Source organism: Gilliamella sp. App2-1 (assembly GCF_001690255.1).
GTDB lineage: Bacteria > Pseudomonadota > Gammaproteobacteria > Enterobacterales > Orbaceae > Gilliamella > Gilliamella apicola_G.
Genome location: NZ_LZGR01000053.1, coordinates 1 through 57,671, shown reverse-complemented (window position 1 = coordinate 57,671; position 57,671 = coordinate 1). Strand labels below are relative to the sequence as shown.

The following is a 57,671-nucleotide window of genomic DNA, read 5'->3' as shown; positions in this document are numbered from 1 at the left end:
AAGTTGCAATTCCAGCCAAACCGAATTTTCAAGAACGTCGACAAGCAAAGTTAAATCGCTATATTGACACCAAAATCGGCGAAGGAACTTTCTTTGGTTTTAGAAAGCAAGAATTAACTCCTCTATTTGACGGTAAAATTGCAGGTACCGAAATATTAGCCTTACAAAGCCAAGATGGCGTTGGCATGTTACTACAAATTCCAATTGATTTTGACAAAAATAAACCCTGCATTGTTGCTGTTCCTGCCAGTGATTCAGACGGAGTATTAAATGCCAAAGATGTACAAATTCGTGGGTTATGGGGACTTCGTCACAACTGTGCAGTGGTATATAATGATAAAGGATTAGGCAACGGCATTTATGATATCGAACGCCAACTTGGCTTTACGGTATGGGGAGAAGTGCAAAGCGGTAATATCTTATTTTATCCTTCAATTAACAATAGAAAGCAATACATCAAAAAATACCCTCATCGTTATGCCATAAAACAGCTTCACTCAAAACTGAATGCCGAAGCTCGATGGGGTGAGCATGTATTAAAATCCCTAGAATTTGCCTTTTATGAACTTAATAGTATGTTTTCGTCCAATAATCTAGCAATATTTAACAAAGACAACACTCTAGTCTTAGTGTATGGCGCAGGCGATGGTGGCGGTGCTGCATTAAAAGCCGGTGAATTAGATGAGCAAAATATAATTGACGGTATTGTAGCAGTTAATCCACAAATACAACCCAATCTTGATAAATTCCCAATCATGCTCAAAATAGGCAGCAACCACCAACAAAAACTTGAAGCCAAATCGATTGCAAATTACAGCGCTTATGGTGCGTTATATATACCATGTGCTATCCCTGCGATAAAAGGACATAAAGACGACTCTTACGTACCTTATGCAGATTATTTCCATTATTCACAACAACGCTGTAATGCCCTAAAACAGGCAAAATTACTCACAACAGGCACGCCCGAAGAAGCGCTAAAAAAACTACACAAATATGGCTGGACGCCAGAGATGGACATTCAACTACCTTATTTTTACTATACTGAATCCATCGGTTTACCTTACCAATATATTAGTGCTTATGGCAAATACGATGTCACCGAAAACATGTGTGATTTTTCAGTCGCCAGTACCCAACAAAACCCAATATACTACAGTGGTAAAGTGGCGCCATTAAAAGAATTTTCGTTTGAGCAAATATGGGGAATGGCAAACGGACATTTACCACTATGGAACAGTCATGATGCGACAATTTTAGATCTCGTTGAAAACAATGACCTTAACACCCCAAGACGTGAATTTTATTCTAGTTCTCAAACAAACAATATGGTTGATTATGGCACTAAAGGATCGATTTGTGTTTATAAAAAATCCCAAGAACCGCGTGTTGAGGAAGGTATAAAACAAGTTATGGCATCAGGTAACTTACATGGCATAAAAACCTTTATTGTGCATGGTCGTAATAATGTTAAACAACTTCCAAATTACACTTCGCGCGCTTATGTAGCATTAAATAGCTTAGTTGAAGACCAACAATCGCAACTACGATACATCGAAGTTGAAAATGCCAGTTACTTAGACGGAAGAGCACCATTTGACAATACATTATTACCGATTGATTATTATGGTGAAGATGCCATCGAATGGTTGTGGGCTAACTTAACCACTAAAGCTACGCTACCTGTAAGCCAAGTGGTACGAGCCAAAGCGCGCGGAGGTAAAAGTGGTTATGCACCACAAGTAACTAGCAAAAATCTAAAACCGATAACACAAACGCCAAACCGCAACGATGTAATTCAACAAACTGATGGTACGCTAATATTACCAAATTAACAATAAATACGTCCTCAAAATCGCTATCGGTTTATACTGTAGCACTGCAGCTTAAACCGATAGCGCCCCCCAAAACTTAGCTAATGCCCTCTTTGACCGCCAAACAGATTTTGGGATATAACAAAAAAAATAGCGACTCTAATTGAGTATAATGCTGTTTAATATCAACAATAGTTTCTTTTAACAAATACAGTTTTGGTCTTCTATTTGCCATACCACTGAGCACGTTGCCAACAAAGTCGATAGAAGTATAATTTTCGAGCCATGAACCTTGCCACATCGCATTCATAAAATGCTGATAATCAACGGGATAAGCGTCAATATAAGGTTGGATATGCGCTTTTGTCACTTGATTAAATTGAGTTACACTGGGCAGCAACCCATAATTAACCCAGTGCTTTGACAAAAAATGATCCCACACAATATCTAATGTAATGGGTGCAACGCGTTGATGCGATTTCCGAAATAGTAACTTAGCTTGCTTAACTTCATGCAAGTTATCAATTAGGTTATCAATTTTGCGATGTAACATAATGCCATCGGCAATATCGGAATGATAAGTTAAATAGGGATTTCCTTTAACAAAATCTGCTACTGTATTCCCGATTAACGAACTGTGCGCTAACGTAGCCAAATGCAAATGAGCCAAAATATTCATAAAAATAGCAACCGTTAATTATTCACGATGCTTAAATTGACCTTCGGCAAAACCTTTTCGCCAATAGTTGGTAATTTGAAAAGCATCAGGCGATAAATGTGTATATTTACCCTTAATAGCATGGCGAACAGGTTGTGCCAATGAACGCTCCATTCCCCCCCAAAACAACAGCTTATTTTTTCCAGATAAATCAGCGTTGATCACCGCATCAACTAATTGATGGGGATTGTCCGAATTTTGTACAAACCAATTTACTGCAATATTTTTATTATCTGGCAACGATACCATATCACTTTTATGATTAACCTGTATAAAGGCAAAAGCCTTATGTTTTTTGGGAAGATGTTCAAGCGTATAACAAATGGCTGGCACGGCAGAAATATCACCAATTAACACCAAACAATCATTAGTAAAATACAACTTACTGGCAGCGCCAATTAAACCGATTTGATCGCCAACCTTGGCTTTTTGCGACCATACCGAAGCCAAACCAGTGTCATGAATAGTAAAATCCACAAAAAACTGATTGGTGACACTATCAAATTCACGCACACTATAGTTACGAACAAGCACACGTAGCTTATCGTCAAGAACAATTTTATTATTATCATCAAGCTTAGGAAAGATAATTAAGCCGGTTGAAGGATCAGGGAAGAGTAATTTTAAATACGGGCAAACCCATAAGGGATCGATATTAACCGGTTTATTACTACTAAACTGCACGCGGATAAAACTGGGAGATATTTTTTCAACCTTCAATACTGTTAATAACGCATTGACTATGACTTTTTTGTTTGCTTCGTTTTTTTTTGTTTTTTCATCCATCACGCCGATCCTTATATTTATAGTTAATTGAACTCATCATACAACAAAAATTGTTCGAGTAATGCTATTTTTACAATTGAAAAAACAGATAAAGTTATTCCACCTAAAAGCGATGGAATAAGTTTAAACAAAACTAAATTAACAAACAAACTTAAAACGTTAACGTACCAAAGGCATTACACCAATCTTGATCAAACTTATTAATTGCCGCATCCACAGCTGGATCAGAAATAAACTGTTCCGCCACATCTACTGGCAACGTAATAGATTTGCAACCCGCAAGCATACAATCTAACGCTTGCCTTGGTGTTCTAAAACTGGCGGCTAATACCATCGACTGTGGACAATGCAAATCTAACAATTTTTGCAACTCAAGCACGGTATCTTTGCTATTTCCACCCTGAGCATCGATGCGGTTGACATAAGGTGCGATATATTTAGCCCCAGCTAATGCCGCTAAAAAGCCCTGTCCTGCACCATAAACAGCCGTGCCTAACGTAGGAATACCTTGTTCGGTTAGTTCTTTTATCGCAATCAAGCCTTGCGCATTAACGGGAATTTTAGTCACAATCGACGGCACAGCCTTTCTAAGCTGATGAGCTTCTTTTATCATTTCGTCCGCATTACTTGAAAGCACTTGGGCAAACAACAATTTATCTGTACCTAGCACCTCTTGTAATTCAGCCAATAATGAAAAGATAGGCTTACCTGATTTTGCCACAATGCTCGGATTAGTGGTCACGCCACAAATAGGCAACACTTTAGCTAAACTTTTGATGGCAGCAATATCGGCGGTATCTAAATATAATTCCATGGTTAACTCCTAATTCAGAATGAACAAATTTGTTAACATATAACAACATTTACATAACAAACATCGTAAAAAAAAATAATTCTACCGCCTAGAAGACGAACTTGCCATTTACTGGACTTTTGTACGCTATATAAAAAAATGAGACTTAGATCACACAATTAAAAATTTAAAATAACTTATTAAATAGAAACGAGTTATAACAATTTTCATCTTTTTTAAACTGTATATAATTTAAACAAACCTACACTGCTTAATTTATGCTTATGATAAAATCCATCAACAACGCATTAACCAAGTTTGTAATTCGTCAGCAAACAATCAATCGTATCTATTTTGTAAATAACAGTAATTGCGCCCCTTTGGATACCTACCCAGTCAAATTTCCGCAAATTGAAATCATATTAGAAGGAACGCAACAAATGCAATGGACGGATAACAATGGAAAAATTATTGAAAAAATATTATCGACTAATGATCTTTTATATATTTCCGCTCAAAGCTGGAACAAACCCATTTGGACAAGCCCTGTTACTTTATTAAACATCTTGTTTGGTAAACAACAAATTAGTATAAGCTTATTGCATTGGGATGGTACACAACTAATTTCACTTGGGCAAATTAACACGCCAAGACGTGGTCCTCGGGTTGGTACATTTATTATTCAAGCACTGAATGAACTCATTTGGCAAAAACAATCATGTAAACAAAATCAAACTGCTTACTACCTGATTCACAGTTTACTTAGCAATACGTTAGATTTGCTCAATACCGAAATCAAAACTTCATCCAAAACAACCAGCCTATATGAAGCTATTCGCCAATATATCGATATACACTTTCGTGAAGATATAACGCGTGACTTTTTGGCAAATATGTTTTACATTTCACCCAATTACTTATCACACCTATTTCAAAGCGAGGGAAAAATAGGGTTAAATGAATATCTAAATCATATTCGCTTAGAATATGCCAAATTGCTATTAAAGGATTATGATCTAAATATAAAAGAAATTGCTCTAGCATCGGGGTTTAAAGATAGTAATTATTTTTGTCGGATTTTTAAAAAAAAGACAGAGCGAACGCCAACAGAATATCGTCGGCAATATCATAGTAAGTTGGTAATCAAATAACTTTTTTATAGCTAGATTTTGCACTTGTTTGGTTTTGTACTTTGCTGCATAACATATGCCCTATCCTTTGCTAGGTGTTCTAATAACGCTGAATGATCGGCATATTCCGATACCAAATAAATAGCAGCAATAGCCTCTGGCTACTGTCAAAGATCAGAACTTTTTCACATAAAAAACTTTCAGGTAGCTTATTGATTTTATTTATTTTTTATTTCAAATAAAATCAAATGTTTATGCACAGTGAGCATCATACTGTCAGACAGTGATAATGCCAGCATTGCTAATACTGCCTATGCGGCGGTAAACTAGAAACCCATATACTATGAGCCTTGTTTAGCAAAAGGCAAATAGGATTTTGCTTGTAAAAACCCTTTTTTGCAGGGTTTTTAAAGTAAAACATACAAAACCAAATAAATAAAAAGATCAATCTAACTTCGGATGCTGGTCCACTAAATTCTGTCGTTGTTCCTGCAAAGTTTCTATTTTTTGTTCAATATCTTCGACTTTGTGCTCTATGGTGTCAAAGTGATCCGATAAGATTTCTTTGGCTTCTGAACGATCTGATGCCGCTGGCGTTGCACCACGCAATGGTTGGTTTGCTGTTTCTCTCATCTTTATGCCTGTAAGTAAGCCAACTAATGCCACAACCATTAGATAATAGGCTGGCATATATAGATTATTACTTTCTGCAACCAACCAAGCGATAACAGTCGGTGTCGCACCAGCAACTAATACCGAAATATTAAAGGATATGGCCAGAGCACTGTAACGAATACTGGTCGGAAAGATAGCCGGTAAAATAGAAGCCATAACACCAGTAAAACAGTTAAGTAACACAGCCAAAATCAGTAACCCTAAGAAAATAAGACCAATAATGTCACTATTGATCATAACAAACGCAGGATAAGAAAGAATTAATAAGCCTAGGCTACCGCCAATAATAAATGGTCTACGACCTATTTTGTCGCTAATAAAACCGATCAATGGTTGCACAAATAGCATACCAATCATGATGGCAATAATAATTAGCACACCATGATCGGTATCATAATTTAAGTTATGAGATAAGTAGCTAGGCATATAAGTAAGCAACATATAATAAGTCACATTAGTAACAATCACGAGTCCCACACAGACCAATAGGCTTTTCCAATATTGGGTTATGATCTGTTTAAACGTCATTTTAGGTTGATTAGAAATATGATTGCGATCATTTTGATCCATTAAATCAGTATGCTGTTGAAATGCAGGTGTTTCATCTAGAGCATGACGTAAGTAAATCCCAATTAGTCCAAGTGGTAAAGCAAATAAAAATGGAACTCGCCAGCCCCAATCATGAAATGCAACTTTTCCAAGAATACTAGATAAAAGCACTACTAAACCAGCACCCACTAAGAAACCCGCAATAGAACCAAAATCTAACCAACTCCCCATAAAACCACGTTTACGATCTGGCGAGTATTCGGCAACAAAGATGGCGGCGCCAGAATATTCGCCCCCAATTGAAAAACCTTGAGCAAATTTAGCTAGCAGTAATAATATAGGTGCAGAAATACCTATTGAAGCATAAGAAGGAATTAAGCCAATACAAAAAGTGCTTAACGACATAATAATAATGGTGATAGATAATACTTTTTGTCGTCCAAATTTATCGCCAAGAATACCAAAAACCAATCCTCCTAACGGCCGAACTAAAAACGGTACCGAAAACGTGGCTAACGCGGCCACCATTTGAACACTAGGTGATGCATCAGGGAAAAAAACTTGCCCTAACACATAAGCTAAAAAGCCATACACACCAAAATCAAACCACTCCATCGCATTACCCAGCGCTGCTGCAGTAATGGCTTTTTTTAACTTGCTATCATCAATTATTGTAATATCGTTAATGTTTAATGGTTTGTTTTTGGATTTTCTTGTTTTTTTCATAAAATACCGCCTGTTTACATACAAATAATAAAAAGGAATGATGCAACAAGGTAAACGGTTACCTTTTAATACATAAAGAACAATACTTTTTAGATTACACTTTGAACAGTGTTTATCAGTTAATTAAAATTGAAGCAAAATACAGCAAAGATAAAAAAAGAGGATAATAAAAAAGCAAAAACTAATGTTTTATTGTCTATTTTGTTTTTTATCAAATCACAACAAAACAATTCCTTTTTGTGAATATTGAATACCAATTATAGCAAAATAACCCTATTTTGTAAAATGCAGTGAATGGGTTAGCTAATAATGCAATATTTTAAACATGATTGTCGGTTTATTTTTTTGAACAAAAATAGATCCCAATCACAATGAATACTATCGAAACAAGATGAAAATAGGCAACTTGTGTATGTAAAAACACAATACTGAAAATGCCGGCTGACAAGGGGATGATGTGAGTATAAATTTGCCCTCTCGTTGCACCAATTTCAACTATGCCTTTATTCCAAAACAAATAAGATAGCCAAGATGCAAAAATAGCAATATAGAGTAAACCAAGCAAAAAATTGGGAGTCGCATAATGCGCTAAATTAGTCACAGGATAAAAATAAAAATACACTAATGCAATAGGCAGTAATATTGCTGAACCTAACAGAGCACTGACAGTCACAAAAGCGTTACCTGATATTGATTTATCTTTTAACCGCAAAAATGCGCTATAACAAGCCCAACTCATTGCTGAAGCCATTGCCCACAGATCCCCTTTATTGATATTACTAAGTTCACTTAAATTGGCTAGATTTCCTTGTAAAATCAAATAAATTACACCAATGGTACTAAATAAAACTCCTATAATATTATTTTTTGAAATCGTATCATTAAATAATAATTTATTCATAACCAACACCATACATGGTGTTGCCGAAAGGTAAATTGAGGCATTAAGCGATGAGGTATATTGTAATCCAATATAAAGTGTCAAAGGGAATAAAATTTGCCCAAAAATAGCGAGCAAACATATCGGCCAAATTGATTTTTTAATTTTAAGCAGATCATGACAGAGTTGTTGGTGATATAAACACAATAATAACAGTGCAGTGATAATCCATCGACCTTCAGATATTACCATAGGATCGGCTTGTGTAACTAAAACGCGCCCAACAACATAATTTCCGCCCCAAAAACAAGCTGCTAATGTAAGCAATAAATATGGCATAGTAATACCCTAACATTAGAATGAAGATACGATGGTTTTTAATACCATTATATACCTAAAATTAACAAGAAAATAACCAATTTAAAAACAAATACTGTGTCTATTTTTATTCATTTAATTTCATTAATTTGTTCAATTTGCAACGACAATAATAACTTAACCTAGAATCCTTGTTTGTTATCCTTTAAAATAATTAAATTAAAACTGATAAGGTGATCCCTATGCGCTGGAGAGACCAAAGAGAGAGTGATAATATTGAAGATCGTCGTTCGCAATCAGGAAGTGAAATGGGAACAAAAATCCCAATTGGAGGTAAAGGCAAAGTTGTTCTATTTATTGTGGTGTTAGTAGCGGGCTATTATGGCGTTGATTTGACTGGTTTGCTAAATTCAAGCCTAATTGATACCAGTAATACCGAGCAAAATTCCAATCAATATTCAATTGACGATGAAGATGCCGCTAAATTTACATCCGTCATTTTAGCCAGTACTGAAGATTACTGGCATCAAGAATTTCAACGTTTAGGTAAAACCTATACGCCACCAAAATTAGTACTTTACAAAGGTACAACAAGAACATCGTGTGGCACTGGGCAAACCTTTATGGGGCCATTTTATTGCAGTATTGATAAAACCGTTTATCTCGATATGTCGTTTTATCAAGAGATGAAACAGCGACTTGGCGGTGGTGGCGATTTTGCTCAGGGCTATGTGATTGCGCACGAAATTGGTCATCATGTACAAAATTTGCTGGGAACATTTAGCCAAGTTGAGCATTTAAAACAGGATCAATCAGCAATAACGAATAATCAATTATCCGTTAAGTTAGAACTGCAAGCCGATTGTTTTGCTGGCATGTGGGGCAATGCAATGCAGCAACAAAACCGACTAGATTCAGGTGATATTGAACAAGCCTTAAACACGGCAAAAGCTATTGGCGATGATCGCTTGCAACAACAAAGCGAAGGATATGTGGTGCCCGATAGTTTTACACACGGCACATCTAAGCAACGTTATACTTGGTTTAAACGTGGGTTTGATAGCGGTGCAATTAATGAATGCAATACATTTGCCCAATAAGGAAAGAATATGCTAAATAAGCTAGTTAACCGCGTTTTATTAGTGAATGATGACGGATTTGATGCACCGGGCATTAAGCTATTGCACGAAATCGCAAAGCAAATAGCCCACGAGGTTTGGCTTGTTGCGCCAGCGATAGATCAAAGTGGTGTATCGTGTTCGGTAAGCTTAAAATCGCCATTTAGAGTTACTCAGCGTGGTAAACACGAATTTGCCGTTTATGGCACACCTGCCGATTGTGCGTTATTTGCGATTAAATATTTGATGGCGGATCATTTACCTGATCTTGTGCTATCGGGAATTAATAATGGTTCGAATGTAGGCTTTGAAACAGTCTTATCTGGCACGGTTGGTGCGGCAATGATGGCAATGACGTTGGGCATTCCTGCGATTGCTTTAAGTCAAGTAACCAGTGAAGATAATCAGCCAACTAATTGGGATTGTGCTAAGCACCATGCACAATCAGTTATTGCTAAATTACTTTCATTATCGGCTCCGAAAAATATCTGCTTTAATGTTAATTTTCCTGCCTGTGCGGCACATCAAGTTAAAGGTTTGAAAATAACCAAACAAGGCGATAGCGATGTAAGTCGTTTTGTAGTGATGCCAACCCAAGATCCCGAAGGTAATGATTACTTTTGGTTCAGAGCTAAACGTAATTTGCAAATAATTGATGAAAATAAAGAACTTGATGCCACTAATGCCGACTTTATTACCATTACACCATTGAGTTATGAAAGGACAGATTATGCCTTTTATGAAAAACTGTTAAACACATTTGATATTTAATGGTTTCCGAGGCTTCGTCTTTCTCGCATTTGGGAAAGACGAAGTTACATTTAATAATCTTTTCGTTGTTAATTCTTTTGTGGTTAATTATCTAGCTGATTACTCGCCTTTCAGCTGCTTTACTGTTTGCATCTTTCACCAATGCACAAAATAATAATGATATCGCAACCATAACTAACGCAATCCAATAGATAACCTCATGTCCATAGGCTTCTGAGACAAATCCTTGCAACATTCCAGCGATAATTATGCTAAAGACAACACCATTATTAAATAAAGTTGAAGCCACTCCCATTTGAGTTGGCAATAAGTCCTGAAAATAGATAATGCCAATATTGGCCACAATCCCAATAAATAGCGCGTTAAATAGCTGTAATGCTAATAATGCGGATTTATCTGTGCAAAAAATAATACCAATATAAAAAATTAAGCCACAGATAATCGCAATAAAAAACAGATTTCGTTTGCCTAAATAAGGCACTAAATATCCTGCAATGATCATAACGGGGATTTCAATACCCGCAGCAAGCCCCATTAGCATCCCTGGCAATGAATCAGATAGATGCAATACAACATCCACATAAATCGGCATATCGATGATATACATCATGTTTGCTGTCCACATAAATACGGTGGATAACAATAAGCAAAGCACATTCCTGTTTTTCCAAATTGGTTGATTTGCCGCTTGTAGCTCTGTTGCGCTATTGAATTGTGAAGTGGGATTTTTTGCAACTGAAGGTAAAAAAATGGCAACAAACAGCATCGCGACTATAAACATGCTCATGGCGGTTAAATACATAACCGTAAAGCCAAATTTAACGGCTAAACCAAATGAAATTGGCGGGCCAAACACCCAAGCTAACGAAAGTTGAGCACGAATAAGTGAATTAAAGGCCACAACATTACGTCCCGTTTTAACCGCATATTCGCGCGCTAGGGCAAAAATTTGTGGCATAGCAGCAGACGATAACGCAGCAAACAGCACCCCAAGGGTGATTAACACCAAATAGTGACGTGAAAAGGCAAAGATGACACTGTTAGCAATACCCATTAAACAGCAGAAAATGACAATATAACGCCTGTCACCCTTTTGGTCGGAATATTTAGCCAATAAAAAACTACCCACAATGCTCGCTAAAGCATTAATCGAGAAAAAAAGCCCTACTAAACGTGAATCAACATTGACTTCAAAAGTTAAAAATCGACTTAATGTGGGGGATTGTAAAGCACCTGCAATACCAACAATAAAAGTGGTCACTAAAAAAGCAAAAAAAATAGTACTTTGCTTTTGACGAAACGAAGTTTCATGAACCATAAAAACCCTCCATTAGGTTGTTTTTTTAGATTATATACTGAATATCGACATAAAAGTAAGATGAAAAACCTATCTATTAAGTAATAAACTAACTATTAGTAATAATCTTTACTATTAACTTATTGAATAAAATTAATTGTAATAAGTAAAAAATTCACATATAGTTTTATTCATCCAATGAAAGGAATATTATAAATAAATGGCTTATGATTTAACAAAAAGACTTGTTATTGGTCTTGCATCTAGCGCACTTTTCGATTTAGAAGAATCAGATAAAATTTTTCGAGAAAAAGGTGATAAAGAATATCGAAAATTTCAAAGAGATAAGGAAAATGAACCACTCAAAGAAGGCGTAGCTTTTCCTTTTATCAAAAGATTATTATCTTTAAATGTTTTATCTCCATCACTAAATGATCCATTAGTAGAAGTAATTTTATTATCAAGAAATGATCCTGACACGGGACTAAGAGTCATGAAATCAATTGAACATCATCAATTAAACATGACAAGGGCTGTTTTTTTGCAAGGATCATCACCATTGAAATACATTCCAGCTTTTGATATTGAATTGTTCCTATCTGCAAATTCTTTTGACGTAATTCAAGCGATAAAGGCGGGTTATCCCGCAGGTAGAGTAATTGAAAATAATATCACAGATGATGATTCCAAAGATTTAGAACTTCGTATTGCATTTGATTTTGATGGTGTAATAGTTGATGATGAATCAGAAAGTATTTATCAAATTACACAGAATTTAGATGATTTTCATGATAATGAAAGAACTAAGAAAAATATTCTTCATAATCCAGGTCCACTAAACAAATTTATTCGTCGGCTAGCTGAAATACAAAAATTAGAACATAAAAAAATTGAACAAGATACAAATTATAAACCAATATTAAAAACAGCTATTGTAACAGCCAGAAGCGCACCTTCTCATGAAAGAGCTATATATACTTTGAGAGATTTAGGAATTGAAATTAACGAAGCATTTTTTCTAGGAGGGATTGAAAAAAATAAGGTCTTAGAAATCATGAAACCACATGTCTTTTTTGATGATCAAGAATCTCATTTAGAAAAACCTTCCCAAATTTTACCATCAGTACATATTCCATTCGGCATTACGAATAAAAAATAAGATATTTACAATAAAATTTATTCAAATATTTATTTCCAATTATGCTCTCAGTTTATAAAGAGAGCATAATTTTAAAACAGTAAACAACAACCCTCTCCCGAAATTCTATTCCAGTACAGCGACAAGTTTTAGATTCCTATAGCCTACTTACAATTCGATTAATTAAGATAATTATATAGTTACTATAAAATTAATTCTCTATTGAAATAAGAACATGGGTTTTCAAACGCTTTTTATTGTTCAATGAGTTTTAATTTAGCAATAACAGGAATATGGTCACTGACTAATGGCCAACTTATGCCGTTCCACTCTTCGCCATTATTAGGAATAACTAATTTTTCTACATTCCAAATTTGATTACGACTAGTAAAAATATGATCAAGATCTAATCCAGGATTACCCGCTGGCCATGTTCTTGTATCCACATTTTCTTGTTTAACTAAGTTCCAATATTTTTCAAATTCTTTCACTACGCGATCATTTTTTACTGAATTAAAATCACCAAGTAGTAGCATTATACTTGATGCAAGGTTTGGAAACTCATCATCCAAATCAAGATCATCAAAAACAATGCTATTAATAAATCTAGCCTGCGACATTCTTACGTCATCTTCTTCGTGCCAATCAAAGTGTGTGTTAAACACATAAATAGGTGAATCAAAACCTGGTACATTAATTTTACTTAACATGAGTATTCTTTGTTCAAAATTACCCGAAGGTAACGGAAATACTTTAGTTTTCTCGATTGGATATTTGGATAAAATTGCATTACCGTAGTTGCCCCCTTTCATCTCTGTTGCTTTACCAAAGACATAATACATTCCTGCTTTTTCAGCAATAATTTTTGCTTGATCTAAATTATCACTACGTGTCGTGTTTTGATCAACTTCCTCGAGCGTAACTATATCTGCACCCATTGCTTTAATTGCTTTGGACACCAAATCAAGATCAACTTTGTGTTTTCTTAGTCCGCCAGCGATATTAAAGTTAGCGATGGTTATTTGAGGTTGTTCATTTTTTTCATAAACTTTATTGGGCGAACTGTAATATTGTGTTTCAACTAAGTCTGTAGATTCTGTAGCTGCACTAAGACTTGGGAACAGTGAAAACATTCCAATTAAACTCAATACAAAAATATTCTTTTTCATAAAACTTTCCTTTTATATATAAAAATTTGATAAAGTTTGACCATATTAAGATTAAAGGGAATTTACTTTTTAAATTGCGATCATTATCACAAATAACAATTTATAAGATAAAGTTAAAGCATTGAGTCTTATATTTTGTTAAACGATATTAAAACCATGTAGTGCAACACGTTTTTTTAATTTCTGTAACAATTTTGATCCTTTTAATTCCTACAGCCTTAGTATTCCAAGAACAAAATTATCGACTGTTTTATGTACAATAAGAGAGGGTTAATGTCGAATAAAACGGATAACAATTAACTCGTCTATTTAATGTAGACTACTCACCTTACTCGGCAGAACTTAAGTAAGAAAAATAATAATATCAATTAAGATTTGGCAAAAAAGTTTGAAAAATCTTGGAGAAAAGTTGCAGAAAAATATATGATTGAGCATAAAAAGATGTTTTTGTTGATTTTTGATAGTTTTTAATTTTAAAAAACTAAGTTACTAATCCACTCTTTTTGGTGTATAAAAACAAAAATGATTTCCTTTTTTATTTTTTGGCGTACAATCAAAATCATCCCAAAAACGAGGTAACGTTATGTTATATAATAACAAATATATGTACCACGAACATCATTTCCATGAGTGTTGTCATGATAACTGTCAAAATCTGGCGCATAATCATACACCTTTATCTCATGAGCTAAATTGTCATCAAGATTCAACGCATTGTTCTGGTGGCGATACCCATACGACTAGCCCCAAAAATGAGTTTGATGATCCTTCCGATGACCCCGACAGGCAAAGCAATCAAACTAAATTAACTTGGAAAATAAAAGGCATGGATTGTGCACACTGTGCGCAACAAATTGAAAACAGCTTAAAAGCGTTACCCAATATTAACCAAATCAAGATGGTATTTTCCACCGAAAAATTAGTGGTGTTTATTCCGCAAAAGAATGAACAAACCATTAAATTGATTGAAGATAAAGTAACTGAGTTAGGTTATAAACCTATTTTTGAATCATCCCCCGAACATTCTCATCATCATAAGCATTTCCATAGCTTTGATAAAAAAGTATTAATCCCTTTAGGGGGATTAGGTGCTTTAATTGTGGTGAGCTATATCCTTTTATTATGTAATCAAAACGTTGGCAAATACACCTTTATAGTGACGGCAATTGTTGGGTTAATTCCTATTTTAAAAAAAGCGGTGGTTTTAACGCGCAGTGGTACACCATTTGCGATTGAGTCGTTAATGAGCGTGTCAGCTATTGGTGCTTTATTTATTGGTGCAGCCGAAGAAGCCACCATGGTCATTTTTTTATTTATGATTGGTGAAATGCTAGAAGGTGTTGCAACAAGTAAAGCAAAAAAAGGCATTTCCTCGCTCGCTCAGCTCATGCCAGAAGAGACTGTAATAATCATTGATGGAGCACGAAAAACCGTTGCCAGTCATAGTTTAAAACCCAATGATATTATTGAAATTTCATCAGGAGGGAGGTTGCCTGCTGATGTGATTTTGATGAGCGAACAAGCCAATATTGATGAAAGCGCATTAACTGGCGAATCCATTCCGGTTAATTATCTTTCAGGCGATAAGATTTTGGCTGGTTCGCTGGTGGTTGATAATACAATTCAACTTAAAGTGGTATCAGAAGTCGGGCAAAATGCAGTTGATCGCATTTTACAAATGATTGAAGATGCCGATGAGCGCAAAGCACCTATTGAACGTTTTATTGATAAATTTAGCCGTTATTATACACCTACAATCGCCTTATTTGCTTTATTGGTGATTGTTTTGCCACCTTTGTTACTCAATGCTGATTGGTATACTTGTTTTTATCGTGGCCTGACATTGTTATTAATTGGTTGTCCTTGTGCACTTGTGATTTCAACCCCCGCGGTAATAACATCTGCTCTGTCTAATGCGGCAAAGCAAGGTGTGCTAATTAAAGGCGGTGCAGCGTTAGAGCATATTGGTTCGGTTAAACTGGTTGCGTTTGATAAGACAGGTACCTTAACTGAAGGTAAACCACAAGTAACCGATGTGATTTCACAAGATATTTCAAAAGAACAATTATTGACACTGGTTGCCTCGGTTGAAAGTGGTTCGCATCATCCTATTGGTAAAGCTATTGTTGATTATGCCTTACAAAATCAGCTAAGCATTAATCAGGCCGATAATCGTAAAGCAATCGCGGGGATTGGTATTCAAGGGGAGATTGATAATCACACTTTTTATATTGTTTCGCCAAGCAAAGTTGCGACCGTTTCAACGCCTTTAAATGATGAACACGCTAAAATCATAGCGGAGCTTGAAAGTGCCGGTAAAACCGTGGTGGTTGCGGTAGCAAGTCAACAACTGATGGGCATTATTGCTCTTCAAGATATGCTGCGGCCTGATGCAACGACGACAATAAATGAACTTAATCAGCTTGGTATTAAATCTTTGATGCTAACAGGTGATAATGCGCGAGCAGCTAAAGCTATTGCCGATAAGTTAGGTATGGATTACCGCGCTGAACTGTTGCCTGCCGATAAGTTGATTGCCATTGAAAAGATCCGAAACACAACGTCAATTGCTATGGTGGGCGATGGTATTAATGATTCACCAGCCATGAAAGCCGCAACAGTGAGTATTGCCATGGGGAGTGGCACAGATGTTGCGCTAGAAGCTGCCGATGCCGCATTAACTAAAAATAGCTTGCTAAGTTTGCCCAAGTTAATTCGTTTAACGCGTTTTGCACGTCGTAATATTAAACAAAATATTACCATTGCATTGGGAATTAAGCTCGTGTTTTTGGTGACCAGTTTGTTTGGCTTTACTGGGCTATGGCTAGCAGTGTTGGCTGATTCAGGCACGACTGCGATTGTTACCGCTAATGCGCTTAGAGTTTTAAAATTTAAAAATAAAAGTTAAAAAATTGTTTACTTAAACTATTCCGCTTGTAACAAGCGGAATAGTTTTTTAAATAATATTTTGGTTATTACTCATCAATTCTTAATGATATTTCGCCACCAATATGGGCATGGATTTTACCGTTTTGTTCTAGTAATAAGGCACCTTGATCATCAATGCCTTTTGCTATTCCACGAATGATATTATTGCCAATTAATAGTTTTACTGGGCGATTGGCAAAGTTATCTAGTCTATTCCAATCATGAATAAATGGCGCTAAACCATGTTTTTCAAATTCGATTAATTGTCTTTTTAAGACTTTGGCGACTTGTGCAACAAGTAAATTACGATCAACGTTACCTAAATTAGCCCATTTTTGGTTAACTATGTTGGTATCGGGGTTTGTCATGGTTAGATTGACGCCAACACCAATCACAACATGGGCACAGTCGCCGGTTTTACCCGCGAGCTCAACCAAAATACCGGCCAATTTTTGATCATTAAGATAAAGATCATTTGGCCATTTAACTTTAATGTCTTGACCTGATAATGTACGTAAGATGTCGGCAATGACAATACCAACAACTAAGCTCAGCCCCATTGCCGCCGCTATGCCTTGATCTAATCGCCAATACATTGAAAAATATAGGTTAGTTCCAAAAGGTGAAAACCATTTTCGCCCACGCCTTCCTCTCGCTTTTGATTGAAATTCAGCCACGCAGCAGTCGCCCGTTGTTAATTGACCTATTCGATCAAGTAAATATTGATTGGTTGAATCAATAATCGGTAATATTTCACAGTGACTATTTGACTGGTAATACTGGTCTATTTTTGCTTTATTAAGCAAATTAAGAGGAGATACCAAGCAATAACCTTTACCTTGCACAGACGTTAACGCTATTCCCCACTCACGCAGTTGTTTGATATATTTATTAATACCAGCACGTGTTATGCCAAATATGGTTGCCAATTCTTCCCCTGAATGGAACTGACCATCGGCTAGTATTTCAATTAATTTAAGTGGATTTTTGTAGCTGCGCATTCGTTCCTCTTTTTTTAGCTAATAAGATAACGAAGTATAACGAAATTATAGCAAAACTAACAAATAAATAGGTATTACTTGTTTTATCCATGATGAATGCAATCACCGCAGGAGCAACTAAGCTTCCTAACGTGTTGGTTAATAACATTGCTTGATTCATAGCCACAATATTTTGCTTCTTAACACACGAGCAAGCCCAAGCCATGGATATGGGATAAATGGTGTAAATCGTTGCACCTAATAAGATAATTGCCAACGCATCTAACCAATTGAATATAAGCATGATACATGCGGCCAACATGAGCAGCGATTCAATTAGCAATACAACTTGACGCCCAAATTTGTCGGCACACCAGTTGGCTGGCATTTGTGCTGCCACACCAGATAAAATAAGTAAAATCATCCAATTAGCAACTTGAATATCACTATAACCCAAGTTTGAATAATAAACTGGCAAGAGTGAATATAACGATCCAATTAACATACCGGCAATAACGCACCCGGTTAATCCAAGCCGAGAGGGTTTATTTAATATCATTGGCATAATATCAAAGCTGCTTTTTTTTCTTTTTGGTAATTTATAATGTGTACGCAAAATAAATAAAATCGCTAGCCCCATCAGTAACATAATAACCAATCCAAAATACAAGACATCTTGTGGAAAATACTGTAACAAAGCTTGCCCCAAAACCGTGCCTAAATAATAAGTGGTTAAATAAACTGCAAGCATTTTCCCACGTGTATGCACTGGACCGGTGAGTAATATGCAACTTTCAATCACCACCCAAGTGACAGCGCATGCAATGCCAATAAAAAAGCGCCACATTACCCAGCTATAAAAATTCATTGAAAAACTTAAACCAATAGTTGCAATGGCAAAAATAATGCAACTGTAGGTATAAGTGTGGCGAGCATTAAATTTACTAATAAACCAATTGGCAAAAACGGTACCAATCAAGTTACCAGTAAAATAGCTTGATCCCACAAGACCAATTTGCCCAAGCGAAAACTCATTACGCACTAGCCACAATGGCACTTGCGTATTGAGAGCTGATAACGAGATAGTCACAAAGAGTAAACTCGTTAATAAAATAGGAAATGAATACGAATGTTTCATAATGTTATCGCATATAATTTATGGGTTATAATTTGCGGGCAATTATAATTTGGTATTAATTATAAATAACTGCCAGCATCAATTTCGCCCGAGTTGCCGATAAATCGGATTTCTGGCGATAAACTCACCAAGAATTTTTGTAATACACATTTTTTTATATAACGAGCTAATTCAACTATATCTTGCGCTGTTGCTTGGTTTTTGTTGACTAATACGAGCGCTTGTTGTTGATGCACGGCAGCTCCGCCTATTTGATAGCCTTTTAAACCACACTGATCGATAAGCCAACCTGCGGCCAATTTTATTTGATGATTGGCTTGTGGATATATTGGCATATTCGGATAAATTTCAAGTAGCTTATCTGCCTCAATTTTATCGACTACGGGGTTTTTAAAAAAGCTCCCTCCATTGCCAAGAACTTTTGGATCGGGCAATTTACTGCGGCGAATTTCGCATACTTTATCAAAGACCATTTTTGGGGTGACATTTTTTGGATCAAAGTTTCGTAATTCACCGTAAGTTAATACTGGTTGCCACTGTTTGGGTAATTTAATACCAACATTGATGACCGCATAACCTTGCAAATATGCTTTTTTGAAGATGCTTTCACGATATCCATATTGACCATCGGTTACAGTGATGATTTTGCCTGTAGCAAGCTCAAGCAGTTCTACATAATCAGCAACGTTTTGAAACTCAACACCGTAAGCACCAATGTTTTGGATCGGTGCCGAACCAACGCAACCCGGAATTAATGCTAGATTTTCAAGTCCCGATATATCTTGCGCAATAGTTGTTGACACTAAATCATGCCAAATTTCACCTGCCCCCACTTTTAAATACCACGCTTGTTCTGTTTCGGTTATAGTAATACCTTTTATGCGATTAACAATAACAATACCATCAAAATCACAGGTAAAAAGGGTGTTACTACCTTCGCCAATAATTATAATCGGTGAATTTTGGGTGTTATCTTGCCAAACTTGTTGTAACTGTTCAACTGTGGTTATAGTAACAACTTGTTGTGCAAAAACAGTTAGACCAAATGTATTAGGAATTTTTTGTTTCATTGATAACTACCTTTATTTTTGTGAAAATAGTTCCCCAAAAGTCAACCGATATTATAGGTTATTATTATAGTTTGGGTCCTATCGCATTTGCTGTCTATATTACCACATTGGTTAAGCTTATTTGATTAATTATTTAGTCGTGAACGATTTTGAATTTTTCTATAAATTTGCTATTAATCGTGTTCTTCAAAAAACGATTTATTTACATTTTGGCTACAAAAGAATGACTAAGTTAAAGTTCATCACATTATTTATACAAATATTCGACTAAAGCAATGCTTAAATCTTTTTTGTTTTTTGTTATCGTGTATTATAACTAGCCAAGCAATGTTTTTATGAATTATAGCCTAAATCATCGATTTGTAGTATAAAAAACAACCATTGTCATTTGGTAGGCTGTTATTGATTATATTAATTGTGCGCAAGTTAATTTTTGCTTATGAGTTAGAGGAAATTATGAAAAGAATTTTTATTATGATCCTAGATTCGTTTGGGATCGGCGGCGCTGAAGATGCAAAGAAATATGGCGATGAAGGAGCTAATACTTTAGGCCATATTGCAGAAGCTTGTGCATTAGGTAAAGCGGAACAAGGTCGAAGTGGACCATTAAAATTACCTAATTTAGGAAAATTAGGCTTAATAGAAGCCGCCTATGAGTCGACCGGAGCATATCCTAAAGGCATGATGACAGAAGGCGAAATTATTGGTTCATACGGTTATGCCAGTGAAATCTCATCGGGTAAAGATACACCTTCAGGACATTGGGAAATTGCCGGTGTACCAGTCCTTTTTGACTGGGGTTATTTTACTAATACCACTAACAGTTTTCCTCAAGATCTTTTAGATAAAATTGTTTCTCGCGCAAATCTTCCCGGTTATCTTGGTAATTGTCACTCATCAGGCACGATTATTCTTGATGAGCTTGGTGAAGAACATATGGCGTCTGGCAAACCTATTTTTTATACTTCTGCGGATTCAGTCTTCCAAATTGCCTGTCATGAAGAGACATTTGGCTTAGATAGACTTTATGAAATTTGCGAAATTGCTCGTGACGAACTGAATAAAGGTAACTACAATATTGGTCGCGTTATTGCTAGACCATTTGTTGGTAAAAAAACAGGTGAATTTGTGCGTACGGGTAATCGTCACGATCTTGCTGTTGAACCACCGGCTCCAACGATGATTAAAAAGCTGGTTGATGAAAAACACGGTACTGTAGTGTCAATCGGTAAAATCGCCGATATTTATGCACAAGTTGGGATTACTAAAAAAGTGAAAGCGACTGGTATTGAAGCTTTATTTGATGCATCACTTGAAGAAATCAAACAAGCTAAAGATAACACCATTGTATTTACTAATTTTGTCGATTTTGACTCCTCTTATGGTCACCGCCGTGATGTATCGGGTTATGCTGCTGCGTTAGAATATTTTGATCGTCGCCTTCCTGAGATGTTGGCACTTATTAAACCCGGCGATCTGCTTATTATTAGTGCCGATCATGGTTGCGATCCAACTTGGCCTGGTACTGATCATACTCGAGAACATATCCCTGTCATTGTTTATGGAGATAGTGTGCCAGTTGGATCTTTAGGTCATCGTGAAACATTTGCCGATATTGGGCAAAGTGTTGCCGATTATTTTGATTTATCGCCAATGGATTACGGTAAATCATTTATAAAAAAATAAGTAACTTAAGTTCAAATAATATCGATTTAGAAACAAATATCAGGAGAAGTTGATGTCTACCCCGCATATTAATGCCATTGATAATGCTTTTGCAAAAACCGTTTTAATGCCTGGCGATCCGCTACGAGCAAAATTCATTGCAGAAACCTTTTTAGAAAACGCACAAGAAATTACTAATGTAAGAGCCATGTTAGGTTTTACTGGTTATTACAAAGGTCAAAAAGTTTCAATTATGGGGCATGGAATGGGCATTCCATCTTGTTCAATTTACGCAACTGAACTGATTAAATTTTACGGTGTTGAAAACATCATTCGTATTGGTTCGTGTGGTGCAATTAGTCCTAATGTTAACGTGGGTGATGTTATTGTTGGTTTGGGCGCTTGTACCGATTCAAAAGTCAATCGCTTACGTTTTAAAGATCATGATTTTGCCGCTATCGCCGATTTTGATTTAACTTGTAATGCCGTTAATGCCGCAAAAAAATTAGGTGTAAATGTTAAAATTGGTAATCTTTTTTCTGCAGATCTTTTTTATAGTGTTGAGCCTGATATGTTTGATGTTATGGAAAAGTACAATATTTTAGGCGTTGAAATGGAGGCTGCCGGCATTTATGGGGTTGCTGCCGAATATGGTGCAAAAGCACTGGCCATTTGCACGGTTTCAGATCATATTCGAAAAGGCGAAGCAATGTCAGCAGAGCAAAGACAGTTAGGCTTTAAAGAAATGATCACCGTTGCACTAGAGTCTGTTTTATTAAATCAAAACTAAAAAATGGCAGGAAATCTGCCATTTTTTATTTTGATCAAATAATTATTTTATTAATATTTGGATAATAGGTTATACAAGATCGCGTTTATTAAGGAATCATAAATGAATATTAAGTTTCAACTTAAAGTTATATTTTTCTTGCAATTTTTTATCTGGGGAAGCTGGTTAATCACCCTAGGTTCTTACATGATGCGTAAATTAGAATTTACTGGTATTGAAGTAGGAGCAATATATGGAACAATGGGCATCGCTTCGTTATTCATGCCAAGCTTACTTGGTATTGTCGCTGACAGATGGATACCTGCTAATCGTTTGTATATGCTTTGTCATTTAATCGGTGCGATAACGCTATTTATTGCGGCTTCTGTCACATCACCTTTCATGATGATGATAGTGATACTTGTTCATTGCTTAGCTTTCATGCCTACTATCGCCATTTCAAATTCAATCTCTTATTCATGCTTAGAATCACAAGGACTTGATGTCATTACTCACTTCCCTTGTATCAGAATTTTTGGCACGATCGGTTTTATTGTTGCCATGTGGCTTGTGAGTTTTTTACAGTTAGAACTTAGTAGTATGCAACTTTATATCGCTGCTGCATCTTCTTTGTTACTCAGCCTTTATTCATTTTCATTACCATTAATTCCAACAACAAAAAACACGAATGATGAAAAAAACATCATTAGCTCATTAGGATTAGATGCTTTTGTCTTATTCAAACAACCTAGAATGGCTATCTTCTTTTTATTTGCAGTTTTATTAGGTGGCATTTTACAAATCACCAACACCTTTGGTAATCCATTTTTACATGATTTTGAAAAATTTCCTGAATATGCCGATAGCTTAGTGGTTAAGTATCCTTCCGTACTATTATCTATTTCTCAAATTTCAGAAGTGGTATTTATTTTATTTGTACCTTTCTTTATGAAACGTTTAGGTATCAAATACGTTATGCTAATTAGTATGTTTGCTTGGGTTGCACGGTTTGGTTTATTTGCTTATGGTGATCCATCTCCAGTCGGTTTTATACTATTACTTCTTTCAATGATTGTTTATGGTTGTGCCTTCGACTTTTACAATATATCAGGTTCGATGTATGTTGAAAAATCGGTATCGCCAACTATTCGTAATAGTGCTCAAGGACTATTTATGACCATGACCAATGGGCTTGGTGCTTATTTAGGTTCGGTAATTAGTGGCTTTGTAGTCGATCATTACACAACTACAAGTGGCATTGATTGGCAAACAGTCTGGCTTGTTTTTGCTAGTTATGCTTTGGTTTTAGCTATTGTGTTTATGCTGCTTTTTAAAAACGAAAATCCTAACGTGAAAACAAATCAACTAGCTAATTAATAATTCAATGTGTAGCGGACATCTCCACTTACATCAATATGTTGGCAACAATAAACGTTGTTGCCTTTTTATCAGTAAAAAATTAGTTTAAAAATATGATTCATTCCACAAAAATATAAATAAGTAATACAAAAGATATAGCAGACAGGTGTCTTATCAATGTAAAATAGCCCCATTTATAATTAGCAATACTAAGTATGCTATTTTGAGTTTTTGATAAGTGTGTTAATGTCATTATTACTAAAGCCAATTTAACTCATTTAAAATAGATTAAATACCTAATGAACGATCAAATTATACCCAAAGTCATATTACATGAGCACATTGAAGGAAGTATTACCCCTATTATGGCTCATCAGCTAGCTCGAAAAAATAATATTTCTTTTCCTGATACATTATGTTATCAACCTGATCAATATAACGTTAAAGAATATAAAAATGGTAGATATTTGTATGATGAGTCCAAATTTGAAGAGTTTATCAAAACGTATGATACCGTTTCTAACTTTCTAAAAGACCCTGAAGATTATTATTCCATTACTTACGATTTTCTTTATAGAAATGCCAAGCAAGGATTAATTTATTGCGAACTGTTCCTGTCCCCCTATCATATTTGCACAACTGAAGTTAATGGCGAAATTATTTGGAATAAAGAAAGATTTAATCAGACACTTTTTCAAATGGACAAAGCGATTATAAAGGTACAAAATGATTATGATATTACGGTTAGATATCATGTTATTGGCGTTAGGCACTTAGGTGCAAAAGTTGTTTATGATACGTTGCGTTTTATTCAACATAATCATCATCCATTTATTACAGGATTTAATATTGCTGGCAACGAAATGACCGGACATTTTGATGATTTTAAAGATACCCATGATTTGGCGGCTAAGCTTAATTTAAAGAAATCGTATCACGCTGGTGAAATTGATTCAGCCGAGAGTATTGTTCAAGCCCTTAAGCACGGTGCAAATAGAATCGGACACGGCATTCGTGCTATTGAAAACAAAGCGCTTATTTGTGAACTGGTCGATAAAAAAATTACTCTCGAAATTGCTTTAACGAGTAATCGAATTTTAGTTAATGAATTGCATGGTGATATTTATCAGCACCCAATAAGGCAGCTTTATGACCAAGGCGTTCGCATTACCCTCAATACAGATGATGCTGGAATTTTTGGCACCGATATTGAAAAAGAGTATCACATTGCTCAATCCATCTTTGCATTTTCACGATTAGAATTGCTTGATATAACGCTGTGTGGCATTCAAGCCGCATTTATTGAAGAATCGGTTAAAAGTCGTTTGACTGAGCAGGTTCTTTCGTGTTTTACCTCTGAAGATAAGCAGTTGCTAAAAAAATTTATTAATGACAAAAAATATCATCCAGCAATCATTGACAGATTTTTAGAATATCAAAAACTATTACTAGCCATACCCGTTAACTAATTAATTTGTCAGAATAATAGGAGATTTGCATGAAAAAAAATAAATTAATCCTAACCTTTTTAACCCTATGTATATCTGGCGCTGTTAATGCTGCGACGGTCGATTTAAGGATTATTGAAACCACTGACTTACACGGTAACATGATGAATTATGATTATTTTAAAGATCAACCAGCTGATACGTTTGGGTTAGTAAAAACCGCCAATTTGATTCATCAAGCAAGACGTGAGGTAAAAAATAGTGTTCTTGTTGATAATGGCGATTTGATTCAAGGTAGTCCAATGGCTGATTACGCAGTAAATAAAGGTCTTAATGATGGCGAAATTCATCCTGTTTATAAAGCACTCAATACGCTTAATTATACTGTCGGTAATATTGGTAACCACGAATTTAATTTTGGATTGAAATTTCTGCAAAAAAGCCTTTCAGGAGCTAAATTTCCTTACGTTAACGCAAATGTTTATGATGCCAAAACCAATAAACCATTTTTTACACAATATATTATTGTAGATACTCCAGTGGTTGATAGGAAGGGCAAGAAGCATACAATTAAGATTGGCTATATTGGCTTTGTTCCACCACAAATTATGCAATGGGACAAACTTAACCTTGATGGCAAAGTTGTCGTTAAAGATATTACTGAAACTGCCAAATTATTAGTGCCCGAAATGAAAAAACAAGGTGCCAATGTCATTATTGCGATTCCTCACTCTGGCGTATCGACTGAACCTTATAAAGCGTTAGCTGAAAATTCGGTTTACTACTTGAGCCAAGTAGAGGGTATTAATGCGATTATGTTTGGTCACTCTCACGGCGTATTTCCTAGTGAAGAGTTTAAATCACTACCAAATACAGATCTTAAAACCGGCAATATTAATCATGTCCCAGCTGTGATGCCTGGTCAATGGGGTAGCCATTTAGGTGTGGTGGATTTAGTGCTAAAGGGTAATAAATCCGATTGGCAAGTAACCTCAGGTAAATCCGAAGCTAGACCTATTTATGATGTAAAAAATAAGAAGGCACTAGTTGAAGCCGACAAAAAGATTGTCAATATTCTAAAAAAAGACCATAAAGGCACGCGTGAATTTGTTGGCAAGCCAATTGGTAAAGTTTCAACTGATATTACGAGCTATTTAGCCCTGGTCGAAGATACTTCTGCCTTACAAATTATTAGCGATGCGCAAATCAATTACGTTAAGCAGTTTATTCAAGGGGATCCTGACCTTGATGGTCTACCCGTTCTATCAGCTATTGCACCATTTAAAGCCGGTGGCAGGAAAAACGATCCAAGTGCTTTTGTTGATATCAAAAAAGGCGATTTGTCGTTTAGAAATGCCGCAGATATCTACCTTTATCCTAATATTTTGTCAGCCATAAAAATTACAGGTAAAGATGTTAAAGAGTGGCTGGAATGTTCAGCCGGTATGTATAATCAAATAGATAAAAATTCATCACAACCACAATATCTAATTAATTGGGACAAATTTAGAACTTATAATTTTGATATTATTGATGGAGTGAATTATCAAATAGATGTGACCAAACCACCACGTTATGATGCAAATTGTCAGTTAATTAATCCAACCTCTGAAAGAATTAGCCATCTGACTTATCAGCAAAAACCAATTGTCCCTAATCAAAAATTCTTAATTGCCACCAATAATTATCGTGCTTATAGCGGCATATTTCCGGGTACTGGTGAAAAAAATATCAAATTTAATTCGCCAGATGATTTAAGATTGATTCTTTCGGCTTATATCACCAATATCACCCAAAAATATGGCATAGTGAATGTTACCGTTGATAATAATTGGCAAATTGCCCCAATTACTAGTGACATAAAATTGGATATTCGCTTTGAAACATCACCCGCGGATGAAGCTAAATCTTATATTGAAAAACATTCATTATACCCTATTCGCTTTATCGACACAGATACATCTGGTTTAGGGGTTTATCGAATAGATTTGCAGTCGCCAGTTAACACTCAGCCCAAAATTTAATTAGTATTATTACGATTCAAGGATTATCAATATGAAAATTGAAAAACTGATTGAACTTGCTAAAACCGCCCGTTCTCAAGCTTATGTGCCTTATTCTAAATTTAAGGTTGGTGCCGTGCTCATTACCGAAGATGATGAAGCAGTTTTAGGCTGTAATATTGAAAACGCCTCTTATGGATTGGCCAATTGTGCAGAACGAACGGCAATTTTTAAAGCGGTGTCTGAAGGTAAAACAAAATTTAAAAAATTGGTAGTCATTGGTGATACCGAGGGTCCGATTTCGCCTTGTGGGGCTTGTCGCCAAGTTATTAGCGAGTTTTGTGCTAAAGATATGCCTGTTATTTTGACCAATATGCAAGGAAAAATCCAAGAAACAACGGTGGGTGAATTATTACCTTGGTCTTTTTCACCAAGTGATCTAGATTAATTTTGGTTTGTTTTAAAGGAAAATGAATAAAAAAAATGGTAAATATAATTTGAGATTTATTTATAGTATCCAATTTTTAGTCGACTATTTTCGACAAAAACTAAACAATCATACTTGGTATGAACAGAGCAATACACTAACTTGATTTATTGATTTTAAGAGAGAATCGTTATGAGATTTGTAGATATTATTGAAAAAAAACGTGATGGCAATGCATTGACCACAGATGAAATCCAATTTTTTATCACCAACTATACTAATGGCACCATCCCCGATTATCAAGTTAGTGCTTTATTAATGGCCATTTATTATCAAGGTATGACATCAAAAGAGTGTGCAGATTTAACCAGTGCAATGATGTATTCGGGCGATACCGTTGATCTATCATCAATTCAAGGCATTAAAGTTGATAAACACTCAACTGGTGGTGTGGGCGATACAACAACCTTAGTTCTTGCTCCTTTAGTTGCAGCCTTAGATGTGCCAGTAGCTAAAATGTCAGGTCGTGGACTTGGGCATACAGGTGGTACCACTGATAAATTTGAGTCTATCCCAGGATTTAAAATTGAATTAAGTAAACAAGATTTTATTAATCAAGTTAATACAAAAGGTCTGGCGGTAATCGGTCAATCGGGCAATTTAACACCAGCAGATAAAAAACTCTACTCATTACGCGATGTCACAGGCACTGTTAACTCTATTCCGCTAATTGCTAGCTCAATCATGAGTAAAAAATTAGCGGCAGGCGCTGATGCTATTGTGCTTGATGTCAAAACAGGCGATGGCGCACTAATGAAAAATATGGCTGATTCAGAAAAATTAGCCCACGAAATGGTGAATATTGGCAACCAAATTGGCCGCAGAACCATGGCAATCATTTCAGATATGTCACAACCACTTGGTTTTGCAATTGGTAATGCACTTGAAATAAAAGAAGCCATTGATACTTTACGAGGTCATGGTCCTACTGATTTAACTGAATTGGTTTTAACATTAGGTAGCCAAATGGTTGTGCTTGCCAATAAAGCAAAAACATTAGAAGAAGCCAGAGCAAAACTTCAAGAAGTCATTAAAAACGGCAAAGCTATCGAGAAGTTCAAAACCTTAATTGAAGCACAAGGCGGTGATAGTTCAATGGTTGATCATCCTGAAAAATTAGCTAGTGCACCTTACCAAATTGCCCTACCAGCACTAAAATCAGGTTATGTATCAAAAATTATCGCAGATCAAATCGGGATCGCTGCAATGCAACTAGGTGCAGGACGCGCAACCAAAGAAGATATCATCGATCCCGCTGTTGGAATCATATTACATAAAAAAGTGGGCGATAAAGTTGCCGAAGGTGAAGCGTTGTTAACAATTCATGCCAATACCGATAAGCTTGATACGATAAAGCAAAAATTGTATGACAATATTATTGTTAGTGATTGTGCAAATGAAACACAATTAATTTATAAAGTGATTACGGAGTAATCATTGGCAATAAGGATTTAGGAGACACCATGTATCATTCAAATTTGAATAAAAAAATATCACTGATTGTAGTTTTGGGGATATTTTCAGTTAACGCTATAGCGGCTATTTCAACTAAACCTTCAACAACGTCGAGTTGGGAAAAAAACAAGCCTTATCAATTTACTATTTTACACACTAACGACCATCATGGTCGTTTTTGGCAAAATGATATTGGTGAATATGGTCTTGCTGCACAAAAAACAGTTGTCGATGAAGTAAGAAAGGAAGTAGCGGCTAAAGGAGGAAAATTGTTGCTTCTGTCTGGTGGTGATATTAATACTGGCGTTCCTGAATCTGATGTACTTCAAGCCAAACCCGATTTTTTAGGTATGAATGAAGTTGGGTACGATGCGATGGCGGTAGGTAATCATGAATTTGATCATCCTTTAACTGTTATTCGTGAACAACAAAAATGGGCCAATTTTCCATTTTTATCTGCTAATACTTACTTTAAAGGCACAGAGAATCGTGTTTTTGATGCTTACAAAATATTTGATTTAAATGGTATCAAAGTAGCGGTATTTGGATTAACTACTGATGATACCATTTTTTTAGCTTCACCTAAAAATACCGATGAAGTTGAGTTTCGAAAAACCTTACCCGAAGCACAAAAAATTATTGCCCATATAAAAAAAACTGAACGTCCAGACATGATGATTGCCGTAACACATATGGGTCATTACGAAAATGGCGAACATGGATCTATGGCACCAGGGGATGTTGAATTAGCCAGAAGCTTACAAAGAGGCGAATTAGATATGATTGTCGGTGGTCATTCGCAAAATCCCGTTTGTATGGCTAGCCCGAATAAACGCATTACCGAATATGTACCAGGCACTCCCTGCGCACCCGATCAACAAAACGGCACATGGATTGTACAAGCTCACGAATGGGGGAAATATGTTGGGCGCGCTGATTTTGTCTTTTTAAATGGCAAAATAACTTTGCAAAATTACCAATTAATTCCAATCAATCTAAAAAAAGAAGTGGATAATGGTAACGGCACAAAACGCCTTGAATATTACACTAAAGAGATTATACAAGATAAAAATTTACTGGAAAATTTAAAACCTTATCAAGAACAAGGCAAACAACAATTACTAGTTAAAATTGGTGAATTAACCGGTCGACTTGAAGGTGATCGCGGTGTTGTAAGATATCAACAGAGTAATATGGGGCAGTTGTTACTCAGCGCTTTTATTGAAAAAACCAATGCGGATATTGGTATTATGTCTGGAGGCATGATTCGCGATTCGTTAATTGAAGGTAATATTACTTATCGCGATATTCTAAAAGTTGAGCCTTTTGGCAATAGTGTTGTTTATTTTGAATTAACAGGTAGCGAATTAATCGATTACCTTAAAGTGGTACTCAATAAAAAACAAGGTTCGGGTGGATTTCCCCATTTGAAAAATGTCATCTTAATACGATCTGGCGATAATATCGCAGAGGTAAAAATTAATAATACACCTATTGATTTACAAAAATCATATCGCATTGCCACACTTGACTTTTTAGCAGCAGGTGGTGACGGTTATCCAATAACTAATACATCACCAACATATGTGGATACTGGTTATCGAGATGCTGATGTTGTAAAACAATATTTTGAGGAAAATTCTCCAATTAACGCATCTGATTATGAACCAACACAATTTATTACTGATAAATAAGTATTGAGGCAATTATGAGCATGACCGAATTTCAACAAAATTGTTACAATATTGTGACAGATCCCAACTTGTCACCAAAACAAAAATCTAACTTGCTTGCGCTTGCTGCGGAAAATAATCTGCCTTATGTAGATCTAGATAGTGAAACCCAACAAGCCTTAAATGAACGTGTTATTTGTGATATGTATGAGGGTCACGCACCGTATAAACCACGTTATGTGCTACCCGATTATACTAAATTCTTAAAACAAGGCTCAAAATGGCTTGAACTTGACCCAGCCAAAACTTTTGATGATGCATTAAATATGCTCACCATTGCTTATCATCATGTGCCTTCAGTAACGGGTATGCCAGTTTATTTGGGCTGTTTAGATCAAATATTACTTCCTTACGTTGGCAGTCTTACAGAAGATCAGCTTTATCAGCGATTAAAACATTTTTGGATAATGCTAGATCGAAATTTACCCGATGCCTTTATGCATGCCAATATAGGACCAACCGATAATATTATCAGTCGTGTAATCTTGCGCGTGGATAAAGAGTTAAAACAAGTCGCACCAAACTTAACCTTTATCTATGATGAAAACATCACACCAGAATCATTATTATTAACGGTTATTGACAATATTTGTGATACTGCAAAACCACATATTGCCAATAATATGATGATCAAGAAAGATTTTGATGACAAAGGCTATGGTGTAGTAAGTTGTTATAATTCACTACCAATTGCGGGCGGTGGTAGCACATTATCAAGAATCAATTTAAAAGAAGTGGCATTACGTAGTAAAAATATTGATGATTTTTTACAAAATGTCCTTCCTTACTACTGTCAATTACAATTGAATTTAATTAAAGAAAGATCAGCGTTTCTTTTTGAAAGATCCAACTTTTTTAGCAATAGCTTTTTAATTAACGAAGGGATCATTGAAGTTAATCGATTTGCGCCTATGTTTGGTATCTATGCGATGGCTGAAGCCGTAAATATTTTGCAAGAAAAATCAGGTTTTGCAGGACGCTATGGTAAAAATGAGGATGCTAATGAACTGGCTAATACGATCTCTAAACAACTAGCCGAATTTGTTGATAGTCATGAAATTAAATATGCTTGGAAAGGAAAAGCTATGTTACATGCCCAATCAGGCATTAGTTCGGACAGAGGTGCAACTCCTGGATTACGAATTCCTTATGGTCATGAGCCCGATCCTGTTACCCATATTATGGCATTGTTTAAACATCATCATTATTATACATCAGGCATTAGTGATATTTTGACTCTTGACGAAACCATTAAAGATAATCCGTCCGCATTATTGCAAATTTGTAAAGCGGCCTTTAAATTTGGTTTCCGAGAATTTACCGCCAATATCAGTGGTAATGATTTGGTACGAGTAACTGGTTATATGGTTAGGCTTTCTGATATTGCCAAATACAAACAAGAAGGTTCTCGTATTAATACAACCCTTTTAGGAGCAGAAGCTGCCGACGACAAAGAAAATAATAGCTATTTATGTCGTACACCACGAGTGATTAGTCATGAACAAATCATGGGCAATCGTTAATAAACTGTTACCCTTTTCGTGTGTTGATGGACCTGGAAATCGGTTTGTCATTTTTTTACAAGGATGTAATTTTAAATGTTTAAATTGCCATAACCCTTACACTATATCTTTATGTACGGAGTGCGGGAATTGTGTAAAGTCTTGCCCGCATAAAGCATTAAGCTTTATCAACTATAAAGTTATATGGCAAACTTCAGTTTGCCAGCAATGTGATACTTGTATTAATACTTGCGTACATCATTCAACACCAATGACTTACAAATATAGTGTCGATGATCTTTTAATCACCATTCGAAAATATCTACCATTTTTAAATGGTATTACGCTCAGTGGTGGAGAAGCAACAATGCAGTTACCCTTCGTTGAAAAGCTATTTAGTACTATCAAACAAACCAATGATTTAAAACACCTTACCTGTTTTATTGATAGCAATGGTTACTTAGCCAAAACTGGGTGGCAAAAAGTAGAAAACATTATGGATGGTGCGATGATTGATCTCAAAGCTTGGGATAATGATGTCCATAAAAGTCTAACGGGGCGAGACAATCTGCGCGTAAAAGAAACAATTAAATACCTTGCAAAAATTAACAAATTATACGAAGTGAGATTTTTAATTATTCCTGAACACACCGATCTACAAGATAACGCAGAAAATATTGCCAAGTTCTTGATCGATTTAAATCCTAATATTCGAATAAGAATTAATGCGTTTCATAATCATGGGGTGCGTGGCATCGCTAAAAAATGGTCATCTGCCAATAAAAAGCAAATCGAAATTTTTGCTGAACAATTAAAGCAAAATGGATTAAAACACTTTACCTTACCAACCGTATATTTGTAATTTTTTCCACCAGCAACTACTTCATATAAACTATCAAAAAGAGGAAGGCATTTCTTCTTCTTTTTGATTGATTTAACTTATTACTATATTACTAAGACACATTTTGCAAACATGTAATAGTTTTCTATTTGCCTTTTTTAAATGCTGCGACAAATGCATTACCCATTGCGCTATTTCCAAGTGTTGCACTATGGCTATTTTGTTTGCTAGTTTGCGTTCGAATCTTAGAGGATCGATTATTGTCTTGCTTAGTTAATGATGTTGGATCATCAAGACGCATAGTTAAAGCTATACGTTTGCGTGGGATATCGACAGCTATTACTTTAACTTTCACAATATCACCCGCTTTTACTACTGTTCTTGGATCATCAACAAACTTATCTGACAGTGCCGAAATATGCACTAAACCATCTTGGTGAACACCAATATCCACAAAAGCGCCAAAGTTGGTTACATTGGTTACTGCGCCTTCCATAACCATGCCAACTTTTAGATCTGTCATGGTTTCGATATCATCAGCAAATTGAGCAGTTTTAAATTCAGGTCTTGGATCACGGCCTGGCTTGTCGAGCTCTTTAATAATATCTGTGACTGTTGGTACACCAAAATGGTCATCAATATAATCGACTGCGTTAAGTGATTTTAAATAGTTTGTATCGCCTAAGATTTCTTTTAAAGTTTTGTGATTTTTTTCTAATATTCGCTCTACAACAGGATAAGCTTCTGGGTGGACAGCGGATGCATCAAGCGGATTTTTACCATCCATAATTCTTAAAAAGCCAGCACATTGTTCAAAGGCTTTAGGACCTAAACGCGAAACTTTTAATAACTGCTTACGATCGGTAAATTGTCCATTTTCATTACGCCAATCAATAATATTTTGGGCAATCACTTTATTAAGTCCGGCAATACGTGCAAGTAGCATCATTGAGGCGGTATTCAAATTAACGCCAACGGCATTTACACCATCTTCAACAACCGTATCAAGTTTTTTAGCTAACTGAGTTTGGCTTACATCATGCTGATATTGACCAACACCGATTGATTTAGGATCAATTTTAACAAGCTCTGCCAAGGGATCTTGTAATCGTCTTGCAATTGATACCGCACCACGGATCGATACATCAAGATCGGGGAACTCTTGTGCTGCAAGTTCAGAAGCTGAATACACTGACGCCCCTGCCTCGCTGACAATAACTTTTTGACCTTTAACTTCTGGGTATTTTTTTTGAACGTCGAGATAAAAACGCTCTGTTTCTCTCGATGCCGTACCATTACCGATAGCCACTAATTCGACTTGGTATTTAATACAAAGCGATGCCACTATCATGGCTGCTTTATCGGCTTGACCTGTATGCGGATAAATCGTTTCGGTCGCAACTAATTTACCGGTTGCATCAACAACAGCAATTTTGACGCCTGTACGTAATCCTGGATCCATCCCCATGGTCACTTTCATACCAGCTGGAGCAGCCATTAACATATCATGCAAATTGGCAGCAAATACGTTGATCGCCTCTTCTTCGGCGCGTTCACGTAATGTTGTCATTAATTCGGTTTCCATGTGCATTAGAATTTTGATGCGCCATGTCCAATTAATAACGGCTTTACGCCATTTATCTGCTGGCTGATCATTAAAATGAACATCTAAATATTCAGTGATGATTTGTTCACAATAACTTTCTTTTGGTGTTTCTTCAAATTGTGGATCGGCATTTAACGAGAGTTGTAAAAAACCTTCATTTCGTCCTCGGAACATCGCTAATGCACGATGAGATGGAACTTTAGAAATAAGTTCACTTTGCGCAAAATAGTCTCGGAATTTTGCGCCTTCTTCTTCTTCTTTACCACTCACCACTTGCGAAACTAAATGAGCATTATTCCAAAGATAATGACGTATTTTTGCCAGTAATGCCGCATCTTCAGCAAATCTTTCCATTAAAATATAACGCGCGCCATCTAGTGCTGATTTAGTATCAGCAATGCCTTGGTCTGAATTGATATACTTTTCGGCTTCGATTTCCGGAGCAAGCATTGGATTTTGCCATAAGTCATTTGCCAATGGTTCAAGACCTGCTTCAATGGCAATTTGTCCGCGAGTACGACGTTTGGGCTTGTAAGGTAGGTAGAGATCTTCAAGTTCGGTTTTACTGAGTGTTTGTGTAATACTTTTGCTTAATTCTGGCGTGAGTTTACCTTGATCTTCTATGGACTTTAGAATCGTTTTCTTGCGATCTTCAAGTTCACGTAAATAGCTTAAACGGCTATCAAGAGTACGTAATTGGGTATCATCAAGCCCACCCGTTACCTCTTTTCGATATCGAGCAATAAATGGAACAGTGCTACCTTCGTCCAATAATTGAATCGCAGCTAAAATTTGTTCTGGTTTTACACTGAGTTCCCCAGCTATAATATGGCTAATTTGATTATTTATCATGGTATCTCTGAATATTTTGTCAATTAACAGAATTTATCTTCAACATGCAAAAAGCTAATTATATAACAAGAGAGGGCTATTTAGCACTCGATCGTGAACTAAAATATTTATGGAAAGAAGAAAGACCTAAAGTTACCCAAACGGTATCGGATGCAGCTGCACTTGGTGATCGCAGTGAAAATGCCGAATACATCTATGGCAAACGAAGGTTAAGAGAAATCGATAGACGAGTTCGCTTTCTAACCAAACGATTAGAAACACTAACAATTGTTGAACCAGACCCTAGACAAGAAGGCAAAGTATTTTTTGGTGCATGGGTAAAATTAGAAGATGAAAATGGAAATCTATATGTTTATCGCATTGTGGGAGCTGATGAGTTTGATCCTAAAAAAAATTGGATCTCAATTAACAGCCCTGTAGCAAGAGCACTAATAGGTCATAAAGTTGATGATGAAATAACCGTTATCACCCCAAATGGCAAAATTTTTTATTATATTCTAGAGATTAGCTATAAAGAGTTGATGCCTTAAGTCGTGTGTTTAACAACAAATATATACTCATTCTTTTTTTAAATTAACTTCAGACGCCTGTTGCCTACAAATAGGTTGGCATTCAGTATATAATTATGCCAACCTATTTATAATTAATTTAATATATTATGATTTCTATTGATCAGCTCTATATCTATCCAATCAAATCGATGCAAGGAGTACCCCTTAAAAAGGCAAATACCATTGATGGAGGCTTTGAGTATGATCGCATTTTGATGATTAGTGAACCCGATGGCACGTTTATTACCGCAAGGCAATATCCTGAGCTTTTAAAGCTAAAAACTTCAGTAATAAAAAATCAAGTATTTGTATCCCGATCTTTAACAGAAACGATAAAATTTAATTTTGATGAATTTTCATTATCCAATGCACCAACCGAAGTTTGGGGAAACTATTTTACTTCACATATTGCCCCTATAAGAGTAAACCAATTTTTTAGTCAAATTCTGCACAAAGATGTACAGTTGCGATGGGTCGGTCAACCATTAACCCGTCGAACAAAACGTTATCCTGAAGTACCTGTTAGTTTTGCTGATGGTTATCCCTATTTATTATTAAACAAGGCTTCATTTGAATATTTACAACATCAATGCCCAGAAAAGCTGGATATTAGGCAATTTCGCGGTAATATTATTATACAAGGTGCACTGCCTTTTGCTGAAGATGGTTGGAAAACAATCAAAGTTGGTGAGGTGATTTTTGATATTGTTAAACCTTGCACTCGCTGTGTACTAACAACAATTGATGTCAATTCGGCAGAACCATTAGCTAATAATGAACCGCTTAAAACGTTACGATATTTTAGAGCCGATGAGCAAGGTCAAATCGATTTTGGTGTAAATATGATTGCTCGGAATCATGGAACTATTTCGATTCACGATAAAGTAAAAATCATGGAAAGGCAAATAGCCAAAAACTATATTAAGGCCTTTCCACCGAAAATAAAAAGTGAAGCACAACTTTGCACAATCACTTTTGAAGATAAAACGATTAAAGTTAATAATAAGCAAACTATCTTAGAGCAGCTAGAACAGCATAAAATAGCTTTACCTTATTCTTGTCGTGCAGGTGTTTGTGGGCGTTGTTTGGTTGAATTAAAACAAGGTGAAGTCAGTGCATTAACACAATCTGCGATTAAACGTCATAATAAAATTTTAGCTTGTAGCTGTATACCTAAGGGAGATATTACAATTGGATTACTTAAGAAATAGCTTTAAATCCTAAATTATCTAACACTAGCTTTTGTTCAGTTAAGTTTTTCTTTACGGGCATTAATCTATCATTCATCACTTTAATTGCTTCAGAAAACACAAACGTTTTATTCATAGCAATAAACGAAGGTTGCGCAATAATACAAAGCGATGCATTTTCACCCGCTTCAACAACCATCAAACAAACCTTTTGACCACCATCTTGCAAACTTACCTCAACAATATCGGCTACTTTAGGTGTATGTAGCATTGGCTGCTGAGAAAAATACCAGCTTTTGGGCATTTGAGGTTTTAAAAATTTAGCTGCCACAATTGCATTAATGGATAGTTCAATTTTTTGTGAATCACTCAAATTAAGTAACTGACAACTATCACGAAATAGGTAATAAGACGTTGCATCACTAACAGAAAATGGAAATTCTCCAAAAACATCAGGGATTAACATTTTACTTGGATAACAAGAACGGAATAACATTTCAGATGAAACTTCAAGCATTAAACTATCGTATTCACTGTCAAAATACCAACGCCAACAATCAGTTGGTCGAAAAGCCATTTTCATTGATATGTTATCCTCGTCAAGTGAATTAAATTAATTCAAGAAGATAACATAACTTAGTTAAAAAATAAATAAAAAGTTAAAGCAAAAATCATTTAATTATATAATTTTTAAAAACTTTAAAGATATAAGAAAAAAATCGAAATAAACTAAACTAAATCATATTTATATCTATTTTAATGAATTTATATCCCTTTAGATTAATTTATTTTTATACTAAAACATATGATTTCCTGAAAGTTTTTTACAATAAAGTTTAGCTATAGATTTTGAATATAAAAGGTGCTTTTCAGCACCTTTTTATTTTATGAAATCATCATTAATTAACTTGCAACATTAATACGTTTCATATCTGTCATATAACTACGTAGTTTGCGACCAATTATTTCAATTGGATGATTACGAATTTCTTCATTCACATCGCGTAATAGTGCATTATCAACACTACCTTCTGGGATCGCTTTACCCAAATCGCCTGATTGCAACATTGGCATAAATTTTTCTCTTAATAGTGGTACAGCGGCATTAGCAAATAGATAGTTACCATATTCAGCTGTGTCAGAAATTACCACATTCATTTCATATAAACGTTTACGCGCAATGGTATTAGCAATAAGTGGTAATTCATGTAATGATTCATAATAAGCTGATTCAGCTAAAATACCAGATTCAAGCATAGTTTCGAACGCAAGTTCAACACCTGCTTTTACCATTGCAATCATCACTACGCCTTGATCAAAATAAGCTTGTTCATCAATTTTACCTTGATATTCAGCCGCTTTTTCAAATGCGGTTTCACCCGTTTCTTTGCGCCATTTAAGTAGGTTAACATCATCATTTGCCCAGTCTTTCATCATGGTTGATGAGAACTCGCCAGAGATAATATCATCCATATGCTTACGGTAAAGATCCGTCATAATCACTTTTAATTCTTTTGCTAAGGCATTTGCTCTTAATTTAGCTGGATTTGATAGACGATCCATCATTAAGGTAATTCCTCCTTGTTTTAATGCTTCAGTGATTGTTTCCCAACCGAACTGAAGTAATTTACAAGCATAAGCAGGATCGACACCATCAGCAACCAGTTTATCAAAACAAAGTAATGATCCAGTTTGTAACATACCACAAAGGATGGTTTGTTCACCCATTAAATCAGACTTAACTTCGGCAACAAATGACGATTGTAAAACACCAGCACGATGTCCACCAGTTGCCGCAGCCCATGCTTTGGCGATCGCTAACCCTTCACCTTTTGGATCGTTTTCTGGATGAACTGCGATCAGTGTCGGTACGCCAAATCCACGTTTATACTCTTCACGCACTTCAGTCCCTGGGCATTTAGGTGCAACCATAACAACAGTGATATCAGAACGAATCTTTTCGCCTACTTCAACAATATTAAAACCGTGAGAGTAACCTAGTGCTGCGCCTTGTTTCATTAATGGTAGGACGGCTTGCACAACGGCTGAATGTTGCTTATCAGGCGTTAAGTTAATAACAAGATCCGCTGTTGGAATTAATTCTTCGTAACTCCCTACTTTAAAACCGTTTTCAGTTGCTTTTTTCCAAGAAGCACGTTTTTCGGCAATGGCATCTTTACGTAATGCATAAGATATATCTAAACCTGAATCACGCATATTAAGACCTTGGTTAAGGCCTTGAGCTCCACAACCAACAATGACAATTTTTTTACCTTTTAAAAAGTTAGCTTCTGATGCAAACTCATCACGAGTCATAAAACGGCATTGGCCTAATTGTTCTAATTTTTCACGTAAATTGAGTGTATTAAAGTAGTTTGACATTATTCTCTCCAAGAGTTGAGTTATTCATAATCGAATATTAACCACTATATAGTACTTTTAATGTTGCTAAAATTGATATATTAACAACACAATATTGCATAAATTGCAATATACTTGCTAAGTTCAGTACTTTCTTTTAATCTAAGCCACTTTCAATTCACCAATCAATCAATATGGATGCTCGATATAAGCAAGCAAATAAAGAAGCTAAACTTTCGTTATTATTAACTTTTATTTATCTTCTCGGATGGATTTTTTGTGCTTACTGTGTTAACGATAAACTAGGATTTTTAGGACTTCCATTGTGGTTTGAATTATCTTGCATCATGGTACCTTTAGGTTTTATATTACTTTGCTGCTTGGTTGTAAAATTTCAATTCAAAAATATCTCATTAGAACAAACTAAGTGATTAAACAATGCATTTAGATATTATTGTACCGCTTGTCATCTATCTTATTTTTGTGTTTGCGTTATCAATTTATGCTTATGTGAAACGCAAAAAGGTAAATGAATTTACTGATTACTTTATTGGTAATCGAACCATGGGGGGCTTTTTACTCGCCATGACACTAGCTGCAACTTATATAAGTGCTAGCTCATTCATTGGTGGACCTGGCGCTGCTTATAAATTTGGTCTTGGTTGGGTGTTATTGTCGATGATCCAAGTCCCAACTGTGCTACTTTCGCTTGGTATTTTAGGTAAAAAATTTGCCATTTTAGCACGCCAATATAATGCAATAACCTTAAGTGATATGCTTTATGCACACTATAAAAGTAAAACCATAGTTTGGTTTGCAAGTATCGCATTAGTTGTTGCTTTTATTGGCGCGATGACAGTACAGTTTGTCGGTGGCGCACGATTATTGGAATCATCTGTTGGTATTTCTTATGATATCGGATTATTAATTTTTGGTATTGGTACCGTTATCTATACCGCTTTTGGTGGGTTTAGAGCGAGTATTTTAAATGATGCCTTCCAAGGCCTAGTAATGATCATTGGTGCCATCTTACTATTAACAGCTATTATTTATGCTGGTGGCGGTATAACAGCAATTATTCACCGTTTGAATGAAATTGACCCTGCACTACTCACACCACAAGGTCCTGACAATTTTATGGACTTTCCATTTATGGCTTCATTTTGGGTTCTTGTCTGTTTTGCCGTAGTTGGTTTACCTCATACAGCGGTTCGTTGCATGGCGTACAAAGACAGTAAAGCCGTACATAAAGGTATTATTATTGGTACGATTGTTGTCACAATCATTATGTTAACCATGCATCTATCTGGCGCACTAGGTAGAGCTATTATTAGCGATTTAACTGTTCCAGATCAAATCGTTCCTACCTTAATAATTAACATTATGCCACCATTAGCCGCTGGCATCTTTTTGGCTGCACCACTTGCAGCTATTATGTCGACAATTAACGCCCAGTTATTACAAGTTTCATCAGTGATTATTAAAGACCTATTTTTAAGTATGAAACATAACAAAAACTATAGTGATAAAATGTTAACGCGCAAATCTGTTATCATCACCTTTATTTTTGGCGGATTACTTATTTTTGCGGCTAGGAATCCACCAAATATGATTATATGGTTAAATTTGCTTGCATTTGGTGGACTTGAAGCCGTATTTTTATGGCCATTAGTGCTTGGACTTTATTGGAAAAAAGCCAATTCAACAGGTGCTTTATGTTCTATGTTTGCTGGTGCAATAAGCTATATTTTATTAGCTGTTTACAATATAAAGCTTTATGCTTTTCATCCAATTATCCCATCCTTAATTATTGGATTGGTAGTATTTATTATCGCCAATATGTTTGGTAATACAGGAAAAAACTATGCCTTGGATACAACTCAGAATTAATACAACTAACGATCTTGCCGAACAAATTAGCGAACGATTAGAAGAGTCTGGCGCGGCATCAGTCACGTTTCAAGACACTTATGATAATCCTGTTTTCGAACCATTACCGGGAGAAACTAAACTCTGGGGTAATACTGATGTAATTGGTCTATATGATGCTCAAACAGATATCGATGAATTAAAAGCAATATTAAATCTTGAACAATATTCTTATAAGATTGAACAATTAGAAGATAAAGACTGGGAACGTGAATGGATGGATAACTTTCATCCTATGCAATTTGGTAAACGGCTTTGGATATGCCCAAGTTGGCGCGATGTGCCCGATGCTAACGCTGTCAATGTCATGTTAGATCCTGGTTTAGCATTTGGCACCGGTACTCATCCCACTACTGCGTTATGCTTAACTTGGCTAGATAGTTTAGATCTTAAAGATAAATTAGTTATTGATTATGGTTGTGGGTCTGGCATTTTGGCAATTGCAGCACTTAAATTAGGTGCAAAGCGCGTAATTGGTATTGATATCGATCCTCAAGCTATTCAAGCTAGCCGTGACAATGCGCTGCGTAATGATGTCAGCCAAAAACTAGAACTTTATTTATCAAAAGATATTCCCAATAATTTACAAGCAGATATCCTTGTTGCTAATATTTTAGCTGGTCCATTAAAAGAACTTGAGCCACATATAAGTAAATTAGTAAAAACCCAAGGTAAACTAGGATTGTCAGGTATTTTAGCAACTCAATCATCAAGCGTTTGCATGGCTTATCAACCTCAATTTGAATTAGATCCCGTTGCTGAACAGGATGAGTGGTGCCGTATCACTGGTAAAAAAAAGTAAAAAAATAACGTTACCCCCTTTTAAGTTAGAGAAAAAATGCGTAATATAGCCGGCCTTAATTTGCTTAGCATTGGTGAGATTAAATTAAAAAATAATTTAATTGCTGCGCCAATGGCTGGAATCAGCGATAAACCATTTCGTAATTTGTGTCATCGATTTGGGGCTGGTATGACAGTTTCAGAAATGTTTTTAGCAAATTCGGATGTTTGGCATACCGATAAATCAGCTTTGCGAATGATCGCAAGCGAGGATATTGGTGTTCGTGCAGTGCAAATCGTTGGTTCTGATCCCGACGAAATGGCGAGAGCTGCCGAATTTAATGTCAAGCATGGCGCTCAATTGATTGATATCAATATGGGATGCCCAGCTAAAAAGGTCAATAAAAAATTGGCAGGATCTGCTTTAATGCAGTATCCAGAACTTATTAAAAAAATTTTGCAGAAAGTTGTCGGTGCAGTCGATGTTCCGGTAACATTAAAAACGCGGACTGGATGGAATAAAGATCATAGAAATTGCATAGAAATCGCACAAATTGCACAGGATTGTGGCATAAAGGCAATTACTATTCATGGAAGAACACGTGCTTGCTTATTCAACGGTGTGGCTGAATATGATTCCATTAAAGCAGTTAAAGAAAACGTTACGATTCCTGTAATTGCTAATGGAGATATTTGTACACCTGAACAGGCAAAAGATGTTTTTCAATATACGCAGGCTGATGCTATAATGATCGGCCGAGCGGCACAGGGGCGACCTTGGATATTTGAAGAAATTGCATTCTATTTAACACATGGACAGTTACAAAATAATAAAACTATTGATGAAGTAGAACAAGTTGTATTGTCACATCTTGATGAGCTTTATCAATTTTATGGAGAATACAAAGGATTAAGGATTGCCAGAAAGCATGTAAATTGGTACACCAAGAATTATGCTGACAGCGATCAATTCAGGCGCTTATTTAGTGTACTTAGCAATACAAGTGAGCAAGTAAACACTCTAAAAGCATTTTTTAGTCAAATTAGAAACAACCCAAAGAGTTAAAAATACTATGTCAGAACAACGCGTTACAGCTGCAGCACTTAAATTTACAACTGTAAACTCTCAAGACCAAATAACACAAAAGCCTTTGCGAGATTCAGTTAAGCAAGCTTTAAAAAACTATTTATCACAATTAAATGGTGAAGATCCTACAGATCTATATGAATTAGTGTTAGCTGAAGTTGAACACCCATTCCTTGATATGGTTATGCAATATACACGTGGCAATCAAACTCGAGCAGCAAATATGCTTGGTATCAACCGCGGCACATTACGCAAAAAATTAAAACAATACGGAATGAGTTAATCGTCTATTATTTAAGAATTTATAATATGACAAAAAAGCGCCTTCATGTAGGGCGCTTTTTTACTGATAAATAAAAAAGTTCATAGAATTAATCATGCAAAATGAATAAGCATATTGATAATGAATTTTAAGTAAAAGTTTGCTAAAATACAGCGATTTTTAAATTATTATCTGGAGAATTTTATGGCAGGTCATAGTAAATGGGCCAATACTAAACACCGCAAAGCAGCACAAGATGCGAAACGCGGTAAAATCTTTACTAAAATTATTCGTGAACTAGTAACAGCAGCAAAATTAGGTGGCGGCGATCCAGCGTCAAATCCTCGATTACGTGCTGCAATGGACAAAGCATTATCTAATAATATGACTCGCGATACCATGAATCGAGCTGTTGCCCGCGGTGTTGGAGGTGAAGATGACAGCAATATGGAAACAATCATTTATGAAGGATATGGTCCAGCTGGTACTGCTGTAATGGTTGAATGTCTAAGCGATAACCGCAACCGTACGGTATCAGAAGTGCGTCACGCCTTTACTAAATCGGGTGGTAACTTAGGTACTGATGGCTCAGTTTCATATTTATTCACCAAAAAAGGGGTTATTTCATATCCGAGTGGAACTAATGAAGATCAGGTTATGGATGCAGCGCTTGAAGCGGGTGCGGATGATGTTGTGACTTATGATGACGGTGCAATTGATGTATTTACGACACCTGAATCATTTGGTGAAGTAAAAGATGCACTTGATGCAGCTGGACTAGTTGCCGAAGCAGCTGAAGTATCAATGATTCCAGCAACAAAAGTTGAACTTGATATTGAATCTGCACCAAAATTATTACGCTTAATTGATATGCTTGAAGATTGTGATGATGTCCAAGAAGTTTATCATAATGGTGAAGTTTCTGATGAGGTTGCAGCCGCGCTCTAATGGCCATTATTCTTGGCATCGATCCAGGTTCTCGTTTGACGGGTTACGGCGTAATCCATCAAACGGGACGTCAACTCACCTACCTTGGTAGTGGATGCATTCGTACTGCTGTTGATGATTTACCTACCCGTTTAAAACGCATATATGCTGGCGTCAGTGAAATTATTTTACAATTCCAACCCGATATGTTTGCTATTGAGAAAGTCTTTATGGCACGTAATGCCGACTCTGCATTAAAGCTAGGTCAAGCAAGAGGCGCTGCAATTGTCGCAGCTGTAAATAATAATCTAACTGTTTTTGAATATGCAGCTCGTTTAGTTAAGCAGAGTGTAGTAGGAACAGGCGCTGCTGACAAAAAACAAGTACAACATATGATCAAATTATTATTAAAGTTACCAGCTAGCCCACAAGCTGATGCTGCTGATGCTTTAGCTATTGCGATAACCCATGCTCATATAAGTCAACATTCAATACAAACTCATAAGTAAAATTATAAAATTAAATTTTCAAAACTGAGAGTTTTTTGTTTATATGGACTATTAGCATTTTGATAAAAAAGATTGGTATAGACATCTGTTATAATAATTTCAATAAAAATAAAATATACGATGTTAAGAGACTAAAATATCTCAATATCTTATTAAAATATTGTTTACCTTTAAATACCTCATTGTGATGACAACATCCACTTAGAAAATTACGTTGCGTGTTTTAGTGTTTTTATACTCAATGAGCGTCATGTTATTAATACTATATTCATTACTAATTAATTTCTGCAACGATATCTCCCGCATAAACATAGTTCCCCACTTTGAGCGTTTGTTTTAAAACACCATTTCGATGTGCGATAACTTGTACTTCCATTTTCATCGCTTCCATTATAGCAATCACATCCCCTTTGTTTACGCTTTGATTATCATTAACTACCCATTTAAAAAGGCTACCCGAAACTGGTGATTGGACAATCAAATCGGAAAGCGCTTCTTTCATGGAAGAAGATGTATCTAGATTAGTATCCGTTTGCAAAGATAACGAAGAAAATAGTTGTACAGGTAACCCCAGTTTACAACGTTTACCGTCAATCTCGATAAATGTGTGAGTCAGCGTTGCTTCTTTTGGTGGTATTTGCCTTTTAGTTGGTGCTATTGTTGCAGCCAATTCAGTTTCGATCCAACGCGTATGCACTTTAAAATCATCACAAAAATCAGGATGTTCAATAACTGCACGTGCAAATGGTAATACACTTGCCACCCCTTCAATCGAAAACTCCGCTAAAGCACGACGGGCCCTTGCAATGACCTGTTCACGATTATTTCCAACAATAATTAGTTTTGCTATGAGCGAATCAAACATGGGCGGAATAACCGAACCAGCGAGTACCCCACTATCTAAGCGTACTCCTGGCCCTGATGGTGCATCAAACCGCGTAATTATACCAGCTACGGGTAAAAAGCCATTAGCTACATCCTCAGCATTAATACGAAACTCAATGGCGTGACCTCGTGGTTTAGGCGTTTGGTTTATACTAAGCGGTAAACCTTGGGCAATGCGCAATTGCTCGATAACAAGATCGACACCCGTTGTTTCTTCTGTAACTGGGTGTTCAACTTGCAATCTTGTGTTTACTTCAAGGAAGGATAACTTGCCATCCTGACTAAGCAAAAATTCAACTGTACCCACGCCGACATAGTTTGCTTTAGCACAAATATCAATCGAAGCTTGAATAATTTGTTGCTCTAATGGTTCGGTTAAAAACGGTGCGGGTGACTCTTCAATTAATTTTTGGTTACGACGTTGTAGTGAACAGTCACGGGTTCCAACCACAACAACATGACCTAATGTATCAGCAATGATTTGTGCTTCAATATGCCGAGGATTATGTAAAAATTGTTCTAAAAAACATTCACCACGACCAAAAGCGGTAGTCGCTTCGCGTACAGCGGAATGATAAAGTTCTTCAACTTCTTCCATTTGCCAAGCCACCTTTAATCCCCGACCGCCGCCACCGAATGCCGCTTTAATTGCTATCGGTAAACCATGAGCGTGCGCAAATTCAACGACTTCTTTAACATCTTGCACTGGTTGTTTAGTTCCAGCAACTAAAGGCGCGCCAACTTGCAATGCAAGTTGTCTGGCTCTGACTTTATCGCCTAATATTTCGATCGTTTCTGGATTTGGTCCAATCCATATTAAGCCAGCATTTTGCACTGCTTTAGCAAATTCAACACGTTCTGATAAAAACCCATAACCTGGGTGCACCATTGTAGCGCCTGATTTTTTGGCTATAGCAATGATTTTATTAATATCAAGATAAGTTTCACTCGGTAAGTTGCCTGATAATCCATAAGCTTCATCAGCCATTTGTACATGAAGTGCATCAATATCCGCATCGGCATAAATTGCAATAGACAAAAAGCCCATATCACGACAAGCACGTATAATACGTACTGCAATCTCGCCTCGGTTAGCGATCACTACTTTGTGAGTTATTTTTTGATTATTTTCAGACATGATCAATATCACTTCCTTCAAATTCTTTAAACATCCCTATAGGATTAAATTTTATCTTGGCATTGACTGGAATTTGACCGGCCAAATCTAAATGGTATGTACACACAGCCCCGATAACAGGGTAGCCCCCTGTTAAAGGGTGGTCATTCAAAAAGAGCACCGGCTGCCCATTCGCTGGAATTTGTATTGCTCCAATGCAGGTGCCTTCACTGGGTAATTCTTGCCCTTTGTCACGGCTTAAAGGCATGTCACCAGACAAACGCAAACCAATGCGATTAGAAGCAGGTGTCACCTGCCATAGTTGAGAAGAAAGTAATTCTACTGCTTGCTTTGTAAACCAATCAGTACGCGGCCCAAGCACAATATCGAGTACAATAACATCATTACAAGTCGGATAGCGTATCATTGGTGTTTCGGTTAACGACACCGCATTTAAGGTTTGAATTTTCTTAATAGCTAGCGTTTGACCAATTTTAAGTGGCGATGGTCCGACTTGGGCGAGTGTATCAAAAGAGCAACTAGTTAAAACAGGTGACACTTGAAAACCACCACGCACAGCGAAATAACTACGCACACCACATTTTACGCTTCCCAAACTAATCATATCGCCTTTTTCCAATTGAATCGGCTGATACATGGCAACATTATACTTTTCACCATCTGATGTTGTAATGTGTATATCACACTCAGCCCCTGTGACAGCGACCAACATACCACAATTTACCTGCGCTTTAAAACCACCTTGCGTTATTTCTAATACGGCTTCATTAATTGGATTGCCCACAATGCGGTTACCACTATGTAATGCCCCTTTATCCATCGCTCCAGATTCAGAGATACCTAATGCCGCCTGACCAATGCGCCCTGCGTCTTGTAAAAGTGTTTGTAATCCTGTTGCTAATATTTTGATATCCTGTTGTTGATTGCTGTTGCTATCGCCTTTTTTAGCGGTAGGCAAATGATACTTTTTAATGGATTTGCTAGCATCAACAAAATTAACTCGGCTACCGGGTTTCAATAGTGCAGGTTGATCGCGATTTAAATCCCATACAGCGGTATCAGTTATACCAATAAGTTGCCAACCGCCAGGACTTGCTTGAGGATAAATACTACTAAACTCGCCTGCTAAAGCAACTGAACCAGCTGGAATACGAACTCGTGGTGATTGACGACGCGGTACATTAAGCTGAGCATTTTTAGATACCATATAAGCAAAGCCAGGCGCAAAGCCACAAAAAGCCACTTGATATTCATTATTGGTGTGTCTCGCAATGACTTCAGCAACCGTTATACCTAAATATTCAGCCACTTGGGCTAAATCCTCGCCATTATAATGCACAGGTATTATCACCAATTCACCAGATTGCATAATACTTGCTGAAATATCCAATTTAGCGATATGCTTAATGAGCGTATTAGCATTCGTCGCAATGGGATTATAACGAATCAATATAGTGCGCGCTGCGGGGATTATCTCTTCTATATGCCAATGCATAAATACACTTTGCAGTGCATTGGTAAGCGCCATTGTTTGCTCAAGAGCTGTTAATTCAACAATAAACGCATCAACATTAACGGGTAAAAATCGCATTAAGCACCTCTATATATGGTAAATATCCAATCCCTAACTATAACTATTTTATAGCGTTGTGTCATATTTGAGACTAAATTTATTGCCGGCTTAACAAATTCGTGTCTAATCATAGTTCTATTTTTTCGTTAACTTAATTAAGTTTCCAAAATTTAACTAATCTAATGATTATTTACCTTAGCAAATGAGACAATATTAATGCCATTTTGTTGTAATTTTTCACGAACTTTTTGCGCCATTGCTAAGGCACCAGCACTATCGCCATGAACACAAATTGATCCTGCCTCAATATCGACAAACTGCCCGTCTATAGAAGTTACACCACCATCACTCACTAACTGTAGCATACGGTCTGCAACTAGATCGGGATCGTGCAACACAGCGCCGGCTTCTTTACGAGACACTAACGTACCATCGACATGATATGCCCTATCAGCAAAAGCCTCGGCAACCACACGTAAGCCGTTTTCTTTAGCCCACTCAATGAGTTTTGAGCCCGCAAGCGCAACTAAAATCAGTGTTGAATCAATCGAACAAAGTGCATCAATCACTGCCATTGCCTGACGCTTATCATGCGCAATTGTGTTATATAAGGCACCATGAGGTTTAACATAACTCACCTTAGCACCAATTGAAGCGGCTAACCCTTTGAGTGCACCAATTTGATAAATCACATCTGCGGTTAATTCATCGGCGGCTATATCCATATTACGACGGCCAAAACCAACTAAATCAGGATAACCGACATGAGCACCGACTTCGACATGATTAGCTTTGGCCGCTTTTAATGTCTTTAAAATACCCGCTGGCGATCCTGCATGGAATCCGCAAGCAATATTGGCACTGCTAACAACTTTTAGCATTGCCTCATCATTTCCCATCTGCCATTGACCAAAACTCTCGCCAAGGTCACTGTTTAAATCAATACATTTAGTGATTGTCATATTGTCCTCTATTTTAAATAGTTAAAAATAGTAGCAACCGACATTATGCCCATATACCAAGTAATTGCACACACAACTACACCTGACAGCAATAACCATCTTGGATAGTGATATCCAGACATAAGATCAGCACGTCGCCAACCAATATAGACAAAAATAGTTAAACCAAGCGGTAAAACTAAACCATTAAAACCGCCCGCAAAAACTAATAATGATACAGGTGCGGTTCCCATGATTAAATAAATAGCTAGCGAAACAGCAATAAAAACAATAGTGGAAAACTGGCGTTGTTTGTCTGTAATTGCCCGCTTAAAAGGGGTAATAAAAGTCATTGAAGTATAAGCTGCACCAATAATACTAGTTATCGCAGCCGCCCATAAAATCAAACCAAAAATACGTAACCCCAATTTACCTAAAGCGGCCTGAAAGGCTTGCGATGCCGGATTGGCTGCATAACTTGAAATGTCAATTGTTACACCACTTGCAACCACACCTAAAATGGCTAGAAATAAGATGTAACGCATCAAACCCACAACCATTATTCCTTTGGTTGCAGCACCGGAAACATAATCAATATGCTGAGCACCAACCATACCTTTATCAAGTAATCGGTGAGCACCAGCGTAAGAGATATACCCCCCAACCGTTCCCCCAACAATAGTCGTAATAGAGGCAAAATCAACACTGCTTGGAAAAACCGTTTCCCTTAAAGCTTGCCCAACAGGTGGTTGAGAAGCAAATACCACAAATAAGGTCAAAATAATCATGAGCAAACCAAAACCAATCATTAAACGATCAATAAAATGACTGGCTTTACGGGATGAAAAGATATAAACCGCTAAGAGTGCACTAATTGCCCCGCCCCATTTAGGATCAAGCCCAACAAGTGCGTTTAAACCTAAACCAGCACCGGCTATATTACCAATATTAAACACCAATCCACCAAATATAATCAGCACTGCAAGTATATAGCCACTAAATGGAATCGTCGCATTAGCAATATCTGAAGAATTCATTTTGGTTAACGCAACAATTCGCCAAATATTTTGCTGAACAACAAAATCAATAATAATAGAGGCTAAAATACCAAAGCCAAAAGCCGTACCAAGGGTGACAGTAAAAGTGGCTGTTTGGGTAATAAAGCCCGGACCAATTGCCGAAGTCGCCATTAAAAAAATGGCACTGATTAATGAAGCACGCCGATTTTTAACAAAAGCAACGGTGCTACCGCTATTATTTTCCATATGCATGTTTCCTCTTAATTTGTTTTTCAATTATTGATACAACAACCGTATTAGCACTTTTTACTACTTTTCAAGGTAATGCAAGTATCATGCCATAGTGCTACTTTCATTATCGAATATCTTTATAATTACTATTTCCTAGCAACAAACTAATTAAAAATAATTCTAATTGCTTATTATTTATCCATAACAAATTAATAATTAACACTTAATAACGCTAATTTGCACCAAAGGTAAACATTCAAACCCGAATCTTTTTTTTAAAATTTACCAAATTATTGCTAACACTTTGACTCATCGATAATTAATTTAAAAACATTGGAATGTCCTTTCCGACTTGGGTAATAAAGATAAAAAGAGTCATAGGTAATAGCAAAATCGGCCAATAATTCAACTAACCCTCCCGATGATAATTCCTTTTCAATATCTACTCTAGCAATCCAAGTGATATCTAAACCATCTAAAGCCGCTTGTTTACACAATTGATTATTAATTATAAATTGGGATTGCGAATGATATTTAATCATTTTTCCCTTCTGCGTAAATTCCCATGGTAATTCTGTACCATGTTGAACCGATATTCGCATTCCAACTAAACGATGTTTATCTAAATCTTTGATTTGTTTTGGTATCGATTTTCCTATTAAATATTTAGGGCTAGCAATTAAAGCCATTTTTAGCGGAGGCGATATTTTAACTGCGATCATCTCTTTAGCAAGATCATCACCTAACCGGCAACCCATATCAAAGCTCTGTTTAACAATATCAGCCCAGCTATTATCGGCTTGAATTTCGACTCTAATGAGCGCATAACCAAGCAAAAAATCGCATAATTTCGGATAGATAATATGTTCTACCGCAATATACTGGGAGCATTAATTCTGATCGTCCCTGAAGGCGTATTGGTAAAATGACTTAATTCATTCACCTCGTGATTAATCGAGTCAAATAAAGGAGAACTTTTTCGGTATAATTGTTCGCCCGCCTCGGTCAATGAAACATTCCGAGTATTACGATTAAATAAACGCAAATTCAAACGAGTCTCTAGATTTCGCATACTATGGCTAAGCGCCGATGAGCTAATTCCCAATAACTGCCCTGCTTTTACAAAACTGTTGGTCTGTGCCAAAGTAATAAAGTAATTTAATTCATTAAGGTTATACATAATCGCATGCTATTAGTGAATTTAATTCACTACACTATAACCCCCCCTCCATTTATCTCAATAAAAGACATCTTTAAAATAATGTTATTTTTATTCAGTAAGCAAACTGACTGAAAATATACTTATACTTAGCACCAGTGGGAGCTTACCTAAAGTCATGATTCCTGTTTTGTTACAAATTATGAAGTTAAATTTGTATAGTACCCTCACCACACCCACGAATTAATATCATTAGCCAATGAAAGCGTCGTTATTATTCAAATCAATGTTAAGGACTTAATCCAATTAGAAAAGGTGATACAAGGACAAGATATTGTTTACGTTAAGTTAGCAAGACAACTTGAAACTACGGCTAAAAATGTAGTGCAAACCATACCTAGGCAATAACTAAAACGCCTAATTTGGAAGAGATTTTTGGTTTATCAACAGTTGAGCAAGGTCTTGAAGCATAAAAAATCGGGTTTAGTAAAATAGGTACAAAATGCCATTGATTGGCAAATAAGTGATATTTATAGCCATCAAGCCAACTGCTATTTTAGATTTGGTTAACTAAGGAAAATTCGATGGTTTTACCACCCATCTTAAATTAGTTTTAATGTTTAACATACATCAAATAGTTATCGGCTAAAAAGGAGAGAACCCATGCAACATATCACATTAAACAATGGAATAAAAATACCGGTTCTTGGTTGTGGTGTATACCAAATAAATCAAGAAGAGTGTGAATAGTGTGTCTTAGATGCCATCAGTATCGTCTATTGTGCGATTGTTACCACGCAAGCTTATGGCAATCGCTTAATTAAATTATTTACTGATAATCAATAACCTGTTTTTTGTTATTTCCGAAAAAACTATTTAACTTAAAATTTTGTCTACCATTTTTATATAAAATAATTCGAACTCATTTAACTCAATTCAATTAAGGAATAACTTATGTCATTTGTCAATGAATATGTTTCAGACGAAGATACTAAAAAGTATGATTTAGATAATTTATGGAATATTTAGCACATGTAAGCTAACAAGTTAATCAATTATCATACTAGAGGAATAGACAAATCACGATATACAGATGCATAACAGAAATAGGCACAATATATAATTCCCCAATAAAATTATGATTCTTAACTGATGAAATTAAATATGATTTATTTTGATAATCATTAGCATCAACAATACGAATATGTACACAAACATCGAGATGTAAATCTATTACAACCAATGTTAATGTTTCTTTTTCTTTCTCAATACCTGTAAAAAAAGCAGAACCATGAATAAAAAAGGATTGCTAACCAATATTTAGACAAGTTGTTTAAAAAAGTTAACTCGATAACATATTTTTTAGACTAATTTCTGGACTAAATTTTTTAAGATGATTACGCATTAATCTACTCTATACAGGAGAATATATTCATCGAACGTATTGTAAAGTCTAACTTATTTATGCTTTGACGAATTACATTGAATGTTAAATTGGAGCGGGAAACGAGGTTCGAACTCGCGACCCCGACCTTGGCAAGGTCGTGCTCTACCAACTGAGCTATTCCCGCTTATTGAGGCACTTCGAAAGAAGTGGAGAGCATTATACAAAATTTTTCGTATCTCGCAACTATTTTTATTATTATTTTTTATCTTTCCAGTTAAGTGCTTCAAAAATACCAAATAAAAAAAGACGTAATACTTTAAATTTGTCTTGTTGCTTTTCTTGATTGGTCATGGTTGAGTTTAATATCCACGCTTGTAAGCCATGAGTAACCGCAAAGGCAATTAAACCGATATTAGCTACCACATTGGCAGGTCGTGGGTAAGGATGGATAAGGTTAAATACCAAAAATAACCATATCAATGAATATAATACTTTTCCTATAAATATGAACATTAATTGCCTTCTCGTATAAATAGATAACTATGAACTTGTCCAGCTGTTTTTTCGCGGTGCAAATGCCAGTGAGTTGGAATATAAGTTGTTAATTCATGATCTATTTCTGTTTCAATATAAATATAAGCTGACGGTTTTAGCCAGTTATTATTCTCAAGCTCACTAACCGTTTTTGCCACCAATGCTTGATGAAATGGTGGGTCGATGAATACAATATCAAATTGTTTTATAGCTGGTTTGTTTAGCCAATGTAAAGTGTCGGTATGATAAATATCGATTGTATCGCTAGCAATAAGCTGTTTATTTTTATTGAGTAGTTGTGCAACTTGTTTATCTTTTTCAAGCAAGGTAACACTTTGGGCGCCTCGTGATGCGGCTTCAAAACCTAATGATCCACTACCTGAAAAACAATCCAAACAATCGCTATCGTGTATAACAGGCATTAACCAGTTATATAGGGTTTCTTTAATACGATCTGTGGTTGGGCGCAATCCTTGCTTATTAAGTACCGACAGTTTACGCCCACGCCATTTTCCGCCAATAATTCTTATTGAACCATTCATTTTAAATCCTATATCAAAATAGCTCTGAAGTGTTGCCTTCTGAATCTATTACTCTCGTGCCCACTTCTTGGGTTGCATAAGTCGTTGGCTCGGTACCTTTTATAAAGTACTCTGACATGGTTCTAGATTCAGACTGAGGTAATAACCCTGTTTTTTGATCGATAGTAACAGAAATAACATTTTCAGGTTTTACATCTTCTATTACTGGTACATCTTGTAGAGCAACTTTCATATAATCAACCCATATTGGATTTGCGGTTACAGCCCCTGCTTCGGCTCGGTAAGTTCGACCTAAGTCACGGCGGTGATCATCAAAACCCATCCAAACAGTCGTAACAATATTGCCACCAAATCCAGAAAACCAAACGTCTTTTGAAGAGTTAGTAGTCCCTGTTTTACCACCGACATCTTTTCTACCCAACGCTTTTACACGCCATGCCGTACCTTGCCAATCTGAACCACCAAAGACAATAGATCGAAGACCATCTTTCATAATAAATGCAATTCCACTATTTATCGTATGTGGTGCGTATTTTGGCGTGACATCAGTGACTTTTTTATTGGTGTTGATATCAGGTAAGACTAAATTGTTATCTGATTTTAGATTAGCTTGGTCGGGTTCTTCATTGTCCGATTCATTTGATCCTTTTTCAACATTATCAAATGATGTAAGTGTTGATTCAGTAAACACGTCATCATTAGTACAATTGTGACAAGCAATCAAAGGTTGATGCTGATAAATTATACCTTTACCATTATTGTTCTCAATTTTTTCAATCAAATATGGTGAAATTAAATACCCCCCATTAGTAATCACCGAGTAGGCTCTTGCTACTTGCAATGGGGTAAACGAAGCCGAACCTAAAGCTAACGATTCGTTATGTGAAATATTTTCTTTGGGAAATCCAAAACGCTCTAAATAAGTCGCTGCATAATCTATACCAACTGCACGTAATGCTCTTACCATCATGACATTTTTAGACATCCCTAACCCAATTCTTAAACGTAATGGCCCTGCATAGGTAGGTGGTGAGTTTTTAGGGCGCCAAGTTGCACTCCCCGTTGAACGGACGATGGGTGCATCATTCAGCAGTGTTGCCATCGTTAAGCCTTGTTCTAAGGTTGAAGTATAAATGAATGGTTTAATACTCGAACCTAATTGTCGAAGTGCTTGAGTTGCTCTATTAAACTTACTTAAATTAAAATCATAACCACCGACAATCGCTTTGATGGCACCATTGTCTGAATCAAGCGAGACTAATGCAGCATTAACCGCTGGTATTTGTGCTAATTCCCAATTATCATCCGACTTTTTAACCCAAATTAGCTGTCCAGCTTTGAGGGTATCAGACACTTTTTTAGGGTACGCACCTTGCTTTGTGTCACTAATAAAAGGGCGAGCCCATTTCATGTCTTGATATGAAATAGTGATATTACTTTTATCAGATAACACGGCTGTCGCTTCTTTATCTGAAAATGTCATAACAACAGCTGGGCACATGCCACTATAGCATATATATTTATCAAGAGTTTGCTGGATCTTCTCAAGATCCCATGGCATTTCATTGGGTTGCCATAATACTTTTTCAGCACCACGATAACCATGTCTGATATCATAATCAATAATATGTTTTTGCACAGCTTCTTTAGCTGCTATTTGATCGGTTTTCGAGATAGTCGTATAGACTTTATAGCCATCTGTATAGGCATTCTCGCCAAATTTATTGTACATAAATTGCCGAGCCATCTCTGCAACATAAGGAGCAGAAAAATCGATTTGAGGTGAATGATAACTCGCACCAAGCGGTTTTATAATCGCTGCATCATATTCAGCTTGAGTGATATAAGATTGATCTAACATGCGCCTTAATACCCAGTTACGTCTAGTTAATGCACGTTTTGGATGAGAAATTGGATTAAAAGCAGATGGTGCATTCGGTAAGCCCGCTAATAAAGCTGCTTCATCAACCGTTAATTGATCTGGTGTTTTACCCAAAAAAGTATAAGCTGCAGCAGCAACGCCATATGCTCTAGAGCCAAAGTTAATCATGTTAAGATACAGTGCCATGATTTCTTCTTTGGATAACTCTTTTTCCATACGAGTAGCCAAAATCATTTCTTTGACTTTACGTGTTATGCTTTTTTCAGGTGTTAAGAAAAAGTTCTTAGCAACTTGTTGAGTGATTGTACTGCCGCCTTGAGAAAATCCTTTCTGTTTCAAACCAACATACATTGCTCGTACGATACCTATTGGATCAACACCAAAATGTTCATGAAAACGAGCATCTTCAGTTGCAATCACTGCGTTAACCACCATTGGGGGAATTTCGTCATATTTTAGTGGTGTTCGACGCCTTTCACCAAAAATAGCAATTAACTCGCCGTCTTTACTTAATACTTGCATTGGTGTTTGTAATTGAACATCTTTTAAAGACGCAACGTCGGGAAGATCCTTCGAATAATAAGCATAACCTGCAATACCAATAATTAAGCCACAAAGGAATAAGCCAATGAATAATTTTAGAAGAAATTTTAGAAGAAATTTTAACACTCTAAGTAATATCACGAATCTTTCCTATCTAAATTTTTAAGGCAAAAATAATGGCACCAGAGTCATCTCTGCGCCAAATTTAGTAATGCTGCCTTCAGGTAAGGATCTTCACATTGACATTAAAGGAAAATGCTAATGGTTGATCGTTCATTTATTTATTAAAACACACTGAAATTGTGTGCATTATCTCCCATCTTTCTCTTTATTTTAAGCAATTTTTAACAAAATCATGAAATAATTCTGTTTTAACTAAGTAGAGTAAGTATTATGTGGAGCATAAAACTTAGCATATCAAAACTGCAATTATTGATTTCAACACTTTTTTATTCCATGCTAATAACGCTTTGTCTAGTCATGTTTGCTAACACATCTTTAAATTCTTATACCTTTATTATTA

At 36.1% G+C, this 57,671-nt stretch carries 47 protein-coding genes and 1 tRNA gene (1 of these 48 running past the window's edge); 25 read left to right on the top strand and 23 right to left on the bottom strand.

The genetic code is table 11. The annotated features are described in order from the left end of the window. Positions 1-1,835 carry the 3' portion of a 3-hydroxybutyrate oligomer hydrolase family protein gene (locus A9G22_RS07430; RefSeq protein WP_065585907.1) on the top strand. It extends 415 nt beyond the left edge of the window, so only the last 1,835 of its 2,250 coding nucleotides appear in the window; the start codon falls outside the window, past its left edge; it ends in the stop codon at positions 1,833-1,835. A gap of 76 nt (positions 1,836-1,911) precedes the next feature. Here the strand turns inward: A9G22_RS07430 and A9G22_RS07425 are convergent, their stop codons facing one another. The 3 genes from A9G22_RS07425 to fsa all read right to left on the bottom strand — a co-directional run bounded on the left by A9G22_RS07425 (position 1,912) and on the right by fsa (position 4,132). Then, positions 1,912-2,493 carry an acyl carrier protein phosphodiesterase gene (locus A9G22_RS07425; protein ID WP_065585908.1) on the bottom strand — a complete coding sequence of 194 codons (582 nt, stop codon included), beginning with the start codon at positions 2,491-2,493 and terminating at the stop codon, positions 1,912-1,914. Between the two features lie 18 nt (positions 2,494-2,511). Then, complete coding sequence (locus A9G22_RS07420; protein ID WP_065585909.1) at positions 2,512-3,318, bottom strand: siderophore-interacting protein; 807 nt, start codon at positions 3,316-3,318, stop codon at positions 2,512-2,514. 151 nt (positions 3,319-3,469) lie between these two features. Continuing rightward, on the bottom strand, positions 3,470-4,132 hold the full coding sequence (gene fsa / locus A9G22_RS07415; RefSeq protein WP_075508615.1) for a fructose-6-phosphate aldolase: 663 nt from the start codon (positions 4,130-4,132) through the stop codon (positions 3,470-3,472). 419 nt (positions 4,133-4,551) lie between these two features. Between fsa and A9G22_RS07410 the strand changes: the two genes are divergently transcribed. Then, on the top strand, positions 4,552-5,262 hold the full coding sequence (locus tag A9G22_RS07410) for a helix-turn-helix domain-containing protein (RefSeq protein WP_218058777.1): 711 nt from the start codon (positions 4,552-4,554) through the stop codon (positions 5,260-5,262). A 423-nt stretch (positions 5,263-5,685) separates the two neighbouring features. On the opposite strand, the gene proP is transcribed toward A9G22_RS07410, so the two are convergent. After that, entirely contained in the window at positions 5,686-7,191 is a 1,506-nt protein-coding gene (gene proP, locus A9G22_RS07405) for a glycine betaine/L-proline transporter ProP (protein ID WP_065585911.1), read from the bottom strand. A 337-nt stretch (positions 7,192-7,528) separates the two neighbouring features. Beyond that, positions 7,529-8,410 (bottom strand): DMT family transporter, encoded by an 882-nt coding sequence (locus A9G22_RS07400; protein ID WP_075508614.1) that lies wholly within the window; start codon positions 8,408-8,410, stop codon positions 7,529-7,531. Between the two features lie 221 nt (positions 8,411-8,631). On the opposite strand from A9G22_RS07400, the gene ypfJ reads away from it, so the two are divergent. Together ypfJ and surE are read left to right on the top strand one after the other, a co-directional pair. Next, the gene (gene ypfJ / locus A9G22_RS07395) at positions 8,632-9,489 is read left to right on the top strand and encodes a KPN_02809 family neutral zinc metallopeptidase (protein WP_075508613.1); all 858 of its coding nucleotides are present in this window, start codon (positions 8,632-8,634) and stop codon (positions 9,487-9,489) included. Positions 9,490-9,498: 9 nt separating this feature from the next. Beyond that, a complete protein-coding gene (surE, locus tag A9G22_RS07390; RefSeq protein WP_075508612.1) occupies positions 9,499-10,278 on the top strand; it encodes a 5'/3'-nucleotidase SurE in 780 nt (259 codons plus the stop codon). 91 nt (positions 10,279-10,369) lie between these two features. On the opposite strand, the gene A9G22_RS07385 is transcribed toward surE, so the two are convergent. After that, the gene (locus A9G22_RS07385; protein WP_075508611.1) at positions 10,370-11,596 is read right to left on the bottom strand and encodes an MFS transporter; all 1,227 of its coding nucleotides are present in this window, start codon (positions 11,594-11,596) and stop codon (positions 10,370-10,372) included. Positions 11,597-11,795: 199 nt separating this feature from the next. Between A9G22_RS07385 and A9G22_RS07380 the strand changes: the two genes are divergently transcribed. Further along, positions 11,796-12,734: a 5'-nucleotidase gene (locus tag A9G22_RS07380; RefSeq protein ID WP_065585916.1), complete on the top strand. Its 939-nt coding sequence runs from the start codon at positions 11,796-11,798 to the stop codon at positions 12,732-12,734. Between the two features lie 233 nt (positions 12,735-12,967). On the opposite strand, the gene A9G22_RS07375 is transcribed toward A9G22_RS07380, so the two are convergent. Then, on the bottom strand, positions 12,968-13,882 hold the full coding sequence (locus A9G22_RS07375; protein ID WP_065585917.1) for an endonuclease/exonuclease/phosphatase family protein: 915 nt from the start codon (positions 13,880-13,882) through the stop codon (positions 12,968-12,970). Positions 13,883-14,465: 583 nt separating this feature from the next. Between A9G22_RS07375 and A9G22_RS07370 the strand changes: the two genes are divergently transcribed. Further along, the gene (locus A9G22_RS07370; RefSeq protein WP_075508610.1) at positions 14,466-16,790 is read left to right on the top strand and encodes a zinc/cadmium/mercury/lead-transporting ATPase; all 2,325 of its coding nucleotides are present in this window, start codon (positions 14,466-14,468) and stop codon (positions 16,788-16,790) included. A gap of 67 nt (positions 16,791-16,857) precedes the next feature. On the opposite strand, the gene birA is transcribed toward A9G22_RS07370, so the two are convergent. The 3 genes from birA to murB are packed head-to-tail and all read right to left on the bottom strand — an operon-like array spanning position 16,858 to position 19,998. Next, positions 16,858-17,811: a bifunctional biotin--[acetyl-CoA-carboxylase] ligase/biotin operon repressor BirA gene (gene birA / locus A9G22_RS07365; protein WP_065585919.1), complete on the bottom strand. Its 954-nt coding sequence runs from the start codon at positions 17,809-17,811 to the stop codon at positions 16,858-16,860. Then, positions 17,786-18,928 (bottom strand): MFS transporter, encoded by a 1,143-nt coding sequence (locus tag A9G22_RS07360; protein WP_075508609.1) that lies wholly within the window; start codon positions 18,926-18,928, stop codon positions 17,786-17,788. The genes birA and A9G22_RS07360 overlap by 26 nt, the downstream gene beginning before the upstream one ends. Positions 18,929-18,987: 59 nt before the next feature. Continuing rightward, positions 18,988-19,998: a UDP-N-acetylmuramate dehydrogenase gene (murB, locus tag A9G22_RS07355; protein ID WP_065585921.1), complete on the bottom strand. Its 1,011-nt coding sequence runs from the start codon at positions 19,996-19,998 to the stop codon at positions 18,988-18,990. Between the two features lie 456 nt (positions 19,999-20,454). Here murB and A9G22_RS07350 point away from each other — a divergent pair, with 456 nt between their 5' ends. The 10 genes from A9G22_RS07350 to A9G22_RS07305 all read left to right on the top strand — a co-directional run bounded on the left by A9G22_RS07350 (position 20,455) and on the right by A9G22_RS07305 (position 33,281). Then, on the top strand, positions 20,455-21,684 hold the full coding sequence (locus A9G22_RS07350; RefSeq protein WP_065586023.1) for a phosphopentomutase: 1,230 nt from the start codon (positions 20,455-20,457) through the stop codon (positions 21,682-21,684). A 52-nt stretch (positions 21,685-21,736) separates the two neighbouring features. After that, positions 21,737-22,453, top strand: coding sequence for a purine-nucleoside phosphorylase (gene deoD / locus A9G22_RS07345; RefSeq protein ID WP_065582920.1), 717 nt, complete (start codon positions 21,737-21,739; stop codon positions 22,451-22,453). 102 nt (positions 22,454-22,555) lie between these two features. Continuing rightward, positions 22,556-23,809: a nucleoside permease gene (locus tag A9G22_RS07340; RefSeq protein ID WP_075508608.1), complete on the top strand. Its 1,254-nt coding sequence runs from the start codon at positions 22,556-22,558 to the stop codon at positions 23,807-23,809. A 281-nt stretch (positions 23,810-24,090) separates the two neighbouring features. After that, the gene (add, locus tag A9G22_RS07335; protein ID WP_075508607.1) at positions 24,091-25,260 is read left to right on the top strand and encodes an adenosine deaminase; all 1,170 of its coding nucleotides are present in this window, start codon (positions 24,091-24,093) and stop codon (positions 25,258-25,260) included. Between the two features lie 29 nt (positions 25,261-25,289). Next, positions 25,290-27,263, top strand: a complete 1,974-nt coding sequence (locus A9G22_RS07330; RefSeq protein WP_065585924.1) for a bifunctional 2',3'-cyclic-nucleotide 2'-phosphodiesterase/3'-nucleotidase — start codon at positions 25,290-25,292, stop codon at positions 27,261-27,263. 31 nt (positions 27,264-27,294) lie between these two features. After that, positions 27,295-27,690, top strand: coding sequence for a cytidine deaminase (locus A9G22_RS07325; RefSeq protein ID WP_075508606.1), 396 nt, complete (start codon positions 27,295-27,297; stop codon positions 27,688-27,690). 171 nt (positions 27,691-27,861) lie between these two features. Next, positions 27,862-29,163 (top strand): pyrimidine-nucleoside phosphorylase, encoded by a 1,302-nt coding sequence (locus tag A9G22_RS07320; RefSeq protein WP_065585926.1) that lies wholly within the window; start codon positions 27,862-27,864, stop codon positions 29,161-29,163. A 29-nt stretch (positions 29,164-29,192) separates the two neighbouring features. Further along, the gene (gene ushA / locus A9G22_RS07315) at positions 29,193-30,878 is read left to right on the top strand and encodes a bifunctional UDP-sugar hydrolase/5'-nucleotidase UshA (protein ID WP_075508605.1); all 1,686 of its coding nucleotides are present in this window, start codon (positions 29,193-29,195) and stop codon (positions 30,876-30,878) included. A gap of 14 nt (positions 30,879-30,892) precedes the next feature. Next, on the top strand, positions 30,893-32,440 hold the full coding sequence (locus tag A9G22_RS07310) for a YjjI family glycine radical enzyme (protein WP_442899746.1): 1,548 nt from the start codon (positions 30,893-30,895) through the stop codon (positions 32,438-32,440). Continuing rightward, entirely contained in the window at positions 32,415-33,281 is an 867-nt protein-coding gene (locus A9G22_RS07305; protein ID WP_075508603.1) for a YjjW family glycine radical enzyme activase, read from the top strand. Before A9G22_RS07310 ends, A9G22_RS07305 begins: the two co-directional genes overlap by 26 nt. 124 nt (positions 33,282-33,405) lie before the next feature. Here the strand turns inward: A9G22_RS07305 and A9G22_RS07300 are convergent, their stop codons facing one another. Continuing rightward, complete coding sequence (locus tag A9G22_RS07300) at positions 33,406-35,718, bottom strand: Tex family protein (protein ID WP_075508602.1); 2,313 nt, start codon at positions 35,716-35,718, stop codon at positions 33,406-33,408. A 44-nt stretch (positions 35,719-35,762) separates the two neighbouring features. Between A9G22_RS07300 and greB the strand changes: the two genes are divergently transcribed. Further along, a complete protein-coding gene (greB, locus tag A9G22_RS07295; protein ID WP_065585931.1) occupies positions 35,763-36,248 on the top strand; it encodes a transcription elongation factor GreB in 486 nt (161 codons plus the stop codon). A 128-nt stretch (positions 36,249-36,376) separates the two neighbouring features. Further along, on the top strand, positions 36,377-37,480 hold the full coding sequence (locus A9G22_RS07290) for a YcbX family protein (protein ID WP_065585932.1): 1,104 nt from the start codon (positions 36,377-36,379) through the stop codon (positions 37,478-37,480). On the opposite strand, the gene A9G22_RS07285 is transcribed toward A9G22_RS07290, so the two are convergent. Next, positions 37,470-38,042 carry a cell division protein ZapC gene (locus A9G22_RS07285; protein WP_218058776.1) on the bottom strand — a complete coding sequence of 191 codons (573 nt, stop codon included), beginning with the start codon at positions 38,040-38,042 and terminating at the stop codon, positions 37,470-37,472. The two genes, A9G22_RS07290 and A9G22_RS07285, sit on opposite strands and share 11 nt — an antisense overlap. A 320-nt stretch (positions 38,043-38,362) precedes the next feature. Then, positions 38,363-39,841 (bottom strand): ketol-acid reductoisomerase, encoded by a 1,479-nt coding sequence (ilvC, locus tag A9G22_RS07280; RefSeq protein ID WP_075508601.1) that lies wholly within the window; start codon positions 39,839-39,841, stop codon positions 38,363-38,365. Positions 39,842-40,014: 173 nt separating this feature from the next. Between ilvC and A9G22_RS11850 the strand changes: the two genes are divergently transcribed. The 7 genes from A9G22_RS11850 (at position 40,015) to ruvC (ending at position 45,314) form a co-directional block, all read left to right on the top strand. After that, positions 40,015-40,251 carry a YhdT family protein gene (locus tag A9G22_RS11850; protein WP_065639230.1) on the top strand — a complete coding sequence of 79 codons (237 nt, stop codon included), beginning with the start codon at positions 40,015-40,017 and terminating at the stop codon, positions 40,249-40,251. Between the two features lie 7 nt (positions 40,252-40,258). After that, on the top strand, positions 40,259-41,710 hold the full coding sequence (panF, locus tag A9G22_RS07270) for a sodium/pantothenate symporter (protein ID WP_075508600.1): 1,452 nt from the start codon (positions 40,259-40,261) through the stop codon (positions 41,708-41,710). After that, on the top strand, positions 41,685-42,551 hold the full coding sequence (gene prmA / locus A9G22_RS07265) for a 50S ribosomal protein L11 methyltransferase (protein ID WP_065585936.1): 867 nt from the start codon (positions 41,685-41,687) through the stop codon (positions 42,549-42,551). Before panF ends, prmA begins: the two co-directional genes overlap by 26 nt. Before the next feature lie 36 nt (positions 42,552-42,587). Beyond that, complete coding sequence (gene dusB / locus A9G22_RS07260; protein ID WP_065585937.1) at positions 42,588-43,595, top strand: tRNA dihydrouridine synthase DusB; 1,008 nt, start codon at positions 42,588-42,590, stop codon at positions 43,593-43,595. A gap of 7 nt (positions 43,596-43,602) precedes the next feature. Beyond that, entirely contained in the window at positions 43,603-43,899 is a 297-nt protein-coding gene (fis, locus tag A9G22_RS07255) for a DNA-binding transcriptional regulator Fis (RefSeq protein ID WP_034883623.1), read from the top strand. A gap of 183 nt (positions 43,900-44,082) precedes the next feature. Continuing rightward, positions 44,083-44,826: a YebC/PmpR family DNA-binding transcriptional regulator gene (locus A9G22_RS07250; RefSeq protein WP_075508599.1), complete on the top strand. Its 744-nt coding sequence runs from the start codon at positions 44,083-44,085 to the stop codon at positions 44,824-44,826. Then, positions 44,826-45,314 (top strand): crossover junction endodeoxyribonuclease RuvC, encoded by a 489-nt coding sequence (ruvC, locus tag A9G22_RS07245; RefSeq protein ID WP_065585939.1) that lies wholly within the window; start codon positions 44,826-44,828, stop codon positions 45,312-45,314. Before A9G22_RS07250 ends, ruvC begins: the two co-directional genes overlap by 1 nt. A gap of 274 nt (positions 45,315-45,588) precedes the next feature. On the opposite strand, the gene A9G22_RS07240 is transcribed toward ruvC, so the two are convergent. The 10 genes from A9G22_RS07240 to A9G22_RS07200 form a co-directional block, all read right to left on the bottom strand. After that, the gene (locus A9G22_RS07240) at positions 45,589-47,337 is read right to left on the bottom strand and encodes an acetyl/propionyl/methylcrotonyl-CoA carboxylase subunit alpha (RefSeq protein ID WP_075508598.1); all 1,749 of its coding nucleotides are present in this window, start codon (positions 47,335-47,337) and stop codon (positions 45,589-45,591) included. Continuing rightward, positions 47,330-48,928 carry a 5-oxoprolinase/urea amidolyase family protein gene (locus A9G22_RS07235; RefSeq protein ID WP_075508597.1) on the bottom strand — a complete coding sequence of 533 codons (1,599 nt, stop codon included), beginning with the start codon at positions 48,926-48,928 and terminating at the stop codon, positions 47,330-47,332. The genes A9G22_RS07240 and A9G22_RS07235 overlap by 8 nt, the downstream gene beginning before the upstream one ends. 161 nt (positions 48,929-49,089) lie before the next feature. Continuing rightward, on the bottom strand, positions 49,090-49,866 hold the full coding sequence (locus tag A9G22_RS07230; protein WP_065586025.1) for a LamB/YcsF family protein: 777 nt from the start codon (positions 49,864-49,866) through the stop codon (positions 49,090-49,092). A gap of 14 nt (positions 49,867-49,880) precedes the next feature. After that, a complete protein-coding gene (locus A9G22_RS07225) occupies positions 49,881-51,116 on the bottom strand; it encodes an NRAMP family divalent metal transporter (RefSeq protein ID WP_141670002.1) in 1,236 nt (411 codons plus the stop codon). 281 nt (positions 51,117-51,397) lie between these two features. Continuing rightward, positions 51,398-51,937, bottom strand: a complete 540-nt coding sequence (locus tag A9G22_RS11560; RefSeq protein WP_218058774.1) for a LysR substrate-binding domain-containing protein — start codon at positions 51,935-51,937, stop codon at positions 51,398-51,400. 32 nt (positions 51,938-51,969) lie between these two features. Further along, positions 51,970-52,281 carry a LysR family transcriptional regulator gene (locus A9G22_RS11555; RefSeq protein WP_218058773.1) on the bottom strand — a complete coding sequence of 104 codons (312 nt, stop codon included), beginning with the start codon at positions 52,279-52,281 and terminating at the stop codon, positions 51,970-51,972. Between the two features lie 1,474 nt (positions 52,282-53,755). Then, a tRNA-Gly gene (locus A9G22_RS07215) sits at positions 53,756-53,831 on the bottom strand. 71 nt (positions 53,832-53,902) lie between these two features. Continuing rightward, positions 53,903-54,160: a DUF1145 domain-containing protein gene (locus A9G22_RS07210; protein WP_075508596.1), complete on the bottom strand. Its 258-nt coding sequence runs from the start codon at positions 54,158-54,160 to the stop codon at positions 53,903-53,905. Beyond that, positions 54,160-54,723, bottom strand: a complete 564-nt coding sequence (gene rsmD / locus A9G22_RS07205) for a 16S rRNA (guanine(966)-N(2))-methyltransferase RsmD (protein ID WP_065585944.1) — start codon at positions 54,721-54,723, stop codon at positions 54,160-54,162. Before rsmD ends, A9G22_RS07210 begins: the two co-directional genes overlap by 1 nt. Positions 54,724-54,736: 13 nt before the next feature. Then, positions 54,737-57,289: a PBP1A family penicillin-binding protein gene (locus A9G22_RS07200; RefSeq protein WP_218058772.1), complete on the bottom strand. Its 2,553-nt coding sequence runs from the start codon at positions 57,287-57,289 to the stop codon at positions 54,737-54,739. Positions 57,290-57,671: the final 382 nt, after the last annotated feature.

Coding starts and splice junctions, on each gene's coding strand:
- A9G22_RS11555 (WP_218058773.1), bottom strand. CDS start 52,281: ATGTATAACCTTAATGAATTAAATTACTTTATTACTTTGGCACAGACC.
- A9G22_RS07410 (WP_218058777.1), top strand. CDS start 4,552: ATGCAATGGACGGATAACAATGGAAAAATTATTGAAAAAATATTATCG.
- A9G22_RS07350 (WP_065586023.1), top strand. CDS start 20,455: ATGAAAAGAATTTTTATTATGATCCTAGATTCGTTTGGGATCGGCGGC.
- ushA (WP_075508605.1), top strand. CDS start 29,193: ATGTATCATTCAAATTTGAATAAAAAAATATCACTGATTGTAGTTTTG.
- A9G22_RS07420 (WP_065585909.1), bottom strand. CDS start 3,318: ATGGATGAAAAAACAAAAAAAAACGAAGCAAACAAAAAAGTCATAGTC.
- A9G22_RS07310 (WP_442899746.1), top strand. CDS start 30,893: ATGAGCATGACCGAATTTCAACAAAATTGTTACAATATTGTGACAGAT.
- A9G22_RS07250 (WP_075508599.1), top strand. CDS start 44,083: ATGGCAGGTCATAGTAAATGGGCCAATACTAAACACCGCAAAGCAGCA.
- ilvC (WP_075508601.1), bottom strand. CDS start 39,841: ATGTCAAACTACTTTAATACACTCAATTTACGTGAAAAATTAGAACAA.
- fsa (WP_075508615.1), bottom strand. CDS start 4,132: ATGGAATTATATTTAGATACCGCCGATATTGCTGCCATCAAAAGTTTA.
- A9G22_RS07425 (WP_065585908.1), bottom strand. CDS start 2,493: ATGAATATTTTGGCTCATTTGCATTTGGCTACGTTAGCGCACAGTTCG.
- A9G22_RS07290 (WP_065585932.1), top strand. CDS start 36,377: ATGATTTCTATTGATCAGCTCTATATCTATCCAATCAAATCGATGCAA.
- A9G22_RS11850 (WP_065639230.1), top strand. CDS start 40,015: ATGGATGCTCGATATAAGCAAGCAAATAAAGAAGCTAAACTTTCGTTA.
- A9G22_RS07385 (WP_075508611.1), bottom strand. CDS start 11,596: ATGGTTCATGAAACTTCGTTTCGTCAAAAGCAAAGTACTATTTTTTTT.
- fis (WP_034883623.1), top strand. CDS start 43,603: ATGTCAGAACAACGCGTTACAGCTGCAGCACTTAAATTTACAACTGTA.
- murB (WP_065585921.1), bottom strand. CDS start 19,998: ATGAAACAAAAAATTCCTAATACATTTGGTCTAACTGTTTTTGCACAA.
- A9G22_RS07225 (WP_141670002.1), bottom strand. CDS start 51,116: ATGGAAAATAATAGCGGTAGCACCGTTGCTTTTGTTAAAAATCGGCGT.
- A9G22_RS07240 (WP_075508598.1), bottom strand. CDS start 47,337: ATGTCTGAAAATAATCAAAAAATAACTCACAAAGTAGTGATCGCTAAC.
- A9G22_RS07370 (WP_075508610.1), top strand. CDS start 14,466: ATGTTATATAATAACAAATATATGTACCACGAACATCATTTCCATGAG.
- greB (WP_065585931.1), top strand. CDS start 35,763: ATGCAAAAAGCTAATTATATAACAAGAGAGGGCTATTTAGCACTCGAT.
- ruvC (WP_065585939.1), top strand. CDS start 44,826: ATGGCCATTATTCTTGGCATCGATCCAGGTTCTCGTTTGACGGGTTAC.
- add (WP_075508607.1), top strand. CDS start 24,091: ATGAACGATCAAATTATACCCAAAGTCATATTACATGAGCACATTGAA.
- birA (WP_065585919.1), bottom strand. CDS start 17,811: ATGCGCAGCTACAAAAATCCACTTAAATTAATTGAAATACTAGCCGAT.
- A9G22_RS07400 (WP_075508614.1), bottom strand. CDS start 8,410: ATGCCATATTTATTGCTTACATTAGCAGCTTGTTTTTGGGGCGGAAAT.
- A9G22_RS07285 (WP_218058776.1), bottom strand. CDS start 38,042: ATGAAAATGGCTTTTCGACCAACTGATTGTTGGCGTTGGTATTTTGAC.
- A9G22_RS07360 (WP_075508609.1), bottom strand. CDS start 18,928: ATGAAACATTCGTATTCATTTCCTATTTTATTAACGAGTTTACTCTTT.
- A9G22_RS07305 (WP_075508603.1), top strand. CDS start 32,415: ATGAACAAATCATGGGCAATCGTTAATAAACTGTTACCCTTTTCGTGT.
- surE (WP_075508612.1), top strand. CDS start 9,499: ATGCTAAATAAGCTAGTTAACCGCGTTTTATTAGTGAATGATGACGGA.
- deoD (WP_065582920.1), top strand. CDS start 21,737: ATGTCTACCCCGCATATTAATGCCATTGATAATGCTTTTGCAAAAACC.
- proP (WP_065585911.1), bottom strand. CDS start 7,191: ATGAAAAAAACAAGAAAATCCAAAAACAAACCATTAAACATTAACGAT.
- A9G22_RS07235 (WP_075508597.1), bottom strand. CDS start 48,928: ATGCGATTTTTACCCGTTAATGTTGATGCGTTTATTGTTGAATTAACA.
- A9G22_RS07340 (WP_075508608.1), top strand. CDS start 22,556: ATGAATATTAAGTTTCAACTTAAAGTTATATTTTTCTTGCAATTTTTT.
- ypfJ (WP_075508613.1), top strand. CDS start 8,632: ATGCGCTGGAGAGACCAAAGAGAGAGTGATAATATTGAAGATCGTCGT.
- A9G22_RS07210 (WP_075508596.1), bottom strand. CDS start 54,160: ATGTTCATATTTATAGGAAAAGTATTATATTCATTGATATGGTTATTT.
- prmA (WP_065585936.1), top strand. CDS start 41,685: ATGCCTTGGATACAACTCAGAATTAATACAACTAACGATCTTGCCGAA.
- panF (WP_075508600.1), top strand. CDS start 40,259: ATGCATTTAGATATTATTGTACCGCTTGTCATCTATCTTATTTTTGTG.
- A9G22_RS07320 (WP_065585926.1), top strand. CDS start 27,862: ATGAGATTTGTAGATATTATTGAAAAAAAACGTGATGGCAATGCATTG.
- A9G22_RS07300 (WP_075508602.1), bottom strand. CDS start 35,718: ATGATAAATAATCAAATTAGCCATATTATAGCTGGGGAACTCAGTGTA.
- A9G22_RS07380 (WP_065585916.1), top strand. CDS start 11,796: ATGGCTTATGATTTAACAAAAAGACTTGTTATTGGTCTTGCATCTAGC.
- dusB (WP_065585937.1), top strand. CDS start 42,588: ATGCGTAATATAGCCGGCCTTAATTTGCTTAGCATTGGTGAGATTAAA.
- A9G22_RS07325 (WP_075508606.1), top strand. CDS start 27,295: ATGAAAATTGAAAAACTGATTGAACTTGCTAAAACCGCCCGTTCTCAA.
- A9G22_RS07375 (WP_065585917.1), bottom strand. CDS start 13,882: ATGAAAAAGAATATTTTTGTATTGAGTTTAATTGGAATGTTTTCACTG.
- rsmD (WP_065585944.1), bottom strand. CDS start 54,723: ATGAATGGTTCAATAAGAATTATTGGCGGAAAATGGCGTGGGCGTAAA.
- A9G22_RS07330 (WP_065585924.1), top strand. CDS start 25,290: ATGAAAAAAAATAAATTAATCCTAACCTTTTTAACCCTATGTATATCT.